The organism is Sulfuricurvum sp. (assembly GCF_031427015.1).
In the GTDB taxonomy this organism is placed as follows: domain Bacteria; phylum Campylobacterota; class Campylobacteria; order Campylobacterales; family Sulfurimonadaceae; genus Sulfuricurvum.
The window spans coordinates 57,672-114,473 of sequence record NZ_JASJOW010000003.1 but is presented as its reverse complement, the minus strand read 5'-3'; the positions used below and the strand labels follow the sequence as shown (position 1 = coordinate 114,473).

60 protein-coding genes (2 of these 60 running past the window's edge) are annotated in these 56,802 nt (G+C 44.7%); 27 read left to right on the top strand and 33 right to left on the bottom strand.

Annotated features, from left to right (window positions below; translation table 11 throughout):
* From RMO68_RS05870 to rpsO, 6 genes are all read right to left on the bottom strand, one after another.
* Nucleotides 1-574 carry the 5' portion of an alpha-E domain-containing protein gene (locus RMO68_RS05870; protein ID WP_310439788.1) on the bottom strand. 125 nt of this gene lie to the left of the window's left edge, so the window shows 574 of its 699 coding nt (coding positions 1-574); its start codon is at nt 572-574; its stop codon lies beyond the left edge, outside the window.
* The gene (locus RMO68_RS05865) at nt 571-1,935 is read right to left on the bottom strand and encodes a circularly permuted type 2 ATP-grasp protein (protein ID WP_310439787.1); all 1,365 of its coding nucleotides are present in this window, start codon (nt 1,933-1,935) and stop codon (nt 571-573) included. Before RMO68_RS05865 ends, RMO68_RS05870 begins: the two co-directional genes overlap by 4 nt.
* 119 nt (nt 1,936-2,054) lie before the next feature.
* Nucleotides 2,055-2,945 carry a transglutaminase family protein gene (locus RMO68_RS05860; RefSeq protein ID WP_310439786.1) on the bottom strand — a complete coding sequence of 297 codons (891 nt, stop codon included), beginning with the start codon at nt 2,943-2,945 and terminating at the stop codon, nt 2,055-2,057.
* 3 nt (nt 2,946-2,948) lie between these two features.
* Nucleotides 2,949-5,420 (bottom strand): circularly permuted type 2 ATP-grasp protein, encoded by a 2,472-nt coding sequence (locus RMO68_RS05855; protein WP_310440307.1) that lies wholly within the window; start codon nt 5,418-5,420, stop codon nt 2,949-2,951.
* Between the two features lie 45 nt (nt 5,421-5,465).
* Nucleotides 5,466-8,834, bottom strand: coding sequence for a transglutaminase family protein (locus RMO68_RS05850; protein WP_310439785.1), 3,369 nt, complete (start codon nt 8,832-8,834; stop codon nt 5,466-5,468).
* A gap of 189 nt (nt 8,835-9,023) precedes the next feature.
* On the bottom strand, nt 9,024-9,299 hold the full coding sequence (rpsO, locus tag RMO68_RS05845; protein ID WP_013460616.1) for a 30S ribosomal protein S15: 276 nt from the start codon (nt 9,297-9,299) through the stop codon (nt 9,024-9,026).
* Nucleotides 9,300-9,462: 163 nt separating this feature from the next.
* Here rpsO and RMO68_RS05840 point away from each other — a divergent pair, with 163 nt between their 5' ends.
* The 5 genes from RMO68_RS05840 to RMO68_RS05820 are packed head-to-tail and all read left to right on the top strand — an operon-like array spanning nt 9,463 to nt 15,688.
* Entirely contained in the window at nt 9,463-9,867 is a 405-nt protein-coding gene (locus RMO68_RS05840; RefSeq protein ID WP_310439784.1) for an Rrf2 family transcriptional regulator, read from the top strand.
* Between the two features lie 3 nt (nt 9,868-9,870).
* A complete protein-coding gene (gene flhA, locus RMO68_RS05835; protein ID WP_409574822.1) occupies nt 9,871-12,066 on the top strand; it encodes a flagellar biosynthesis protein FlhA in 2,196 nt (731 codons plus the stop codon).
* Nucleotides 12,067-12,073: 7 nt separating this feature from the next.
* Nucleotides 12,074-13,150 (top strand): phosphoesterase, encoded by a 1,077-nt coding sequence (locus tag RMO68_RS05830; RefSeq protein WP_310439783.1) that lies wholly within the window; start codon nt 12,074-12,076, stop codon nt 13,148-13,150.
* 11 nt (nt 13,151-13,161) lie between these two features.
* On the top strand, nt 13,162-14,994 hold the full coding sequence (locus RMO68_RS05825) for an ABC-F family ATP-binding cassette domain-containing protein (protein ID WP_310439782.1): 1,833 nt from the start codon (nt 13,162-13,164) through the stop codon (nt 14,992-14,994).
* Nucleotides 14,972-15,688, top strand: a complete 717-nt coding sequence (locus RMO68_RS05820) for a 16S rRNA pseudouridine(516) synthase (RefSeq protein WP_310439781.1) — start codon at nt 14,972-14,974, stop codon at nt 15,686-15,688. Before RMO68_RS05825 ends, RMO68_RS05820 begins: the two co-directional genes overlap by 23 nt.
* On the opposite strand, the gene RMO68_RS05815 is transcribed toward RMO68_RS05820, so the two are convergent.
* Nucleotides 15,685-16,290, bottom strand: coding sequence for a pentapeptide repeat-containing protein (locus tag RMO68_RS05815; protein ID WP_310439780.1), 606 nt, complete (start codon nt 16,288-16,290; stop codon nt 15,685-15,687). The two genes, RMO68_RS05820 and RMO68_RS05815, sit on opposite strands and share 4 nt — an antisense overlap.
* Before the next feature lie 288 nt (nt 16,291-16,578).
* On the opposite strand from RMO68_RS05815, the gene RMO68_RS05810 reads away from it, so the two are divergent.
* Both RMO68_RS05810 and RMO68_RS05805 read left to right on the top strand, forming a co-directional pair.
* Nucleotides 16,579-17,487 (top strand): hypothetical protein, encoded by a 909-nt coding sequence (locus RMO68_RS05810; protein WP_310439779.1) that lies wholly within the window; start codon nt 16,579-16,581, stop codon nt 17,485-17,487.
* Nucleotides 17,488-17,638: 151 nt separating this feature from the next.
* The gene (locus tag RMO68_RS05805) at nt 17,639-18,304 is read left to right on the top strand and encodes a TIGR01621 family pseudouridine synthase (RefSeq protein WP_310439778.1); all 666 of its coding nucleotides are present in this window, start codon (nt 17,639-17,641) and stop codon (nt 18,302-18,304) included.
* On the opposite strand, the gene RMO68_RS05800 is transcribed toward RMO68_RS05805, so the two are convergent.
* Nucleotides 18,301-18,909, bottom strand: coding sequence for a TetR/AcrR family transcriptional regulator (locus tag RMO68_RS05800; RefSeq protein WP_310439777.1), 609 nt, complete (start codon nt 18,907-18,909; stop codon nt 18,301-18,303). The genes RMO68_RS05805 and RMO68_RS05800 overlap by 4 nt on opposite strands.
* A gap of 112 nt (nt 18,910-19,021) precedes the next feature.
* Here RMO68_RS05800 and RMO68_RS05795 point away from each other — a divergent pair, with 112 nt between their 5' ends.
* Genes RMO68_RS05795 through RMO68_RS05780 form a run of 4 tightly spaced genes read left to right on the top strand, consistent with a single transcriptional unit; the run spans nt 19,022 to nt 24,523 of the window.
* Entirely contained in the window at nt 19,022-20,257 is a 1,236-nt protein-coding gene (locus RMO68_RS05795; protein ID WP_310439776.1) for a TolC family protein, read from the top strand.
* Entirely contained in the window at nt 20,254-20,991 is a 738-nt protein-coding gene (locus RMO68_RS05790; RefSeq protein WP_310439775.1) for an efflux RND transporter periplasmic adaptor subunit, read from the top strand. Before RMO68_RS05795 ends, RMO68_RS05790 begins: the two co-directional genes overlap by 4 nt.
* A gap of 8 nt (nt 20,992-20,999) precedes the next feature.
* Nucleotides 21,000-24,029: an efflux RND transporter permease subunit gene (locus tag RMO68_RS05785; protein WP_310439774.1), complete on the top strand. Its 3,030-nt coding sequence runs from the start codon at nt 21,000-21,002 to the stop codon at nt 24,027-24,029.
* Between the two features lie 56 nt (nt 24,030-24,085).
* Nucleotides 24,086-24,523 carry a hypothetical protein gene (locus RMO68_RS05780; protein ID WP_310439773.1) on the top strand — a complete coding sequence of 146 codons (438 nt, stop codon included), beginning with the start codon at nt 24,086-24,088 and terminating at the stop codon, nt 24,521-24,523.
* On the opposite strand, the gene RMO68_RS05775 is transcribed toward RMO68_RS05780, so the two are convergent.
* Nucleotides 24,503-25,783, bottom strand: coding sequence for a coproporphyrinogen III oxidase family protein (locus tag RMO68_RS05775; RefSeq protein WP_310439772.1), 1,281 nt, complete (start codon nt 25,781-25,783; stop codon nt 24,503-24,505). The two genes, RMO68_RS05780 and RMO68_RS05775, sit on opposite strands and share 21 nt — an antisense overlap.
* 86 nt (nt 25,784-25,869) lie before the next feature.
* Between RMO68_RS05775 and RMO68_RS05770 the strand changes: the two genes are divergently transcribed.
* Nucleotides 25,870-26,805, top strand: a complete 936-nt coding sequence (locus RMO68_RS05770) for a class I SAM-dependent methyltransferase (protein ID WP_310439771.1) — start codon at nt 25,870-25,872, stop codon at nt 26,803-26,805.
* Between the two features lie 92 nt (nt 26,806-26,897).
* Nucleotides 26,898-27,497, top strand: coding sequence for an NAD(P)H-dependent oxidoreductase (locus RMO68_RS05765; RefSeq protein WP_310439770.1), 600 nt, complete (start codon nt 26,898-26,900; stop codon nt 27,495-27,497).
* Here RMO68_RS05765 and RMO68_RS05760 read toward each other — a convergent pair.
* Both RMO68_RS05760 and RMO68_RS05755 read right to left on the bottom strand, forming a co-directional pair.
* Nucleotides 27,487-27,786, bottom strand: a complete 300-nt coding sequence (locus tag RMO68_RS05760; protein ID WP_310439769.1) for a helix-hairpin-helix domain-containing protein — start codon at nt 27,784-27,786, stop codon at nt 27,487-27,489. The two genes, RMO68_RS05765 and RMO68_RS05760, sit on opposite strands and share 11 nt — an antisense overlap.
* Nucleotides 27,783-28,346: a DNA-3-methyladenine glycosylase I gene (locus RMO68_RS05755; RefSeq protein WP_310439768.1), complete on the bottom strand. Its 564-nt coding sequence runs from the start codon at nt 28,344-28,346 to the stop codon at nt 27,783-27,785. The genes RMO68_RS05760 and RMO68_RS05755 overlap by 4 nt, the downstream gene beginning before the upstream one ends.
* A 115-nt stretch (nt 28,347-28,461) precedes the next feature.
* Between RMO68_RS05755 and RMO68_RS05750 the strand changes: the two genes are divergently transcribed.
* On the top strand, nt 28,462-28,962 hold the full coding sequence (locus RMO68_RS05750) for a methylated-DNA--[protein]-cysteine S-methyltransferase (RefSeq protein ID WP_310439767.1): 501 nt from the start codon (nt 28,462-28,464) through the stop codon (nt 28,960-28,962).
* On the opposite strand, the gene RMO68_RS05745 is transcribed toward RMO68_RS05750, so the two are convergent.
* Nucleotides 28,931-29,548 (bottom strand): hypothetical protein, encoded by a 618-nt coding sequence (locus RMO68_RS05745; protein ID WP_310439766.1) that lies wholly within the window; start codon nt 29,546-29,548, stop codon nt 28,931-28,933. The two genes, RMO68_RS05750 and RMO68_RS05745, sit on opposite strands and share 32 nt — an antisense overlap.
* Before the next feature lie 13 nt (nt 29,549-29,561).
* A complete protein-coding gene (locus RMO68_RS05740; protein ID WP_310439765.1) occupies nt 29,562-30,323 on the bottom strand; it encodes an arylamine N-acetyltransferase family protein in 762 nt (253 codons plus the stop codon).
* A 190-nt stretch (nt 30,324-30,513) separates the two neighbouring features.
* Here RMO68_RS05740 and RMO68_RS05735 point away from each other — a divergent pair, with 190 nt between their 5' ends.
* A complete protein-coding gene (locus tag RMO68_RS05735) occupies nt 30,514-31,167 on the top strand; it encodes a hypothetical protein (protein WP_310439764.1) in 654 nt (217 codons plus the stop codon).
* 50 nt (nt 31,168-31,217) lie between these two features.
* Here the strand turns inward: RMO68_RS05735 and RMO68_RS05730 are convergent, their stop codons facing one another.
* From RMO68_RS05730 to RMO68_RS05705, 6 genes are all read right to left on the bottom strand, one after another.
* Nucleotides 31,218-32,270, bottom strand: coding sequence for a HAMP domain-containing sensor histidine kinase (locus tag RMO68_RS05730; protein ID WP_310439763.1), 1,053 nt, complete (start codon nt 32,268-32,270; stop codon nt 31,218-31,220).
* Nucleotides 32,260-32,943, bottom strand: coding sequence for a response regulator transcription factor (locus RMO68_RS05725; protein ID WP_310439762.1), 684 nt, complete (start codon nt 32,941-32,943; stop codon nt 32,260-32,262). Before RMO68_RS05725 ends, RMO68_RS05730 begins: the two co-directional genes overlap by 11 nt.
* 3 nt (nt 32,944-32,946) lie before the next feature.
* On the bottom strand, nt 32,947-33,456 hold the full coding sequence (locus RMO68_RS05720; RefSeq protein ID WP_310439761.1) for a cytochrome P460 family protein: 510 nt from the start codon (nt 33,454-33,456) through the stop codon (nt 32,947-32,949).
* 164 nt (nt 33,457-33,620) lie between these two features.
* Nucleotides 33,621-34,241: a hypothetical protein gene (locus tag RMO68_RS05715; RefSeq protein WP_310439760.1), complete on the bottom strand. Its 621-nt coding sequence runs from the start codon at nt 34,239-34,241 to the stop codon at nt 33,621-33,623.
* 13 nt (nt 34,242-34,254) lie between these two features.
* Complete coding sequence (locus RMO68_RS05710) at nt 34,255-34,668, bottom strand: GNAT family N-acetyltransferase (RefSeq protein WP_310439759.1); 414 nt, start codon at nt 34,666-34,668, stop codon at nt 34,255-34,257.
* A 65-nt stretch (nt 34,669-34,733) separates the two neighbouring features.
* Nucleotides 34,734-35,213, bottom strand: a complete 480-nt coding sequence (locus tag RMO68_RS05705) for a GNAT family N-acetyltransferase (protein WP_310439758.1) — start codon at nt 35,211-35,213, stop codon at nt 34,734-34,736.
* A gap of 401 nt (nt 35,214-35,614) precedes the next feature.
* Here RMO68_RS05705 and RMO68_RS05700 point away from each other — a divergent pair, with 401 nt between their 5' ends.
* The gene (locus tag RMO68_RS05700) at nt 35,615-36,580 is read left to right on the top strand and encodes a hypothetical protein (protein ID WP_310439757.1); all 966 of its coding nucleotides are present in this window, start codon (nt 35,615-35,617) and stop codon (nt 36,578-36,580) included.
* A 64-nt stretch (nt 36,581-36,644) separates the two neighbouring features.
* Here RMO68_RS05700 and RMO68_RS05695 read toward each other — a convergent pair whose 3' ends face one another.
* Genes RMO68_RS05695 through RMO68_RS05675 form a run of 5 tightly spaced genes read right to left on the bottom strand, consistent with a single transcriptional unit; the run spans nt 36,645 to nt 39,654 of the window.
* Complete coding sequence (locus tag RMO68_RS05695) at nt 36,645-37,001, bottom strand: nuclear transport factor 2 family protein (protein WP_310439756.1); 357 nt, start codon at nt 36,999-37,001, stop codon at nt 36,645-36,647.
* Nucleotides 36,998-37,738, bottom strand: a complete 741-nt coding sequence (locus tag RMO68_RS05690) for a penicillin-binding transpeptidase domain-containing protein (protein WP_310439755.1) — start codon at nt 37,736-37,738, stop codon at nt 36,998-37,000. Before RMO68_RS05690 ends, RMO68_RS05695 begins: the two co-directional genes overlap by 4 nt.
* Nucleotides 37,726-38,196 carry a Cys-tRNA(Pro) deacylase gene (gene ybaK, locus RMO68_RS05685; protein WP_310439754.1) on the bottom strand — a complete coding sequence of 157 codons (471 nt, stop codon included), beginning with the start codon at nt 38,194-38,196 and terminating at the stop codon, nt 37,726-37,728. Before ybaK ends, RMO68_RS05690 begins: the two co-directional genes overlap by 13 nt.
* Nucleotides 38,193-39,086: a DMT family transporter gene (locus RMO68_RS05680; RefSeq protein WP_310439753.1), complete on the bottom strand. Its 894-nt coding sequence runs from the start codon at nt 39,084-39,086 to the stop codon at nt 38,193-38,195. The genes ybaK and RMO68_RS05680 overlap by 4 nt, the downstream gene beginning before the upstream one ends.
* The gene (locus RMO68_RS05675; protein WP_310439752.1) at nt 39,079-39,654 is read right to left on the bottom strand and encodes a TetR/AcrR family transcriptional regulator; all 576 of its coding nucleotides are present in this window, start codon (nt 39,652-39,654) and stop codon (nt 39,079-39,081) included. The genes RMO68_RS05680 and RMO68_RS05675 overlap by 8 nt, the downstream gene beginning before the upstream one ends.
* 92 nt (nt 39,655-39,746) lie before the next feature.
* Here RMO68_RS05675 and RMO68_RS05670 point away from each other — a divergent pair, with 92 nt between their 5' ends.
* Nucleotides 39,747-40,277 (top strand): hypothetical protein, encoded by a 531-nt coding sequence (locus tag RMO68_RS05670; RefSeq protein ID WP_310439751.1) that lies wholly within the window; start codon nt 39,747-39,749, stop codon nt 40,275-40,277.
* A 22-nt stretch (nt 40,278-40,299) separates the two neighbouring features.
* On the top strand, nt 40,300-40,830 hold the full coding sequence (locus RMO68_RS05665) for a GNAT family N-acetyltransferase (protein ID WP_310439750.1): 531 nt from the start codon (nt 40,300-40,302) through the stop codon (nt 40,828-40,830).
* Here RMO68_RS05665 and RMO68_RS05660 read toward each other — a convergent pair.
* Entirely contained in the window at nt 40,820-42,433 is a 1,614-nt protein-coding gene (locus RMO68_RS05660) for a methyl-accepting chemotaxis protein (RefSeq protein ID WP_310439749.1), read from the bottom strand. The genes RMO68_RS05665 and RMO68_RS05660 overlap by 11 nt on opposite strands.
* Nucleotides 42,434-42,517: 84 nt before the next feature.
* Nucleotides 42,518-43,066 (bottom strand): hypothetical protein, encoded by a 549-nt coding sequence (locus tag RMO68_RS05655; protein WP_310439748.1) that lies wholly within the window; start codon nt 43,064-43,066, stop codon nt 42,518-42,520.
* Between the two features lie 70 nt (nt 43,067-43,136).
* Between RMO68_RS05655 and RMO68_RS05650 the strand changes: the two genes are divergently transcribed.
* From RMO68_RS05650 to RMO68_RS05640, 3 genes are read left to right on the top strand one after another with little or no spacing between them, the layout of a single operon-like run.
* A complete protein-coding gene (locus RMO68_RS05650; RefSeq protein WP_310439747.1) occupies nt 43,137-44,066 on the top strand; it encodes a class I SAM-dependent methyltransferase in 930 nt (309 codons plus the stop codon).
* Complete coding sequence (locus RMO68_RS05645; protein WP_310439746.1) at nt 44,063-44,698, top strand: HAD family phosphatase; 636 nt, start codon at nt 44,063-44,065, stop codon at nt 44,696-44,698. The genes RMO68_RS05650 and RMO68_RS05645 overlap by 4 nt, the downstream gene beginning before the upstream one ends.
* A gap of 42 nt (nt 44,699-44,740) precedes the next feature.
* On the top strand, nt 44,741-45,388 hold the full coding sequence (locus RMO68_RS05640) for a lytic transglycosylase domain-containing protein (RefSeq protein WP_310439745.1): 648 nt from the start codon (nt 44,741-44,743) through the stop codon (nt 45,386-45,388).
* Here RMO68_RS05640 and RMO68_RS05635 read toward each other — a convergent pair whose 3' ends face one another.
* A complete protein-coding gene (locus RMO68_RS05635; RefSeq protein ID WP_310439744.1) occupies nt 45,389-46,096 on the bottom strand; it encodes a YebC/PmpR family DNA-binding transcriptional regulator in 708 nt (235 codons plus the stop codon).
* A 155-nt stretch (nt 46,097-46,251) separates the two neighbouring features.
* On the opposite strand from RMO68_RS05635, the gene RMO68_RS05630 reads away from it, so the two are divergent.
* Nucleotides 46,252-48,978, top strand: a complete 2,727-nt coding sequence (locus RMO68_RS05630) for an EAL domain-containing protein (RefSeq protein WP_310439743.1) — start codon at nt 46,252-46,254, stop codon at nt 48,976-48,978.
* 17 nt (nt 48,979-48,995) lie between these two features.
* Here RMO68_RS05630 and RMO68_RS05625 read toward each other — a convergent pair whose 3' ends face one another.
* Both RMO68_RS05625 and RMO68_RS05620 read right to left on the bottom strand, forming a co-directional pair.
* Nucleotides 48,996-49,718 (bottom strand): ATP-binding protein, encoded by a 723-nt coding sequence (locus RMO68_RS05625; protein WP_310439742.1) that lies wholly within the window; start codon nt 49,716-49,718, stop codon nt 48,996-48,998.
* Nucleotides 49,719-49,808: 90 nt separating this feature from the next.
* The gene (locus RMO68_RS05620) at nt 49,809-50,336 is read right to left on the bottom strand and encodes a YaeQ family protein (RefSeq protein ID WP_310439741.1); all 528 of its coding nucleotides are present in this window, start codon (nt 50,334-50,336) and stop codon (nt 49,809-49,811) included.
* Nucleotides 50,337-50,417: 81 nt separating this feature from the next.
* On the opposite strand from RMO68_RS05620, the gene mnmH reads away from it, so the two are divergent.
* From mnmH to RMO68_RS05595, 5 genes are read left to right on the top strand one after another with little or no spacing between them, the layout of a single operon-like run.
* Nucleotides 50,418-51,428 (top strand): tRNA 2-selenouridine(34) synthase MnmH, encoded by a 1,011-nt coding sequence (gene mnmH / locus RMO68_RS05615; RefSeq protein WP_310439740.1) that lies wholly within the window; start codon nt 50,418-50,420, stop codon nt 51,426-51,428.
* Nucleotides 51,412-52,446 carry a selenide, water dikinase SelD gene (selD, locus tag RMO68_RS05610; RefSeq protein ID WP_310439739.1) on the top strand — a complete coding sequence of 345 codons (1,035 nt, stop codon included), beginning with the start codon at nt 51,412-51,414 and terminating at the stop codon, nt 52,444-52,446. The genes mnmH and selD overlap by 17 nt, the downstream gene beginning before the upstream one ends.
* Nucleotides 52,447-52,450: 4 nt before the next feature.
* Nucleotides 52,451-53,539 carry a transglutaminase-like domain-containing protein gene (locus RMO68_RS05605; protein ID WP_310439738.1) on the top strand — a complete coding sequence of 363 codons (1,089 nt, stop codon included), beginning with the start codon at nt 52,451-52,453 and terminating at the stop codon, nt 53,537-53,539.
* Complete coding sequence (locus RMO68_RS05600) at nt 53,539-54,147, top strand: sulfurtransferase TusA family protein (RefSeq protein WP_310439737.1); 609 nt, start codon at nt 53,539-53,541, stop codon at nt 54,145-54,147. Before RMO68_RS05605 ends, RMO68_RS05600 begins: the two co-directional genes overlap by 1 nt.
* The gene (locus tag RMO68_RS05595; RefSeq protein ID WP_310439736.1) at nt 54,135-54,401 is read left to right on the top strand and encodes a heavy metal-associated domain-containing protein; all 267 of its coding nucleotides are present in this window, start codon (nt 54,135-54,137) and stop codon (nt 54,399-54,401) included. The genes RMO68_RS05600 and RMO68_RS05595 overlap by 13 nt, the downstream gene beginning before the upstream one ends.
* A gap of 59 nt (nt 54,402-54,460) precedes the next feature.
* On the opposite strand, the gene RMO68_RS05590 is transcribed toward RMO68_RS05595, so the two are convergent.
* From RMO68_RS05590 to acs, 4 genes are all read right to left on the bottom strand, one after another.
* A complete protein-coding gene (locus tag RMO68_RS05590) occupies nt 54,461-55,084 on the bottom strand; it encodes a hypothetical protein (protein ID WP_310439735.1) in 624 nt (207 codons plus the stop codon).
* A 49-nt stretch (nt 55,085-55,133) separates the two neighbouring features.
* Entirely contained in the window at nt 55,134-55,379 is a 246-nt protein-coding gene (locus tag RMO68_RS05585; protein WP_013460683.1) for a type II toxin-antitoxin system RelE family toxin, read from the bottom strand.
* Entirely contained in the window at nt 55,369-55,557 is a 189-nt protein-coding gene (locus tag RMO68_RS05580) for a hypothetical protein (protein ID WP_310439734.1), read from the bottom strand. Before RMO68_RS05580 ends, RMO68_RS05585 begins: the two co-directional genes overlap by 11 nt.
* A gap of 118 nt (nt 55,558-55,675) precedes the next feature.
* Nucleotides 55,676-56,802: the 3' portion of an acetate--CoA ligase gene (gene acs / locus RMO68_RS05575; RefSeq protein ID WP_310439733.1), read on the bottom strand. The gene runs 832 nt beyond the window's last position; 1,127 of the gene's 1,959 nt are visible here — the last part of the coding sequence; its start codon lies off the right edge, out of view; its stop codon occupies nt 55,676-55,678.

Sequence of the window (56,802 nt, the reverse complement as noted above, 5' to 3'; positions counted from 1 at the left end):
TACGGTTCAACTGTCTCGCAATCGTATTGATTACATCGATATCGGCCGTAACCATCTCAATCTCTCCGTAAAGTCGCAAAATGAGATCAAAACGTTCAATCTGTTGCCCGAATCGGATCAGCTGATAGGCTCTTGTGCGATCAAGCTCAGAGGAGAATATCCCCAAAATCAAACTGCAGTTGTCGATAATCTCTTCAAGATTGCTCGGACTCACCGCACGTTCTCTCCCTAAAGCCAATTGATTATGAATTTTATTGAGGGTAGCAAATCCTCTCTCGTCGAGTAAGTGACGTGTCTCTATCGCATTTTCGCGTGCCCAGCTAATAATCTGCTCGATACTTCCGCCGTAGGTTCCGTATACCCCTTGTTTGAGAAAATCGAGGGCATTGTCGTATTCGATTTCGACCCCAAGCTTACGATAGAGTTTTTGCCCCTCCTCAAAATCACGATCGATCACATAATCATAACTGTTCACCAACTCTTTGAGCATCGTCTCTGCCCGCTGAACGTAACGCCCGAACCAATAAAGCCGCTGTGCGGTATTCACCGAAATTGCTATACCGTTGATTATCATAGTTCTACCACCCATGTATCTTTAAAGCCGCCCCCTTGAGACGAGTTGACGAGATAGTTCCCCTCTTCCATCGCGTAGCGGGTTAATCCCCCCATGCTGACGGTCACTTTTTCGCCATGAATAACATAAGCGCGTAAATCGGCTTTGCGAGGGAGAATTCCCCCCTCCATCATACACGGAAGATCGTAAAATTCGATCACCTCCTGCGCGATCCAACGGCGAGGTTCCGCTAAAATCATCTCAATAATCTCAGCGCGTTTTTCGCTCGTTAGACGATTTCCGAACAATACCCCATATCCCCCCGCTTCCGCGACGTCTTTAATGACAAGCTTATCAATGTTATCCAAAACGTATTTGCGATCTTTCTCATAATAGGGGAGATAGGTCGGTGCATTGGAGAGAATCGGCTCTTCATTCAGGTAATATTTAACCATCTGCGGGACAAAATAGTAAATCCCTTTGTCATCGGCAACACCGTTTCCAATGCTGTTCATGATAGCGACGTTTCCTGCACGGTAGGCCTTAGTGATCCCTTTTACCCCAATCAGGCTGTCAGGTTCAAACTCCTCGGGATCGAGAAAATCATCATCAAGACGCCGATAAATCGCTCCGACACGGAGACGTTCTCCATCATACGAGCATAAAAAGACTTCATCGTTTTCGACCACCAGATCTTCACCTGAAGCAAGCGTCGCACCGGTGATTTTGGCTAAATAACTGTGTTCGTAATAGGCCGAGTTATAGCGCCCCGGAGTGAGGACGACATTAAGTCCCCCCGTATTGACGTAATCCATCGCCGCGCGGAGTTCATCTCCGTAATGTTTTATTTTTGCTATTTTCATCGACTCAAAAAACTCAGGATACGTATGGCGAAAGGCACGACGAATCGTGAGTGGATAACTTACACCGCTGGGGACTCGGAGATTATCTTCGAGAATAACCCATTTTCCGCTCATCGCATCTTTAACGAGATCAATCCCGCTGATATGGGTACGCACCCCTTTAGGAGGATTTACCCCCATAAATTCAGGCAAAAAAGCTTTAGCGGAATCGACATACTCGCGCGGTACGACCCCGTCTTGGACGATTTTTTGATCGTTATAAATATCGTTTAAAAAAGCATTGAGTGCTTTAACACGCTGAATAATCCCCGCTTCCAATTCATCAAATTCGGCTTTTGGGATAATACGCGGAATCATATCAAAGGGGAAAGAACGTTCAATAAAATTTCCCTCTTTGAAGAGGTTAAAATTCACCGCATTGGCTTCTAAGAACTCTTTAAACTCCGACACTTTGGTCTGATCTACGCTATCGAAGATATCATAAAATTTTTGTAATTCGGGACAAACCGGCTCAAGCATCAACACCCCTTACATCATTAGGTCTATGTCTATCATATCCTAAAGTAATCTCAACGGTTGCTTAAAAAAAATACAATGATTCGAAAAAAAGGGAATTTATCCCTCTAAAAGAAGAAATGCTATTCTCGGGAGACATCGACCATAACCCCTAAATGGCTTGAACCGCTTCCACTCACGACCCCTTGCATCGGTGAGATGTCACTATAATCCCTTCCGTATCCCAAAAGTATATGTTGATCACGCGGTACCATGTTATTGGTCGGGTCGAAATCAAACCATCCGAATCCCGGAAAAAAGACTCCGATCCACGCATGAGACGCATCGGAACCGAAAAGCTTTTCACCCCCGTCATGGGAAGTCGTTTCAATATAGCCGCTCATATAGCGGGCACTTAATCCGCTAGCGCGCAATGCCGTTAGAGCAAAATGGGCAAAATCTTGACACACCCCTTTTTTTTCACTAAAAACCGTTTCAACGGGGGTATTGAGATCGCTAAACCCACTCACAAAAGAAAAGTCATTAAATATCCGTTCGATAAACTCTCGAATTCCCTCATACAACGAGCGCTCCGGTTTAATCGATTGCAGCGCGTAATTCAAAATCTCCGCAGATGCAATCGGCAATAACGGACTTTTTAGAGAAAACTGCTTCGCGGCAATAATCTCAGGAGTTAGAAACATCATTCGCTCCAACGCTTGGGAATAGGTAAGAGTCAAAACTTTTACCCGATTCTCTTCAAGCTGCTCAAGGGCATTAAAATCGATCCTCACCCGTGATTGTGCTACAACATTCAAAACCGTATGGGGTTCACGTACCAGTAGATGGTGCAAATGGTTTCCGAAAAAATCATCATAGGACTCAATCTCCGCAGCTACCGGCTCAATGATTAGATCAAAATTAAGAACCTCTTGGAGGATTGTATCCCGTGGTTGGAGACGGATCAGATTATGGCTAAACCCTACCTCGTGCTGATAAAAAAAACGGGTGCTGTGGTAAATCGTATAGGTCATAGGCTACTCATCATAATGGGCAAAATAGGTTTTAGATATCTCACCGGAAGCCAGCAATAAACGCTCCGAGAGCGCTAAGAGGAGAGAATCCAGTTCACTACGGATATATTCATCTCCCGAAAGAGCACACAAGGTATCGAGCTTACTAAGGCGCATCATGGAAAACGCCTCAAAAATAGGCTCTTCGTATCGGCTAAGATAGGTTGCGTTTTTAAATTTCGGCAATTGGGGAAGAATGTTCATTAACCCCTCTATTTCACTGATCAGTGATTTTGGGAAATTGATATCAAGGAGTAAAAATTCAATAACGTTCCCCATCTCAAAAGAGGAACGATATCGGGCTCTGTACGCGTTTAGACTTTCACACGTGCTTAAGAGAGTCTCCAAAATTTCGTATTCACTCACCGTATCTTGTACGGGAGTCAACAATGCTCTGGCTTTTGAAATCAGAAGCTGTGAACGTTCAAAACGTGCCCCTATCTCATACAGCACCGATCCTTGATCGGCGAACAGAGACTCTTGAATCAACTCTTTGTACGCCATTAACTGCATCAAAAGCTTATCGAGATTATGAATCATGGATCGAGGAGAAGATTTTGCCTCATAACAAAACTGGCTCCACTCCCGATTCATCCGCTCAAAAATACGAGATGCTTCCAGCGGCAAAAGATTTTTCGCATAGGTATTGGTATTGGAAAGCATCGCAATGATTTGTGCCAAACTTCCTACACGCGCCATATTAAAACTTACCGATGCGATCTCATCGAACAAAGCCAAACGGGTCTCATCATCCAAAAAGCCCGGATACGTCATCGTTACATGCGTCAATGCATTCATCAGCATCTCTCCGGCTTGTCGATTGGATGACTGATCATAGCGTGAGGCGTTGGTCATATATTTCAATGTTGTTCGAATCATCCGCGCGGTAATAATAGAGCGCATCAGATAGCGCCCCAGCCAAAAAAGATTTTCCGCACGTAAACTCGGAATGTTTTCAAGAGAATTTTCAAAGTTTGCTTTCGGCTTGAAAAAAGGGATCGGCGGGATACTCTGCGACTCTCCCAATACCCATAAATCTTTACTGCTCCCCCCAAATTGGTTAGAGACCATTAACGAATCATTGTTCATTCCGACACGTACCAAAGCTCCCGGCATTAGGGTGTAGGTATCATTCTGAGCGATTGTATAAGCACGGATGACGGCACGACGCGCTTCGATAGAGTTTTGTACCATCGTCGGAGAGGTCGCGAACTCCACTTCCTCCTGTCCGACATAGCGGTGCGGCTGATCGAGAATATCATCTCTGAGTGCTTTGAGCTCTTTTTTGGATAAGTGTTTCCCCACATAAGTATGCTTTTCTCCGATACGATCAATCGTCTTAATAATCAAACGCTCAAGATTTTCCAACACGAATTCCTGCTCTTTTGCCTGACCGCACCACCACGTGGCAATTTGCGGCAAAATAAGTTCTTCATCCAAAAAGTAGCGAGCCAAATGGGGCATAAACGGATTTAACCCCAGATTTTCCAAAACACCGCTTCCCAGCGGATTGATCATCGCTACTCCGCCGGCTCTGATCGACTGTACCAGCCCAGCGACACCCAGCTGAGAATCGGGTCTTAGTTCTAATGGATCGCAATAGCTCTCATCCACACGACGTAAAACCGTATCGACACGGCGAAGTCCTTTAAGACTTTTGAGCCAGAGTGCTCCGTTTTTGGCAAGCAAATCCTGCCCCTGAACGAGGGTAAGCCCTAAAAAAGAGCTTAGATACGCATGTTCAAAATAGGTTTCATTGTGCGGTCCGGGAGAGAGAAGTACGTTAAGAGGCTCACCGTTTCTACCCCAATTTTCCCCTTGAAAAAGAGATTTAAACGTTTCGAAAAAGTCATAAAGGCGTTTAACCGAAATCCCTTCAAATAGACCCTGCATGGCACCGTTCATAGTCAAACGGTTCTCAATCGCATACCCTAATCCTGAGGGAGCTTGCGTACGATCATTAATAATCCAGATTTTCCCGTCCGGTCCTCGCGCCATATCGGCGGCATAAATGACCAGCGGGGTTTGCATACCGTGCATCTCACGCATAAATCCGCCGTGCGAATAAATGATCTCCATCGGGATAATCCCCTCTTGGATCGTTTTTTGTTCCCCGTAGATATCCTGCAGTAAAAGATTAAAAAGACGGCAACGCTGTTTTAGCCCCTCTTCGACAATATTCCATTGTTCCTCTTCAATAATCAAGGGGATAGGGTCGAGTTTCCACGGACGGTTCAGCCCTTCGGGGTCATTATAGACATTGTAGGTTACTCCGTTATCTTCAAGGCGCCAATCAATCTCTTTTTGCTTAGCATGCAACTGCTCTAGCCCCATCTTTTCAAGGTTATTTTTTAACGCTTCCCAATGAGGACGGACGTTTTTATCCGAATCGAACATCTCGTCATACGATGCGTTTTGAGAATAGCGTTCAAACATAGCGTCCAATCTATTTACCTTTGAAAGAGTATGGGGAATTTTACCCTATTGTGCATTAGGGCTCCATTTTCGACGTAAATCGAGGGTATGCGGATATTCCAATGACCCCGGAAGCTCTTGATAGGTGAATATTTTTTTCTGAGGGTGGTTCACAACGCTACGCGATGTCACCTCTTCTCCTGGGTCTTGAGAACGGATAAGCGGTTCATGCACCTCTTCCATCTCCCCTTGGGTATGTCCAAATCCCCAATAACGGCTGATGCGACGCGATTGCGCTTCGAGAGTATTGATGGGAATGGTATCGTATGCACGACCTCCCGGATGAGCGATAAAATAGGTAAACCCTCCCATTGAGCGTCGATTCCACGTATCGACAATGTCAAATACAAGCGGCGTATCGACCCCGATGGTCGGATGAAGTGCCGACCACGGCTGCCACGCACGATAACGCACCCCTGAGACGTATTCCCCCTCTACCCCCGTAGAGACGAGAGGAACCCGAACCCCGTTACAGGTGAGGACATAGCGCTCACTCACAAAATCACGCACCCGAACCTGCACCCGCTCCAGCGAAGAGTCGACGTAACGGGCGGTTCCTTGTGAACTCGATTCTTCACCCAATACGTTCCACGGCTCGATCCCGCCGCGCAATTCGCAGTGAATCCCCTCGATCGTACTCATCCCATAGAGTGGAAAACGGAACTCGAAAAACGGATCGAACCAATCGTTCTCAAATCCGTACCCCTCGGAGCGTAAAAACTCGACAATGTCCCGTATGTCCTCGCGAACATAATGTTCGATCAAAAATTTATCGTGAAGCTGTGTCCCCCACCGTACGAGTTTGTGTTTGTACGGTTTTTTCCAAAAGAGCGAGACGAGAGTACGGATAAGGAGCATCTGCATCAGCGACATCTGCGCGTGCGGCGGCATCTCGAATCCGCGTAGTTCTAAAATCCCCAGACGTCCCGTCGAGGAATCGGGAGAGTAGAGTTTGTCGATACAAAACTCACTGCGGTGAGTGTTTCCCGTCAAATCGGTGAGCATATGGCGGAAAAGACGGTCGGTAAGCCAAAACGGAACCTCTTCATTCTCAGGGATTTGATTAAACGCAATCTCAAGCTCATAGAGATTCTCCAACCGCCCCTCATCCACACGCGGTGCTTGAGAAGTAGGTCCGATAAACTGCCCTGAAAAGAGATACGATAAACTCGGATGGTGCTGCCAAAACGTAATAAGCGAGCGTAACAAATCAGGATTACGTAGAAGTGGGCTGTCACTCGGGGTGAGCCCTCCGATGGTGACGTGATTTCCCCCACCTGTCCCCATTTGCTTACCGTCTTGCATAAATTTGAGTGTCCCCAAGCGGGATTGATGCGCCTCTTCATAAAGAGTATCAATCACGCTAGTGAGTTCCTGCCAGCTCGATGTCGGATGAATGTTAACCTCGATCACTCCCGGATCGGGAGTAACCCGCATTCGCTCAAGGCGTAGATCATGCGGAGGCTCGTACCCCTCGATCATCACCGCCATCTTCATCGCTTCCGCCGTCTCCTCTATCGACGCGATCAGATCCAAAAAGGCTTCGGTATCGGTGATCGGGGGGAGGAAAATAAAGAGTTTTTGCTCACGTATCTCGATACTGATCGCCGTACGGACAAAGGTTTCATAATCGGCCGTTTTTTTCGTCTTTTTGATCACTTTTGAAGCCCGCTCTTTTACGGCGCTGTGATATTCACCCAACGAGGGGAATGCCCCAAACAAATCAGGTTCGAAACTCTGCTCCAACTCGACATGCGGTTTATGGGTCAACGAATCCAAAGGGAGACGTAGCCCTACCGGAGAGGTTCCCGGTGCGAGGAAAAGCTGTGCGCGTCTAAACTCCCATCGGCAGGTAATCCAGCGCGTGCTCCCCCAGTTCAGTGGCAGTACAAACCCCGCCGGTTTATCGATACCGCTGGAGAGACTATCCGCCAATGCTCGACGCTCCAGTGAGTCTTTCAACGTCACTTTCATCGGATCGACATCGACCGGAAGCAATGACTCTTGAAGCAGTGCTACAAGCGGGTCATTGTAGGCATCGTGGATATTTTTATCACTGATCCCCAGATTCAAGCAGAGTTTGGCTAAAAACTTCCGCGCATCCTCAGGGGTATAATCGAATGTTTGATCCAAACTCGCCAGTAGATCAGGGTTATTCCAGATCGGCTGTCCGTCTTTGCGCCAAATAATCGTAGACATCCAGCGTGGCAACGGTTCACTCGGATACCATTTTCCCTGTGCATGGTGGAGCAATCCCCCTTTTCCAAACGTTTTCAATAAACGTCGTGAAAGAACATTAGCCAACTCCCGTTTGTGTGGGCCGTCCGCTTCGGTATTCCATTCGGGTGATTCCATATCATCGATAGAGACGAACGTCGGTTCTCCCCCCATCGTAAGACGGACATCATTTTCCATCAACTCTTTGTCAACCTGATATCCCAGTTTATCGATTGCCTCCCACTGCTCAGTGCGATAGGGTTTCGTCACACGCGGTGATTCAAAAACACGCGTTACCGTATTGGAATACTCAAACTCCACCTCACATTTATCCATCCCCCCCTCAACCGGAGCGGCACTCTCAGGGTTAGGGGTACAGGCAAGAGGAATATGCCCTTCAGCGGCAAAAAGACCGCTCGTCGCATCCAAACCGATCCACCCCGCACCGGGGATATAGACCTCCGTCCATGCGTGCAGATCGGTAAAATCCTCACTCGGACCGCTCGGACCGTCGAGAGAAGCGACATCGGCGGAGAGCTGAACGAGGTAGCCTGAGACAAACCGTGCCGCGAGCCCAAGATGCCGAAGCACCTGAACAAAGAGCCACGCGAAATCGCGACACGATCCCAGTTTATTCCCCAATGTCACTTCACACGTCTGTACCCCCGGTTCGAGGCGGATCGTGTAGTTGAGATAGTTATGAATTGCCATGTTGAGTTCAACGAGAAAATCGTTGATATTACGCTCTTTGAGATCGAGGGTTTTCAGAAACTTTTTGAGTTTTTTCCCCTCTTCGGTAATCTCTAAATAAGGAGATAACTCTTTTTTGAGTTCCTTTTTATATTTAAACGGAAAGTTGGACGCATACTCTTCAACAAAAAAATCAAACGGGTTAATGCTCACTAACTCCGCTAGAACCTCGACGTCGATAGAGAGTTCCGTCGTCTTCTGTGGAAATACGATCCGTGCGAGATAATTCCCGAACGGATCTTGCTGCCAGTTGATAAAATGATCATCAGGTTTGATGTTGAGCGAATACGCTTCAATAGGGGTACGGCTGTGCGGCGCGGGACGGAGGCGAATAACATGAGGAGAAAGATTGATAGGTTTATCAAAAGCATAATGAGTTTTATGAGAGAGAACGACTTTAAGCGACATCGGATTCCTTTAGGGAGACATACCTGAGTGATGGGTAAAGGATAACACACTTTAGACGAAATGGTGTAGAACCGCTGCACATTAAATGGACAAACTCTGTAGATTGAAATTTTAAGGGGAAGTAATGGATGGATCTAAAAAAGTTTAGGTAAGAAGGGATAAAAATCCCCGAAAATCGGGGAAGAAGATTTAGATATTGTCGCGGATACCGAGATCAGCAACGAGTTTGTTGTAGCTTTCGCGGTTTGTACGTTTCAAATAACGCATCAAACGACGACGTTGACCAACCAATTTCAAAAGACCGAGACGTGATGAATGGTCTTTTTTAAATGTTTTCAAATGCTCAGTAAGAGCGGCAATACGAGTTGAAAGAAGTGCGATTTGCACTTCGCTTGAACCGGTATCACCTTCAGTTCTTTGGTATTGTTTGATAATTTGCGTTTTATTCGCCGTATCTAAAGCCATAATAGCCTCCTGATGGGTAGTTAATTTTACTTGAAAGACAATTTCGTTCAAGCAGGGTCGGAATTATAGCGGAAATTTTCCCATTTTGCGCTAAATTTATCCGCAAGTCACCTCTAATGATTTTTAGCTATAATAACTTTTCAATTACAGGAGGATATGCCACATGTTAATGACCCGTGCCAGCGAATATGCCCTATTATCGCTTATCGTTATGGCAAAAGCGGGTCGTGCACTCGATGTGGATACGCTCTCCCGTGAACTCGATATCTCCAAAAGTTTTTTAGCAAAAATTCTACAATCCCTCGCACGCCAAGGGATCCTTAACTCCTACAAAGGGGTTAACGGGGGGTTTGAGCTTGCCCGCCATAGCCGTGATATCACGGTACTGGAAGTAATGGAAGCGGCGGAGGGGAAAAGCCCTGCCGTATTCAGCTGTTCCCCCTCCCAAGAAGATTGCCCCTCCAACAAAGCGATGAGTTGCGGGTTGTGGCCGTTTCTAAACCGATTACAAGTGAAAGTGGACGGGTTTTTGGGGACACTGACCCTCGAAGCTATTTTAGAAGAGTAATTTTTGGCAAAAGCAAAGAATAGAACACCCGACATTAAAACGGTATTATCGGCCATTTTTGCCTCACGTGACCTTAGTGTCGTCTTTTTTGTTATGGCGATTTTGGCGATTATTATCGTCCCGCTCCCCAGCGGAATGCTCGACTTTCTCCTTGCCGTGGTTATCGCCCTCTCCGTTTTGATCTTGCTGATCTCACTCTATATTCCAAAACCGACCGATTTAACCACCTTTCCGACCCTTTTGCTCGTTATTACCCTCTTTCGACTGGCTCTCAATATCGCAACGACCCGTATGATTTTGAGTCACGGTCACGAAGGCCCTGAAGCGGTCAGTGATATCGTTACCAGTTTCGGAAACTTCGTCGTCGGCGGTAATATGGTCATCGGGGTCATTGTCTTTACCATCTTGGTTTTGATTAACTTTATGGTTATCACCAAAGGTTCAGGACGCGTCGCCGAAGTTGCAGCGCGCTTCACCCTCGATGCAATGCCCGGTAAACAGATGGCAATCGATGCCGATCTCAACAGCGGCCTCATCGACGAGAGCGAAGCCAAACGCCGCCGTGCCGAGATTTTACAAGATGCCAATTTCTACGGAGCCATGGACGGGTCGAGTAAGTTTATCAAAGGGGACGCCGTTGCGGGGATCATCATCACCCTTATCAACATCATCGGCGGCTTTTTAATCGGTATTTTCCAATTTGATTTGGATGTAGCTGCAAGTGCGCAAACCTATACCATCCTCACCATCGGGGATGGATTAGTATCACAAGTACCTGCGCTCATCATCTCGACCGCTACCGGTATCATGATCACGCGCGGTTCAAGCGACACGGGCGGAAACTTCGCCGAGGGCAGTATCAACCAGCTGATGGGAAATGCCCGCGTTATGATTATCGTCGGATTTATTATGATCCTTTTTGCTATGGTTCCGGGGTTACCGACACTGTCACTCGGATTTGTAGGGCTTATTTTTGCCGGATTAGGATACGCACTTTATAAATACGAAAAAGGGGATCTCGTCCTCACTTCCGCTCCGCTCATCAATAAACCCGGAGCACCTGCAGGAGCTTCAGGCGGTTCCGAAGAGGGAGGCGCTACCTCCAGCGCACCGCGTAAAAAATCAAATGAAGAGATCGCGAAAGAAGAAGAAGCGGCACTCGAAGATATTCTCAAAATTGAAATGCTCGAACTCACTCTCGGATATCAACTTATCCGTCTTGCCGACAGTGCGCAGGGGGGAGATTTGTTGGAGCGTATCCGCTCGATGCGGCGTAAAATCGCCTCCGATTTCGGCTTTTTAATGCCGCAGGTACGTATCCGTGATAATCTTCACCTCAAACCGACGCAGTATGAGATCCTTCTCAAAGGGGTCAATATCGGTGACGGACTTATCCAACCGGATCGCTATCTCGCGATGGACAGCGGAATGGCTATGGGGGAAATCGAAGGGGAAGCGACGAAAGAGCCGGCATTTGGACTCGATGCCCTTTGGATTGATCCTTCCCTCAAAGAGGATGCTATTATTAACGGCTATACGGTTGTTGATCCGGCAACCGTTATCTCAACCCATATGAGTGAACTCATCAAACGCCACGCGGAAGAGCTCCTCACACGGCAAGAGACCCAATCGCTCATCGAGAAAATCAAAAACGACTATCCGGTTGTGGTGGATGATCTTCTTAAAGTGGCCAATATCGGTCTTATCCAGCGTGTGTTCAAAGCCCTCTTGCACGAGCGTATCCCCCTTAAAGACATGATCACGATTTTAGAGACGATGGCGGATGTCGCGGAATACACCAAAAGCGTCGACATCATCACCGAACACGTCCGTGCCAAGCTTTCTCGTATTATCACCCAAACCTATACCAGTCCGGACGGTATTATCAGACTCTTAACTTTTGACACGATGAGTGAGCAGATGATGTTGGAAAAATCGCAAGAGCGTGACGGTACTCGCCAATTATTGCTCAATGTAGGTGAAATCAACGGTCTCATCCAAGCCACCAGTGCTAAAGCAACCGAACTTCTCCAAAAAGGGATCTCTCCGATTATCGTTATCGTTGATCCGAAACTTCGCCGCCCGTTGGCGGAGATTTATGAGCGATTCAGCCTCGACATCGTCACCCTCTCTCATGCCGAAATCGATTCAAATGCGAAGTTTGAAGTGCTCGGCTCCATTACATTAGATACAAAATAGGATATTCATGAGTACAACGTTTTACCACCTCTCCCACATTGATCTCGACGGTTACAGCTGTCAACTTGTCATGGCCCAAACCTCCCATACACTGTTCAGCTACAACGCCAACTACGGTGCCGAAGTCATGGATCGCCTCGAAGAGATTATCGATACCATCAAGAAAACAAAACAGCGCGCCACCATCCTTATCAGTGATCTCAATCTCTACCCCGACGAAGCGCGATGGCTCAATGCCGAAGTCAACCGTCTCAATGAAGGGGGATGGGAGATTACGATCACCCTCCTCGATCACCACGGAAGCGGTAAAGATACGGCGGCGCAATATCCGTGGTATTTTCTCGATACCGAACGATGTGCAACAAAAATTGTCTATGAATACGCGCTTCAACATTACGGACTTGAAAAAGGGGGATGGCTCGAAGCGTTTGTCAACGTCGTCAATGCCGTCGATTTATGGCACCAAAACGAAGAAGATGACTTTGAATACGGTAAAGTGTGTATGCGTCTTATCTCCGATGCAAAAGAGCTTAGCCGTGTGATGTTCAGTGATGAAGATCGAGTCTACAAACTGGCCATGCTAGAACAAGCCGCCATGATGCGCAATATTCCCAATGCCAATATCATCTTGGATGAAGCACTCCACAAAATGAAAAAAGAGTTTTTCAAAGACGGAGTCGACAACACGCTCGATAACCTCTCGACCAAATACATCGTGGCACTGTTGGGAACCAAACGCTCAACTATGACCATTTACTACAAAGGGTGGAGAGGATTTTTGAGCTACGGGTTAGGCAATACTTCAATCATCGGAAACGGATTTTTAACTTCATTCCCTGATTTTGATTTTATCGTCGATATCAGCACACGCGGAACTATGAGCCTACGCGGACATGACAAAGTCGATGTTGCGATGATGGCGGGCGAATGGGCGAACGGCGGAGGTCATCCGAATGCTGCGGGTGGACGAATCCAAGGGTTTAAAGAGCAATTTCGCTACGATAAAGTGAAACGTCAAATTGAAGATATGCTCTCCAATAAAGAGGCGATGCCCGGTAAACTCCCCCATAAAATAGAGGGATAATAACCGCTCACATGATTCAAATCAATAACCTCACCAAAAGCTACGGCACGCGGGTTCTTTTTGAGAACCTCTCCCTCAAACTCAATGCCGGAAATAAAGTCGGTTTTGTCGGACGTAACGGAAGCGGCAAATCAACCCTCTTTAAGATCATTCTTGATGAAGAGCCTTACGATTCGGGAGAGATCATCATCCCGAAAAACTATCGGATAGGTACGCTCCGTCAGCACCTCCACTTCACCCATAAGAGTGTCCGCGAAGAGTGTGCTTCCGTTCTCACAGGGGACATGGAGCACGAAGTCTATCGGGTAGAAAAGATTCTCTTTGGTCTGGGATTTACACAGGAAGATTTAGAAAAAGATCCCCTCAGTTTCTCAGGGGGATATCAGATCCGTCTTAACCTCGTCAAACTCCTCGTCACCGAACCGAATCTCCTCTTACTCGATGAGCCGACCAACTACCTCGACATCGTCTCTCTCCGCTGGCTCGCCTCTTTCATCAGAGCGTTCGAGGGGGAAGTGATCCTCATCACCCACGATCGTGATTTTATGGATTCAGTCACTACCCATACGATGGGATTACGCCGTCGAGGTGTCTCAATCATCAAAGGCAATAGCCATAAATATTATGAGATGATGGAGAGCGAAGATGAACTTTACGTCAAAACTAAAATAAATCACGACAAAAAGCGTGAAGAACTTATCGATTTCGTTGCCCGAAACAAAGCCCGTGCTTCCACCGCAACCCTCGCCCAATCGAAACAAAAAGAGCTGGATAAAATGGGGGTTATGGAGTCGCTTGAGGGGGAAAGGGATTTAAGTTTTTCCTTCTCCTACCGCCCTACCCCCTCCAAAATCACGATGGAAGTCAAAAACCTATCGTTTGGCTACCGTCCCGATGAACCGCTCTTTGAAAAGCTCTCCTTTGTTTTGGAAAAAAACAAATGCCTTGCTATTATCGGAAAAAACGGTAAAGGAAAATCAACTCTCCTCAACACTCTCGCAGGGTTACTGACGCCCGAGGGTGAAATACTGACCCACCCCGCAACCGCTATTGCCCATTTCGGTCAAACGAACATCGATCGTCTCGATAAAAACCGCACCATTAGCGAAGAGATACAAAGTGCCGATAATACGCTTCAAAATGTTCGTATTCGAGGCATTTGCGGAACGATGATGTTCAGCGGAGACGATGCCGATAAAAAAATATCTATCCTCTCAGGAGGAGAGCGTAGCCGCGTTATGTTGGGGAAAATTATCGCTACCCCTGCCAATCTTCTCTTCCTCGATGAACCGACCAACCACCTCGATATGCAATCCATTGACTCACTGTGTGATGCGCTCAAACGGTTCGAGGGTTCCGTCGTCATCGTCACCCACTCCGAAATGCTATTGCGTGAGTTAGCCGATCAACTCATCATTTTCCGAGAGGGGGGAGCGGAATTTTTTGATGGAAACTACGATGACTTTTTGGAAAAAATCGGATGGGATGAAGAGATATCCGACGCCCCAAAACCTCCAAAAGTGACCCAAAACAGTAATAAAAAAGAGCAAAAACAGCAGCGTGCCGAACTGATCCAAGAGCGCTCCCGCCTCCTTAACCCGCTCAAAAAAGAGATCGATTACTGCGAGAATACGATTATGAGCCTTGAAGATAAAGTGAAAACGGCGCATGATCAGCTCATCGTCTATTCCAACCAAGGGGAAAGCGGCAAACTGATGGAACTTTCCAAGAGTGTTGCAAGCGATGAGAAAATGATCGAAGAGTTATTTGAGCGGCTTGAAATCGCTACGAATGAATTTGAGCGAATCACCCAAGAGACCGATGAAAAACTCGAAAACCTCTAAAGTCCGCCTCGACAAGCTCCTCGGCTCATTGGGTTATTGCGTGCGCAAAGAGGTTACCGCTCTTTTACGCGATGGTGTCATTACTCATACCGACAATCTCCCCTTAAAAAGCGATACCAAAGTCTCTCATGATGAAATTCTTTATGAGGGTGAACCGCTTGACCCGCCTGCGGGAATGATAATTCTTATGAGCAAACCCTCAGGGCTTGTCTGTTCGCATGATGATGGCGAGGGGAGACTCGTTTATGATCTCCTCCCGTCGCGATGGAGACTGCGCGATCCGAAAATCTCCACTATCGGACGACTTGATAAAGAGACGAGCGGATTGCTCCTCCTCACCGACGACGGCGCACTCCTTCATCGTCTCACCTCCCCCAAACACAAAGTACCCAAAGTGTATGAGGCGACACTCGATCGACCGCTTAGAGGAGATGAAACAGAGATTTTTGCTTCAGGAACGTTGATGTTAAACGGCGAGAAGAACCCTTGTCTCCCTGCAAAACTCACCATCATCGATGAAACGAATGTGACACTGGAAATCGTCGAAGGACGGTATCATCAGGTACGGCGTATGTTCGCGGCGGTAGGAAATCATGTCATCGCATTACACCGCTCTACTTTTGGAAACCTCACTCTGAGGGATTTAAAAGAGGGGGAATACCGCCTCATCGACGCAGAATCCCTCTCCCGTTAATCGACTAACACAATTCCCATCGATTCAAGTAAAAACAGTGCCTCATAGCGATTAAAAATCGCCCCCTTGAGGTGGTTCGAGCGTACATCGATCATCGTATTGCTCGTGTCAGTAAAATTGGCACCTTCGAGGTGGGTATTGCCGAACAACGCCCCCTTGAAATCACTCCCGCTAAAATCGGATTTTTGAAAGGTTCCGTTGCGAAAATCGACCTCTTTGGCTCGACACTCCCTCATCACCAATCCCTCCAAGTTTAGACCGAAAAAGTTGCTGTCGTTGAGGATGCACTCACGAAAGCGGATCGGATCGGCATTGAGCAAACTCTTCCAATCCGCCATCGTCCAATCGATCCCGATCATCTTGCACGAGCTAAACTCGACATCGCTCATTTTACTACTGGTCAGTTTCATGAGGCTCAGATTACAGTTTTCGAAACGGCATTCGGTAAATTTGCAGGAGGAGAAAAAGGTTTCGCTGAAATCACATGAGACAAATGTACAGTCATCGAATTCAGCTTTTGTGATTTTTTTGCCGTGCAGATCAATACCCTCGAATTTTTCGGCGAATACGTCCATGGTGTCGGTGATACTTTCTACAGACATATTTAACCTTCGACACAATTACTAAATAAATTTTTAATTGCGAAAGCTTACTCTATTCGTTCTTAAAGCCATTAAAATTTCTTGCAATTTTCCTGCCGCAATCGGAAACTATGGTACGGCGTTACATCGCTCGTCATTTGGGAATTTGACACTGGTGGATTTAAAGGTAGGAGAGTATAAAATAATTTCTTTCATTTAAAAACTTAATTCATATATGGAGATATAGTGATAGACAATATTAAGGATTCAATTAAAGCTAAACTATATGATTTTGCCTACACTCCCTTTATGAGTTCATTTATCATTTCATGGATTATCCTGAATCACAAATATCTTCTCATTTATTTTGGTGATGAAAAACTCGCAGATAAGCTCAAACTACTTGATGAACATATTTTTAAGACAATGCCTTTAGTGGGATATGATTGGTGGACATATCAATTTTGGTATCCTCTTGCTGTTGCACTTTTTTATGTATTCATATATCCATGGTTTGCACTCAAATTTTATAATGCTACTCTTGGGTATAACAAAAAATCAATGGCAATTAAACAACGTATAGAAGATGAAACTCCCATCACTCAGGAAAGAGCACGCGAGCTTAAACGCGAACATTACAAATTGGCTGATGAACGAGATCAAGCACTTGATAGGCTCAAAGAACGTGAAAAAGAACATAATGTAATTTTACAAGATGCACTCAAACCTATGCAAAACGAGATTGAGGCTCATATAACTGCTCATAATGTATCTAGCAAGCTAATCGAAGCATTAAAAGCAGAAAATGAGTCGTTAAGTAAATCGTTGGAAACTTTGCCAGCTATCACAGCTGAACGAGATGAACTCAAAGAACGAACTAAGAATATAAAATATCGACTAGTTACTTCGGATCATCCTACAGAAACAGCAATTGCACAACCTTCCGATATCGAAATTCCAAAAGAAGTGCTTCAAACAGAAGATGATCGCACAAAAATTTTAAGATTTTTTTATGAAAGCAATTACAAAAAAACATTTGAAGACAATGTACTGGATAGCATTGTTCAAACGACAAAAGTTCGTCGTCCAAAAGCACAAATTCTTTTGAATGATATGATTGCAAATAAACTACTATCACGTTCAAACGATATGCATCGTTATATTTCGATTACAGAGCTTGGTAATGCAACCCTAATCAACATGTTTGATCATGAATAAGTAAATACTTATCATTGATTATCTATTTACTCGTCCCCACTCTCCTGAGTGGGAATGGACATCATCCTATAATCTAAGTGCTCCAACTCAAGAGAATAGGAGCAAGAACACCACCCTCGGACTATCAATTCCCTTTCGCTATAATCACACTATGATAATCGTATATGACCATCTCTCTTTCGTCATTGCTTCAAAACCCGCAGGTGTCAATTTCCACTCCGAAGAGGAAGCGGGATTCGTCGTCCAAATGAGCGAGCAACTAGGACTCCCCCTCTTCCCCGTCCACCGCCTCGATAAAATGACATCAGGGCTAGTAATCCTTGCCAAAAATTCCGAAACCGCCGCCGTGTTCGGCAAGATGTTTGAAAATCGCGAGATTGAGAAATACTACCTCGCGATCTCGATGCGTAAACCGAAGAAAAAAATGGGGTGGATAAAAGGGGATATGACAAGCGCAAGACGCGGTGATTATAAACTCCTCACCACAATGGAGAATCCCGCCATTACCCAGTTTATCAGCTGCGCTCTGCGCACTCATGAGCGGTTTTTTCTCATCAAACCGCATACGGGGAAAACCCATCAAATCCGTGTTGCACTCAAAAGCCTCGGCTCTCCTATCGCAGGAGATATGCGCTACGCGGCATCCGATGAAGCGCGTAAAGAGGAGCGGGGATACTTGCACGCCTATGCTCTGCGGTTTCGTCTTGATGATGAAGTCTTTAGTTTTATTTCACCGCCCGATGAGGGGGAGCGGTTTATAAGTTCCGAGTGCAGAGAACAACTCCACCTATGGAATCATCCGTGGGAACTGTTTTAACGAAGCCCTTTCAACAATACTCCGATACTGTATTCATAAATTGCTTCGAGATTGTCACGCATCATCAAATGTCCGTCGATCAACAAGGATGCGAGACCATGGATGGAGGCCCATATAGTTGCGGCTTGGATGATAGGATTTTCTTGCGCGATAATCCCCTCTTCCTGCGCTTCAAGCAAAAGTCCGATCAACGCATACAACCCCGTAGCTTGGCTTTCATCTTTATAATCACACATCTCTTCGCGCTCATGACGAAAATTCTCGCCAAACAATAAACGATAGAGATTCGGATGTTCAATAGCGAAATTAAGATACGTTTTCCCCATCACCTCAAATCGTTCCGCAACACTTCGGCTACGGTCTTGAAATATCGGGGTAATGAGGAGATCAAGCTCTCCGTATCCTTTTTCAATGACTCCGAGTATTAAAGCCTCTTTACTCACAAAATGTCGATATACGGCACTTCTCGATGTACCCAAACGTTGCGTGAGATCACGTAAGGTAATCGTATCGAGTCCTTCGGTATCGATAATTTCTAACGCTGTTTGCAACAACGCTTCTTTGAGGTTTCCATGATGATAAGGAGCGTTTTTTTTCTCTTTCATAGGTGACATTGTAGCACGCTAAACATCATTATGCATAATATGTTGACATTGTCCACATTAAATGTTAACATTGTCAACATAAAACCTCCACTGATTTAAAAAGGAAAATATTATGAGGAATACGGCTCTTTTTCTCCTCACTGCCCAGTCACTCCTATGCGCCGATCTTTCACTCTTACTCCCGAGTGCCAAAACCAATTTGCGGGTCGAATCGGCACGTTTGGAGATTCAAAAATCCGCAGCTCAACTCAATGAGGCTAAAACGGCCTATTTTCCGACGGTTAGCGCAACTGCCCTTTATAAGAAAAAAGATAAAACACCCGCCTTTGAACCCAATAAAATCCAAGGTGCCGAGATAGGGGCGCAAATCAGTGTATTTGACGGTTTTCGACGTGAAGCGCTTCTCGATGCCCTCCATGCGTCGATGAGTTCTGCCACCCACTCTCTGGCACAAGAAGAGCAAAACGTCCTCATGGAAACCATCACAGCGTATTACGACTATCTTGATACCCAAGACCGTCTACATGTAAATAAAGAGAAGAAAAATGAGCTTCTCTCCGAAGTGGAGCGGTACGAGATACTTGTTAAAAATGATCTTGCCACCACTGATATTCTAAAATCGCTTATTGCATCGAAACTGGAAGCCGATTATGATGAACAAAACCTCAAAACATTACTCGAAAAACATCGTAAACATCTTGAACTCCTGAGTGCAACACCAGTTCATGAGCCGCTCGTCTATCAAGAACTTGCGATGCCGACATTGCGTACGGTAGAGCGCCATGACCTGCAAAGTGATCGCTCAAAAATAGATGTTTTACGCAATAGCGAAGATCGCTATACCTACCTTCCCTCCATCACCCTCGAAGCGAAACACAAATACATGGAGTACAGCGGTTACGATACCATGGGAGGAACGAATCTCCAACCGCTAAACCAAAACGAAATAACCGCCTCCATGACTATGACCCTCTTTGATATGGGGAGAATCTCAAAAGAGAGGGAACAAGCCCGTATTGATACCCTAAAAGCCAAAAATCTACTGGATTATAAAACACAAAGCTTGGGTAACGATGCCGAAATAGCCCTCATGTCGATCCAAACCTCCCAAAATGCTTATGAAGCGGCTAAAGCTGAAGAGGAAGCGCGAAGTGAGGCATTCATCTTTATCAAAAAACGTTTCGAGGCGGGACTGCTCAATTCGACAACGTACCTCAGCGAACTCACCAACCTCACCCAATCGCGTGCAAAAGCCCGTAGTGCCCGCAATACCCTCCAAGTGGCAAAAGCGAGTGCCGCCTATGCCTACGGAATTGATCTTTTAACACTCATCGAGGATAAAAAATGAAAAAAATAGCCCTACTCTCTAGCCTCTGTACCTTATCGTTGTGGGCAGATGTATATGCCACCTTTGAATCCCAAGCCTACCGTGAAGCCTCTCTGGGGATGAATGCCTCAGGGATTGTGAAAAACGTCTCCGTCCAAAACGGCGATCATGTCAAAAAAGGCTCCCTCCTCCTCCAACTTGAGAGTACCGAAGAGCAGCTATCGCTTCAAATGGCAAAAGCCGATTTGGAGGCTATCTCCAAAGAGGTCGCCTTTTTGAGCGATCAGTATGCCCGCTATGAAAAAAGTGCGCAGGTGTTCGATAAAAATACCCTCGGCAAACTCAAAGCCGAATTGGATGCCAAACGTGCCCAACTAGAGCGGACTCGATTATCGGTCGCCTATGCTGAACAAAAACTCTCTAAAATGCGCCTTACTGCCCCGTTTGCGGGAAGTATCTCCGAAAAAAATATCGAGATGGGAGATATGGTCTCTTCGATGGGGGGAACACCGCTGTTTAAACTTATCAGTACTCAAACCAAGCTTCTCATCCAGTACGATTCCAAATTCGGCTCACAGGTGAAGGTAGGGGATCGTTTTTGTATCGCAATAGATGGTAAATCGACGGGCAAATGTTCGAAAATCATAAAAATTTATCCCGCTATCAATACCAAAAATCGTCAAATGACCGCCGAAGCCGACGGTTCGAGATTGCGTCCCGGCACGTTCGGCGATGGCATGATCATGGCTAAATAGGAGTTATTATGCATAAAATAGCCATTACCCGCCCTATCACCACCATCATGTTCGCCCTCGCGTTGATCTTTTTCGGGCTGGTCGAACGAGGCGGTATGCCCTCTGCACTCTACCCCAACGTCGATTTCCCCATCGTTATCGTCACCACCACCTACAAAGGAGCCAATGCCGACATCGTCGAGAGCAAGGTGAGTGACAAGATCGAAGAGGCGGTGAGCGGGATTTCGGGACTCGATACCCTAAGCTCGGACAGTTCCAAAGGGATCAGTGTTGTCGTCGCCCAGTTCAAACTCTCCAAAAATCTCGACGAAGCGGTCAATGACGTCCGTGATAAAGTCTCCAGTATTCAGCTCCCCAACGAAGTAGATAAACCCTCGGTCGACAAATATTCCCTTAACTCTTCTCCCGTTATCACCCTCTTTTTAGCCGGTAGCGATACACAAAAAGTGATGAAACACGCCGACGAGATACTCAAACCGCGCCTTCAGCGCATCGAAGGGGTCGGCGGTGTAACCGTCACCGGTTTACGTAAAAAACAGATACTAATCACCCCTGATCCCTCCCTTCTCACCAAATATTCCCTCACGATGAACGATCTAACCAACCTCATCCGTGCCCAAAATATCCGTATGGATGGAGGAAAGACGGTTAATCCTGCTCACGAGTTCCAAATTCTCATTGATAATGACAGTAAAACGGTAGAGGCATTAAGCGCACTTCGGATACGTGAGGGACTCAGTTTAGGGGATGTGGCAACCGTGAGCGATACGTTAGCCGAAGAGCGCAGTTTCGCTTCACTCGATGGGAAATCAGGTGTATTGCTGATGGTCAAAAAAATGACGGGAGCCAATGATATCGCTATTGCCGATGCCGTGCGTGCCGGACTCCCTGCCCTCACCGCGTTAGAGCCGACGATGACCCTCACTCCGTTGCAAGATACGACAGGATACATCCGCGACACCCTTGATGGAGTTCAGTTTGACCTCATTTTAGGTTCTCTCCTCGCCTCACTCGTCATCTTTTTGTTCTTACGCAACTTCACCCTCACGCTCATCGCCGCGCTCTCACTCCCCGTATCGATTTTCGGGGTATTCGCCATTATGGGATGGAGCGGTCAAACCTTCAATCTCCTCACCCTCACCGCCCTCACCCTCGCTATCGGGATCATCATCGACGATGCCATCGTCGTGATAGAAAATATCTTTAAACGGCTCGAAGCGGGATCGGATCGGATCAATGCCGCCATCGAAGGGGTAAACGAGATCATCTTCTCCATCGTCGCTATCTCGGCAATGCTTTTGGCGGTTTTTGTCCCTATCGCTAAAATGAGCGGGATTGTGGGGCGTTTCTTTACCAGTTTTGGGGTCACAATCATCGCCGCTATCGGTGTCTCATTCGTCATTGCTATAACACTTATCCCGATGATAGCTTCCCAAATTGCTAAAGGGGAGCACAGCCGCTTTTATCACAAAACAGAGTATCTCTTTGTACGGATGGAGGAGATGTACCGCTTTCTCATCCTGAGCGTTTTGAAATACAAAAAGACTACTCTCTTAAGCGCACTCGCTGTTTTCATCGTCTCCATCATCCTCTCAGGGACACTGGGAATGGTATTTATGCCTAAAGAGGACAAAAGCCAGTTCGACATCACCCTAAAAGCTCCTGTCGGAACCAGTATCGGGGGTATGAAACAACTCTCTCTTGATGCGCAACGCCGTATCGGTGAAATATCCGAAGTAGAATACTGCACCCTCTACGTCGGACGGGGAAATGATCAAAAAGCGAACGAATCAGCACTCTATGTCCGGCTCAAACCACTTGAACTGCGTGAGCGGAGCCAAAGTGACGTGATGAAAGAGACCCGTGCAATCCTTGAGAGCCTCAAAGGGTTCAGTATGAGCAGTGTCACCGAAGTCAACGACATCGGAGGCTACGAGATCAACACCCCCTATCAAGTAATTCTAAAAGCCCAGAACATGGACGATGCGGAAGCCTCGGCAGTGAAGCTAATGAAACTTCTCAACAGCATAGAGGGGACGACCGACGTGCAAAGTAACATTCAGCCTAAAGCACCGCAACTGAGCATCACCGTTCTCACTCAAAACGCTACCCGTCTGGGAGTTAACGTCGATGAGATCGCCCGTACCGTTGCCAGTGCTTATTCAGGCGATGGAACCATCACCTTTATCCGTGAACGGGGGAAAGAGTACGATGTCGTTATGCGTCTGAGTGATCCCAAGCGCGAAAATATCGACGCCCTCAATAGCCTAAATGTCCGTACCTCTTCGGGGATAACTGTACCGATCTCGGCAGTAGTATCCATCAGTGAAAGTTACGCACCGACCACAATTAAGCGGTTCGACCGCCTCAAAAAAGTGATCGTCGGAGCCGACATCACTAAGGCCTTGCCTCTTGATAAACTTGTCACAATTGTCAATGAACGTCAAGGTGAATGGTTGGGTAAAGGGGTGACATTCGAACTCGACGGCGATGCCAAACACATGCAGGAGAGTAATGAAGCATTCGGGATCGCGATCGGTGCGGCACTGGTGATGATTTATCTCATCCTCGCCGCATTGTACGAATCGCCTCTGCAACCGCTCATCATCATGAGTGCCTTGCCACTGAGCTTTACGGGAGCGTTTATCGGTCTGTGGGCGGCAGGGATGAATATGTCGCTCTTTAGTATGATGGGGCTGATGCTCCTGCTGGGACTCGTCGGGAAAAACTCCACCCTCGTCGTCGATGCCGCCAACCGCCTCCAAGATGCGGGGAAACCGCTCGATGAAGCGATCGTCGAAGCGGGAATCTCCCGTCTTCGCCCGATTTTGATGACGACGACGGCGATGGTGTTCGGGATGCTCCCCCTCGCCCTCTCGGTCGGAGAGGGTTCGGGAGTCAAAGGACCGATGGGGGTTGCCGTCATCTGCGGATTACTTCTCTCGACGCTGACCAGTCTCCTTGTCGTTCCGGCACTCTATAAAGTCCTCGCACCGCTGGATACGAAGCTTCGTAAACTTTATACAATTAAAAAATAGTCTCTTTTGGACTGTTTTTTGCTAGTACTCCTATAATATAATTATAAGGAGTACAAATGCAAGTACAAACGAACAGCTCTTATCTGTTTTCAAACTCTTTTGGTACATCCTCCTATTCCCCTCCACCCTCTTATAAAGAGATATTGCAATCTGGGGAAGTCGATCAGATTAAAAACGATTACAGTCTGATTTCCCAAGAGCTGAATCCTTCGGAGCGGAAGCTCTATAACACTTTACTGTATGAGGAAAATTACCAAGCGGCTAAAGGAATTGTAACCGTCGGATTTATGCGTGCGGCAGGTGTTTATCACGACAGTGAGGGAGATCCTCTTTCGGGTGAATCTCTCTCTACGGATTTAACAAAATTGTATCCGCCCGAATCTAAGGAAGAACAAAATACCCTTAAAACTCTGCAAGAGTATCTTACCCGTCACCCTTCTTCCCTCGAAATGAGCAAAGAAATCCGAGGCAATTTACTCGATCTCAAAGTCTAGATTTTTATCCGGAATATATCCGTCTTCTTTTTTAAGATTTCGGCGCATCGTTTCACGAACATAATCCATCCCGTTATAAAATTCTCGCATCATCACCGAAAAAAGATACGATCCTTTAGCCGTTATCTTCCTCTTTTGAACGTCGCCGAAAAGTTTTAAAAAGAAATTTTCTATCCCTAAATGTTCAGAGGAGGGAGAAAGACCGAATAGCTCCACCATCATCCGATATTGAGCGATTGCACGTGAAGGGAATGTTATCGCATGCGTAATCGGCAAACGATTTTTTTCTAATATCTGCGCATACTCAGGTAATGAAAAGGTGTTAGCATAGAGGGTATCACCGATAAAACTAAACGCACCGCTCCCTATCCCGACGTATTCGCTCCGCTCAATCACGTACTCATCGATAATCCCCTCATGTTCCAGCGACCATGCCCAAGATGAGCGTTGAGTATAAACGGCACGCATTCTCTCTATTATGATACGGTAGAGTTTCGCCTCATGCTCATCGCTCAGCCTTCCCCACCGTTTGTTCAGAGATTCCCGTATCCCCGGTGCGTACATTAGCGGATAAAAGGTCACTTGCGGTGGGCGGAGGGTGAGGATCGTATCGATCTCACGGTGCAGTGCCTCTTCGCTCTGATGCGGATAATTGTAAATCATATCAATATTGACAATAGGGAAACGGGGAATGGCTCTTTCTACCTTCGCATATTGCTCATCCGCTGAACCGAACTTCTTATACCGTCCGATCTGTTTGAAAGTTGCATCATCAAAACTCTGTATTCCGATGGAGAGACGATCAATCTTACCTATTAAATTTGCATCTTCAAGATCAGATAAATGTTGAGGATCGCTCTCGCACGATACCTCACGGATACTAAAGAGCGATTTAGCCAGATCAATCGTTTCTCCGAGTTCTCGCGGTAAAATCGTCGTTGTTCCCCCTCCGAAATAGATCGAATCAAATCGATATCCCAGTGCATGAACCATCCGCATCTCGTGATGCAATAATTTAAAATAGTGCTTGGCACTCGGCTCGTCAAATCGAAACTTATGAAATGAACAATACGGGCACAATGTTAGACAAAAAGGGATATGAATATACAGCAGTCGTGACGTTTCATCGGTGGCGACAGGTAACGATTTTTCGGTGGGTATGAGATGAAGATACTTTTTGACTGCCCATTGCATCGTTTTAGACGCAATCTGCTCGGCAAATCCCCAGCGGATATTCGAGATATTACGGTAATCTATCATAAACACGCTACCCCTCTAATAGAAAGCATTATAGCATGAGCGTGTCTCTAAATCCTCAACAAAACTCCTGCTATAATTGCATCATTTTGACCAAAGACGATGCTACTATGACATTGAACGATCTATACTGCCGTTTAAACACTGCCTCCTTTACTCTCACCAATGAATATACCCGTTTGTTCCACGGGCGGGGCAATACCTACGGCGGCTACCGATTTCTCACCGTAGACAGTGCAGACAAAGTTCTGTTTGCCGTACTGTTCGAGGCAGACGATGAGGAAGAGGCAATCATCTCCTTGTTACATGATTTTTATTCCGCCGAGGGGAAATGGGAAGCTCTCGTAGTTCAGCAGCGCTATCTCCCCTCCTCACCCTCTAGCGTCATCGCGGGAGCATTACCATACGAGACGTTTGCCATCGAAAACACTCTTAAATACCGTATCAATTTTCAAAATGCCCAAAACATCGGTTTTTTCCCCGATATGAAACGCGGTCGGGAATTTGTTCGCGACCATGCCAAAGGGAAAAAGGTTCTCAACCTCTTCTCATACACCTGCTCGTTTTCCGTTGTCGCGATGGATGCAGGAGCCCATAGCGTAGTCAATGTCGATATGAACAAAAATGTCCTTACGATAGGGAGAGAAAATCACCGTCTCAACGCCCTTGATACGAAAAACGTGGAGTTTATGCCCTACAATATACTCAAATCGTGGAGCCGTATCCGCAAAAGCGGCCCTTATGATCTAATCATCATCGATCCCCCCAGCTTTCAAAAAGGCTCATTCGCCGCAACAAGCGATTATGAGAAGATTATAAGGCGGCTCCATGAGTTTGCGGCACAGGAGTGCATTATCCTCTCGGCACTCAACGCCCCCGAACTGAAAAGCGACTTTATCAAAACCCTATTTCGTGAAAATGCAGCTGAATTTGAGTATATTGAGAGGTTAGAAAATTTGGAGAGCTTCCCCGAAATCGAGGAAGAGCGAAGTTTGAAAAATTTAGTTTTTAAAAAAATAATTTAATCAATATCATTACCTTTTAGGTGATATGATACTTAGGCATAAAACACCGCATACTATAAAATCTCACCTGATACAACCTTGAAGGAGCATTTGTGAAACACGTATTACTATTAAACCTGCATCAAAAATATGAAGGAATTGCTAACGGAAATCTGACCAGAGATCTGCTAAATGAAGCAAAAACTTTTTTTACTCTCAATGGATACGAAGTTAAAGAAACCACTATCGACGAGGGATATGACGTAGCTGAAGAATTAGAAAAATTCCAATGGGCTGATCTGTTTTTCGTTCAATCACCGGTCTACTGGATGGGATTACCGTGGCTTGGGAAAAAGTACATTGATGAGATTTTCTCTGCCGGGGTAAATACCGTGACATATGCCAGTGACGGGCGAAGCCGTAACGATCCATCCAAAACCTACGGAAGCGGTGGATTGATGGGAGGAAAACGGTATATGCTCAGTTTTACCTATAACTGTCCTGAGAGTGAATTTGACAATACGAAAGGTTTTTTTGACGGATTGAGTTTGGATGAGGCCAATATCGCTCTTCATAAAACTTTTCAATTTTGCGGTGCGACGCAATACCCGAGTTTCTCTGTCCATGACATCTATAAATCGGAATTTTCCCTTGAGAATACACTTAATGATTTACACCATCGCTTAGAGGAAAATTTTACCTCTAAATCTTGATTTTCTCCCCATAGCGCACTTTGCGCTCTGGCGTATAGTCCCACCACACCTTTGCCTCACCGCCGTTCATAAAATCGGTAATCGACATTAGTACATCAAGCATGCACGGGTCTTGCCTCTCGCCGAATGCTTCACAAAAACGAATATAAAGATCATACGGATCTTCACCTTTGAGCTGATCGGGAGAGGTGATGCCGATCAAAGTCAGATCATGAGCAACGGTTTTTCCGATATTGGGGAGATCTGTCAATTTGACAACCTTTTCACGTACTACTTTTGTAGGATTCATGATCTTTTACACCAACACCCGTTCTCATGATCATCCACCATCCCGCACGCTTGCATAAATGCATAAAGAGTGGTCGAACCGATAAATTTAAAACCCCGTTTTTTCAGTTCTTTGGTCATGGCATCGGAAATCTCTGAGGTGCATGCTGCTGTTTTGTAATTAACGACATCATTTATAATTGCTTTCCGCCCCACTTTACCCCAAAAATAGCTATCGAGTGAGCCGAATTCACGCTGAATCTCTAAAAAATTTTGTGCATTTGTAATGATCGCTTCGATCTTTGGACGGCTTTTGATAACCAGTCCGCTCTCCATAATTCGATCAATATCTTTATCGGTATACGAAGCCACTTTCTCTAACTCAAATCCTTCAAACACCTCACGGTACCCTGCACGCTTTTTAAGTACGGTTAACCAGCTCAAACCTGCTGATTGTGTTTCCAAGCAAAAGAGTTCAAACAAAGCCCGATCCTCATGCAGAGGTTTTCCCCACTCTTCATCGTGATAGGCGACATAAACCGGATCGCTTAACTTTACCCATCCACAACGTAAAACCGACATGCATTTCTCCGCTTTTAAATTGCGAATATCATAGCATAAGTCATTCAATTGCACTTTTTTATGTCACTATGAAATAAAAGAATAGGCTCACACTAAAATCACTATAATAATTCTCATGGAAAAAAATATTCGTATCATCCGCACCCCTATAGGCTCAATGATTGCCGAATGCAATGTTGAAGCAATCACTTCCCTCGACTTTACCGATTCGGAAAGTAAGATTGAAAATTCTGATCATCCGCTGTTGCTCCAACTGGAAAAAGAACTGCATGAATATTTTGAAAGGAAACGACGTAGTTTCACCCTCCCTCTTGCACCGAAAGGGACACGCTTTCAAGAGGATGTTTGGAAAACACTCCGTTCAATCCCTTATGCTCAGAGCATCTCTTATGCAGAGGAAGCAAAAATTTTCGGAAATCCTAAAGCAATCCGTGCCGTTGCCAGTGCCAACGGGCGAAATCCTATCGCTATCTTGATCCCCTGCCACCGTGTTATTGCCAGCGGAGGTGGACTCGGAGGATACAGTGGAGGGTTATGGAGAAAAGAGTTTTTGTTGGCTTTAGAGAAGAAAGAAAATTATGGTTCTACTTCATCGCCATCATCAAAAAACCTGTAAATCCGGCATTATCTGCACCGATCAGGGGAGATATGTGTGATTTCATCTCTTTAATTATCTGTGTATAGCACATATAAAATTCATACGTCGGTTTGGGTTTGTATTCCAAACCGCTTATCTCAAAGAATTTGATAATATCTTTGGTCGTGGTCGGTTTGATAAAAAACTCTTTATCCCGTGCGTAATAATAGGGGATCAACGTCACAATCGACCATTTTGCGAGCTTGTAGATAGTGAGGACATCGACGAGGATTCTAAACCCTTTCTCATGATTTGCGTGCAAAAGTTCATACAATCCTATGGCAAACATATCTTGCTGTTCCATACTCATTGCTTTTACCATATCTCGTACTTTTGGTTTTTCGAAAAGTGAGATCAAAGAGGACTTAGAGACAATCTTGGCGAAACTCTCACCTATCTCTTCGGTACGTGAAAATTTCTCAGGAGCGAAGAGTTCTCTTACACTTTCACCTATTTTTGCCGTATTGTGCCGTTTGATGATCGGCAATAGCGCTTCGTCTTCGAACCCTTTGGGGTAAAAGGTGAAAAAACTTGCCTCGGCTTCTTTTAGTTTTTGTAGATTCATAGATTTTCCTTTGTTATTCTATTCCAACAAAAAGTTCCAACCCAAAATACTCTTTAAGCGCACGCTTATACTCCACTTCGAGTTTCTCTAATTCCCCATTTTCGATGAGTTTGAGTTCATTATCCACGAGGATCTTCCGTCCATTAGGTGTTTGTATGATCGCGAGTTTCTTTTGCGTAAAAATCGTGTCGGGGTGGGTAGCGTTAAAATAGTTCGCGAGGCTAAATTCGATCCACTCCTGAGGTTGCATTGCAAATCCGTATTGACGTTGCCACTCCCCCTGTACGAGTGAACTCAAGACGTATTCTCCATCGATCAGTTCCAGTCGGAAACGATCACCGTCTTGGGTGATTTCACCCTCTTCTATCATCATAGGAGCACGCAGAGCGTACCCGCCGAATCCAGTGTCACAGAGATAGTCGTGCCCATCGATACGGACAATCACCACCATGTGGGTTTTAGGACGGCGCACGGCGTAGGTCATCGGTCGCGCACCCGCAAAATGCCACTCGAATCCTATAGCGGTGAGTGCCATCGCAAAGATTCCGTTTATCTCATAGCAATACCCCCCACGACGATTGGTGAGTACTTTCGTATAAATCTCCTCCGGAGTGAGTGAGGGGATTCGCCCCGCTTGTACTTCGGTATTTTCAAACGGGATACTTCGTAGTTGCTTTTGCATCAGCTGGGTGAGTGTCGCAACATCGGGACGTACTTCCCCATCAAAGCCGATACGGGAGAGATAGTCGGTGAGATTAAAATTTTCGGCTTTCATCGGGATTCCTATATCTTATGATTGGGGAATTTTGCTCTTTTTTCGCTTTGTCTGCCGTTAAAGCGTATACGGAAATTATTTTAAGAAAAACAGCGTAAAATGTTTGAAAGTATGTCAAATAGATTTCTAGTAAAAAAGCATATTTGAAGTATGAATAAATAGTTACATGTCTAATTCAATAAGGAATCAGATGGAAAGTAATGTTCACATTGATTTAAAAAGCATGATTTTAAATAAGATAAAAGAAGATGACTTCGAGACTTACTCAAAGATAATTCGGATCAAAGAGATCACCAAAATTGATAAAACGATAAAAGACCAATATAGCATATCCTTTTTACTTGATTTATTCTTTGCTTTTGAAAACGGTTCACTCAATATTGAAGCTGTCATGTATGAAATAAGATTTTTAGAAGGTTTAGAAGAAACAAGCAGAACTAAAGATTCCTCACAATTTCGTCGTCCGCCGCTAAAAGGACTTTGGCACAAACATTACTTTGATGGAAGTATTTCAGCCTTAGCTCAAAATGTGAAAAATGCATTAGACAATTACGGTATGCCTTATTTTGAGAGTATGGTTGATGAAGCTAAGACAAGTGGTGAAGAGCGGTTTATAACAGCTGAAGATATACCTCATATTGTTAATGACGTTGTGACATCAAATTTTCAGCGCCGTCAAGCCGATCAAAAAACGACAGGAGAGTGGCTGATATATGCCATACATGAAAATGTTAACTACTTTCTATGTTTAGCTAAACATGGCGAAGGGGACGAGCAGATTCGTACTAGAATAGATTCAACATGCGTTCATGAGTTTCCATTTCTCAAGAGTATTTTAGTATGAGAATATAGGAATATAGGGGTCAGGTGATACCTATAACCTTTCAATTCACTTCATTCCTCTTTCATCATCCCCTCATAAATCCCAAGTACCTCGTCACTGCTGATTTCACCGCCTCGTTTGATAATCGCACGTGTACCCACTACCGTCTCATCAAACACGATATCATAGCCGTTATTGAGTACGAGATTTTTAGTGATACTCAACCCCAAACCCAACCCGCTTTTCTGTCGATTTCGACTCAAATCAGCGGTGCTATAAGGCTCAAATAAACGGGGGAAAAACAGTGGATCGATTCCACACCCTGTATCTTCGATAATGAGTTTCTCATCGTCTGTACGAATCGTTATCACACCGCAAGAGGTAAATTTAGCACTGTTATGGAGCAGATTCATTAATACTTTTTTCAAATCCATCCGATTAAACTCGATAATCACTTCACGAGGTAAATCGATATTCCAACGTGTATCAGCAGAAATGACGATCAGTGGTAAAATCTCATGAACAACGTCATAGATAACCACCTGTTCACGTTCGCGTTTTGGATTCATAGACGAGAGATACACCAACACATCACTCGTGAGATCGTCGATATATCCACACTCTGATCCCATTTTATCCACGATTTTCGGTAAATCTTCGGGAGAAATCAAGCCGTCTCGTATCTCTTCGAGATAGCCGTTGATAATCATGAGCGGTGTTTTAATATCATGAGCTAGTGAAAGTGTCATGTTTGAGATTGTCTCGTTTTGCTTCTGTAGGGATTCGATCAGTTCCGATAAGCGTTCAGAGAGGAGTGTAATAGAGCGATGGATTCGCTCAACATCGGCGATACGTTCCTGTGGCTCAATCGAGACAAAATTACCGTGTGCGATCTGATCCAATCGGTAGCGTATCCCCTCAAATTTACCGAAAAAATATTTTCCTACTCCATAGCTGATAAGAGCGATAACTGGTAATGCCGCCACTACGACCAAGGAAATTTTAGAAAACATCTTCATCCCTATCGGCTCACCGATGATGAGATAGGTCATAAAGGCGCTGAAGAGTGCGATTAAAAGTCCCGCGAGAGAATATACGAGGATCAGAAGAGTTTTAAAACTCATGGATGGTGTACCCTAGTGAACGTTCGGTATGGATAATCGGCTGTGAGGTGATGGAGGCTATTTTTTTGCGGAGATTGTAGATATGGGTATCGATTCCCCGTGCATCGATTTCACCCATATCATTATCATAGATCGCCTGCGCTAACTGATCACGGGAGACAATGTTTTTGGGTCTGAGCAAAAGTGTCGCAAAAATAAGATATTCGCTCGGAGTCAGTGCCAGAACTTCCCCTTCGATCTCTATTCTTTTACCTGCCCTATCATGAGTGATGGAACGCAATACGGTGATATGATGGTTGATCATCTCGTAGCGTCGTTTGATCAGTGTATCGATTTTCGCAATCAGTTCACGTGGAGAGAACGGTTTAGGGATAAAATCATCGGCTCCGAGTTCATACCATCTGAGTTTGTTCTCTTCAGACCCCAACGCACTGACGATAATAATCAGAGTCTCTTTAGACTTTCGGCGTAACTGAGAAGATACTTCATAACCGTCGATAAAGGGGATCATGATATCAATCACCGCAATATCAAATATCTCTCTCGCCACTTGTGCCAACGCCTCTTTGCCATCTTTGGCAATCATCACCTCATAACGTTCAGGATCGATACGGTTACAGATGAGACGGAGGATTTCCTCTTCATCCTCGACGATTAAAATCGTGTTTTTCATCGATTAAAAGGTCTCTTGAAACCCGCTAAAGAGGTAATCGTTCCCGCTAACTGCACTATGACAGGCAACACACTCCGCAGAGCCGTTCGCGTACGGTACATAAGCGTCTCCTTTTTTCACATATCGGGCATATCCCCAATGATCGCCGTTTTGATTATACCGCGCAGAATCTTTAACCATATACTCAACCCTCTGAATTTTATCGGCTTCAAGAGCATCAGAAAATGCCCCCATCGCTTTTACCGTCCATCCGATTTTGACAATTTTACTCCCCTCAGGAAGGGGAATTTTTTTAGACTTCAATGCTTTATAGGCGACTGGATTTGCCAATACATAACGCAGCTCCTTTTTATCGGTACGCCAGTGGGTTGCGACGATTTTATAATCCTGATACCCTTCGATCATTTTAAATGAGAGACCGTTATCGGGCATTTTTATGTCGGGAAGCGAAGCCGCTAGTAAAAGCGATGAAAAGCTCAAAGCCGTTGTGAAAGTGATAAGTCGTGAAAACATAGAAGCTCCTTGGTTCATTTTCACCATGATAGAGCCTCTTTCTCAAGATTGTATGAAGATACCATCTTTAATTTAGCCATTGACACATCGATAGTAAAAAAGACTTTTATCTCAATCTCAAAAAATCGCTGGTGTATCCGTCGTATTGGGTTTGAATTTTATGATTACTTTTTCATCGCCATCATCAAAAAACCTGTAAATCCGGCATTATCTGCACCGATCAGCGGAGAGACGTGTGATTTCATCTCTTGAAGTATTTGTGTATAGCGCATGTAAAATTCATAAGTTGGTTTAGGCTTGTATTCCAAACCGCTTATCTCGAAGAATTTGATAATATCTTTGGTCGTGGTGGGTTTGATAAAAAACTCTTTATCCCGTGCGTAATAATAGGGAATCAACGTCACAATCGACCATTTCGCGAGTTTGTAGATGCTCAACACGTCTACCAAAATATTAAACCCTTTCTCTTTATCGGCATGCAAAAGTTCATACAATCCTATGGCAAACATATCTTGCTGTTCCATACTCATCGCTTTCACCATATCTCGAACTTTTGGTTTTTCAAAAAGTGAGATAAGCGAGGACTTAGAGACAATCTTGGCGAAACTCTCACCTATCTCTTCGGTACATGAAAATTTCTCAGGAGCGAAGAGTTCTCTTACACTTTCACCTATTTTTGCCGTTTTGTGCCGTTTGATAATCGATAGCAGTGCTTCGTCTTCGAACCCTTTGGGGTAAAAGGTGAAAAAACTTGCCTCGGCTTCTGTCAGTTTTTTGAAATTCATTGTCGCTACTTTTTTATAAAATCTCTTTCGTGCTGTCCAGTACCCACGCCGAGGGGTGTTGCGTAAAACCGATTTTTGGATAATACTCTACCGCTGCAGGTGCAGAGAGCAAAATCAGTTTGCATTTAGCCCCTAACTGTTCGCGTACTTTTTGGATAAGCATTTTACCGATCCCCTGATGTTGAAAGCTCGCATCGACTGCTAAATCTGACAGATAGCAGCAGTAGCTGAAGTCGGTAACGGCACGTGCCACCCCCACGATTTTCTCATCCAAAACCGCCGTAATAATGATGTCGGCATTTTTGATCATACTCTCAATACATTCAAGATCATCAACAGGTCTGCGTTCGCCCAACGTTGAACGATTGAGGATGTCGATGAAATCTTCGGTTGATAGGTTGGGGGTTATTTGGTAGGTAATATTCATATCATTCCTTCAATTTTTTTCTCAAACGAACACGCATCTGCCAGAGCGTAATTATCGAGTAAACCTTAAATCACTACCTTTAATTTTCGCCCGCCGCTTATCTCAAACCCTTCTCGTTCGTAAAACGATAAAGTCGCATCAAACTGTGGCAGTGGCGGTGTCGTGACTTCGAGACGTTTCCAGCCTCTCTCATCAGCGAAATCTTTGACCGACTGTATCAGCATTTTACCGATACCTTGTGAACGATACGGTGGACGGACATACAACTCTGCCATCGTTCCAAAAGCCCCCTCGGCATAAAGGGCAAATCCCTCATACACAGTAACAAACCCGATCAATTCGCCATTTTCATTGTCTTCTGCGACAAATACGAAGTTTTTTTCCTGTTCGATAAACTCTGCCAAACGCGCTTTCGTCTCTTCAAGATCAAAATGGAATGCATCAATTCCTATTCGATCCATAATCTCTTGTAAAAGTTCGCCGACTAAGATGCTAATAGCATTCGATTGATCTTTAATAGCTCTAAAAATAATAGTTTTTTGCATCATACATCCGCTTCTTTCTGAAATTGTTGCATCAACTGAACTGTTGCGCTATCGACAGAGCCGTTTCGCACTTCTATGTTTTTGATAAGAGTATCGTACCGCTCTTTCGGTAAATTTTACCCCTCTACAAGCGGGGATCAAGCTCTATTTTGTAAAAGAGTATTCAGGTGGTGAATGGGATGCTTTACGGATGGGATTCGGCGGTTTCAAGATGGAGGAAATTGAACCTGCTGTTAGAGCGTTTGCAGAGATGTTTAAAAATCATTTAATTTAATTCATGCATATGTATTTAATCATGCCATACCAAGCCATTACAAAATTAAAAAGTAATCCTAACTCTAAAAAGGCTATAATTGTTAATCAATAAACACTTCATGTTATATTTTAAACAAGGCAAATTTATGATGCAGACAATAAAAGATTACATTGATAGTTCTCCAACATTAAAAATGGCAATTGAATCCATCACAAAAAATAGCTTTGTTCAAGTGTTATTGATTATTATTGCAGGCTTAACGCTTGTTGCTATCTTTCCAGATAAAACCCAATACACAACTATTGGAGTAACTCTTATTTCTGCAGCAGTATTTAAGTTTTTATTAACTTCAAATGCATTTACTATCCAAATGACAAAAACAATTAAACCAATCGTTTTTGATAATTTCGTTTCTATGAGTTTTTTGAAGTCTTATGACAAAACCAAACTTCTTGAAATCATTGAAACATCTATCAAAGTATTTCATGAACTCAAATATGGAAATAGACATGAAAAAATTAGTAACCAAATTATAGAACTTATCAAACACAATCAAGGTTACATTATCTCGGCAGATATTAAAATAGAAGATACTAATCAAGGTAATTATATCAAATCAAGAGTGACCAAAACATATACCGTATATGTTTCTGAAGATGGTGTGTTTAGCGGAGAAAGAAGATTTGCAACACCAAAAGTACCCGGTCTTACACCTGAAGAACATTTCCATTATGAAAAGCTAATTATTGATGGGCATGAGCAAATACCTTCATTAATTTACAGTACCTCAACAGAAAATGGAACTGATATTGTCAGAGCAACTCATGAATGGCCATTCATGTCTGCAGGAGAGCATAAGGTAGAAGAGATTGCGGAAAGTATAGATATTGAACACATTCATGTGTACTCTTTTTCAAAACCTTGCTTTGATTTTAAAGTGAGTTTTAGTCATGATGAAAGTATTATCATGCCAATGATTTATACCAAATATGGTAGAGAAAATCCAAATAAAATAAACGGAGCGCTTGAATATAAACTCGAAAATGCTATAATGTTTCCGAAAGAACAAATTTTTATAACATTCAATGTTGTAACAAAGGAAGGAATTTAAAATGCGTAGTACAGACACTATCTAATTCATTTTATTGTATCAGATTTTATAGATTTATTAGGCATTAAAAATAATGCGCCGCCGCTTTCACCACTTTCTCATTCTCATCGAAAAAGAAAATCTCGACCGCCTTTTTATCCAACACTGACGTATACGTGAGGGCAATCGAATCCGCTCCGACAAATACACTATCCAGTACGAAATGTAAATCGCTAAATTTCTCCAATGCCGCCGCCCAATATTGAGCGACCGCCTCTTTGCCTCTCAACGTCCCGCCTGATTCTGGGCTATACGCAATAATAAACGGAGAACTCATTTCGAAATCATCACTGTAATGCGATAGTACCGATTCCAAGTCGTGACTGTTCCACGCCTCGACCCACTCATGGGCGAAATACTCGGCAAATGCTGTATCGATCATAATTTTCCTTTTATGAGATATTGAAGTGCAATCTTTTTTGCTTCCGCACCGTTGGAACCCTCACCTCGAATCTGAAATGCAAAGACTTTTACATGCTCATGATGTTTGACGAATCCGACGAACCATCCGATACCACCACAACTTCCTGTTTTTCCTGCCAATACATAGTCATCCTTCTTTTCAAGCGTCAGAATATCCTTAACCGCACTCTGCGAACGTAGTGAAAAAGGGAGCTGATTACGTACCAGTTTGGAAAGGAAACCGGTTTGCTCATCGGGAGATATCTTGAGACTACCGCCACCTAGCCAAAAGTCGGTGAGGGTTTTAGAGGTATCCATATTCCCATACTCTGCTGCGCGTACCATCTCAGCCATTTTCTTCTCTCCAATACGGCGAGCGAGTTCTTGATAAAACCATACGGTTGAGACTCCGATAGCCGAACGCATCGTGTGATCATGATTCCAAAACGGATACTCCCGCACCACTCCATCCCATACAATCGTCTCGTTTTCATCCCGCACCGCACCGCTATCGAGCGCAATCATAGCGTTGAGGATTTTAAACGTTGAGCAGGGGTTGACACGTTCATCGGCGTGCTTTCCATAAATCGTTTTCGTCGAAGTGTTCAGATCAACGATGACCGCCGTACCGTCAAATTTTCCGAAATCAGGTTCGGATGCGAAAGCCGAACTTATCGAAATCCATAAAATAAAAAATACTCCTATTATTCTGCACATAACGCTACCATCTCCCCATCTGTTATTTTTACCAAATCATTCGGCGATAACTCTATTTCCAACCCTCTTCGCCCTGCGCTCACATAGATCGTCGCAAAATTTGCCGCCGAGCTATCGATAAACGTCCTAAGTCTCTTTTTCTGCCCTAAGGGACTTACGCCGCCAAGAATATAACCGCTGGAGCGTTCAACGTCTACACCCTTTGCCATTTCCGCTTTTTTGCCCCCTGATGCTTTGGCGATCTGCTTCATCGAAAGCATAGAGGAGACGGGGATGACCGCAACAACGAGTTCACGTGAGTCGATCTGTGCAACCAGTGTTTTAAATACTCTATCTGAAGAAATCCCTAATTTCTCCGATGCTTCCTCACCATACGAAGCCGATGCGGGATCATGGGTATAGGAGTGCAGGATGTAATCGATTTTTGCTTTTTTAGCGATATTAACCGCAGGAGTCATTGTATCTCGTTCGACTTTTTGATATTAAATAAAATCACCGCTGCAAACGCCATCAAACACCCGATAAGGGTAGAGATTGCCAACGTCTCACCGTACACGATCCAACTCGACACGATAGCCCCCACAGGGACGATAAACATAAATACCCCCGTCCGATGCGCCCCCACTTTCCCTGCCGAGATGAAATAAAGGGCGGTGCTAAACGTCCCCGGTATCACCCCGATAAAGATAATCGTCCACCAAAATATCGCGTCATACGCCTCGAAATCAAACGGACGGTGCGGCAGAGCAAAGAGCATATTGATAAACGTCGTGATCCCGAAAACGACCAATGTATAAAACATCAGATGCGCACGCGCTGCGGCTTTTTGAGAGACCACCGTCACTAACGCCCACACGAGTGCACATCCGAGGAAATAGGCACTATCAACATTCAAGAACGCAAACCCGTCAAACGGTACGCGAAGCAATATCAACGCGCCGAAAATACCGATGGAAAGCGCGCCGATTTGTCGCATGGATACTTTGGTTCCCAAAAACGAGATCGAGAGGATATAGGTGATGATCGGAGCGAGTGACGTAACCATCGTCCCGCCATAACCCGCATCGCCGTGTGAAAGCCCCGCAAAAAAGAGATAGTTAAAGAGAGATGTCAAAATCCCCGCTATCACCATATACATCAAACCTGCCCTATCGGTTTTAAGGGGTGTTCTCAGATACCAAATAATAGGAATGATGCTGATAAACGAGATCGCATAACGCCAAAAAGCGGCAACTTCGGCATTAGAGTGTTCCGCCGCAACTTTCCCCGCTGTCCACGCAAACCCCCAAAAGAGCATCGCGACGATCATCCATAGTACGTATTTAGTGGTATTTTTAGACTCATTCATGTGTATAACTTTCAATATAACTAATCAAACATTCCACACAATCAAGATAGTCTTGAGCATCCCCCGATGCTTTTGCCGAGAGGATTGCACCCTCTAATGTGGATGTCGTAAAAAGGGCGAGTTTAGCCGTATCACAAGAGCGTAATTCGCCGACACTAACCGCTTTATCGAAAATGATTTTGACACTTTGACGAAATTTTGCGTATATCTCTTTCATCGCTACATTAAAATCTTCATCGATATTGGACATCTCCTGAACGATGTTTGCGACAGGACATCCGCGACGAAAATCTCGTTGTTTGAGATCCCGCAAACCCTCAAAAAAATGCGCTAAATAATCACCCTCCCCTTTAGCTATTGCTAAATAACGGGTTCCGAATCGCTCTGCAATCTTCTCTTTTATCGCGGAAAGTGCCATCTCTTTTTTGTTGGGGAAAAAGTGGTACATTGACCCCTTATGCACCCCCGCATTGGCGAGTATATCGGCGAGTGCCGCACCTTGATAGCCATGCGAATAGACCTCTTCATAGGTAGCGTCGATCAGTTTTTGTCTTGTATTTTGTTCCATTTTAAAATTATAACACATTACTTGACTATTCGGTCAAATCGTTTTATAATGCCACTTGACCAAACAGTCAACATTCATTCAAAAGGATTCTCATGCCACTCATTCACACCATAGCACCATCCGAAGCGACAGGTGAGTTAGCGAAACTCTACACCATCATCGAAACGATGCGCGGGAGTGTCGGTAATAATGCACAGCTTTTCAGTGTTAGCCCCGAGTTATTGCGTCAGCAAATGGATTTCATCAAATTTTATATGAACCACCCGACTCTATCGATGCCGCTTCTCGCCGCTATCCGCATTATGGTTTCGAGTGGCGAAGAGTGTCAGTTTTGTATCGATTACAATACGGGGATGTTGATAAATCTCGCGGGATGGACGTTCGATCAGGTCGCAAAAATGCGCAAAGATCCGAATGCTGCAAATCTCCCTGAACGTGAAATAGCGATGCTCAACCTCGCGATTAAAGCGATACGTAACGCCCACGGTGTCACTGCAAATGATCTCGATACGTTGCGGGAGATGGGATGGAGTGATAGTGATATTCTCGATGCTGTAAGTCATGCGACGCGGATGTTGGCAACCGATATTATTTTTAATACATTCAAGATTGAAAATAGCTAATCTACTATGCTAAAATCCCATCATGTTATTTGCACACGCCACACTAACCGACATCCCTACCCTAATCTCTCTCCTAAACCGCTCCTATCGCGGTGATAGCTCCCGCGCGGGATGGACGACAGAAGCTGATTTGCTAAGTGGTAAACGGATCGATGAAACGGGGCTATACCAACTGCTGAATGATCCTGATTCTCTGATCCTAATCGCTCACTCTGAGGATAAGCTCTTCGCTACCATCCATGCTCATCATGAAAATGAGAGCGTCCATTTCGGACTCTTCGCCGTTGAGCCTTCGCTACAAGGTAGAGGAATCGGTAAAGAGCTGTTAGCCTACGCCGAATCCGAAGCGATCCGAGAATGGGAAGTTACTAGCGCGATTATGGAGGTGATTACCCACCGTAGTGAGCTGATCGAGTATTATGAGCGCAGAGGATATCAGCAAATGGGGAAAATCATACCGTTTCCTCAATCTGATTTGTGGGAAAGCGTAGTCAAGGGGTTAGCGCTTAGCGTAATGCAAAAGGATCTCCCCCCAATAGAGATTACGATTTAAACTGATTGAGTTTACCGCTTAAATTTTCTGTTAGTTGATACAAATGTTCCGCAGCTGAAGCAATCTCTTCAACACTGCGGGCATTTTGATTTGTCAAATCATTGATATTTGAAACCATATCCATAATTTTTCCGGTATCATCCGCAATCTTAAACGAATTTTCAGCGCTATTCGAAACGGATGTAACACTCGTAGTCATGATCGTACTGGTATCGACAATCATCTCTTCAACATCTCCGGAGACTTCCACCAAACGCAAAATATTTTCTGCATTTTTCCCCATCTGTTCAGCTGAATCCATAATGGATTGTACGATAACGTTGATCGTGGCATTAATCTCAAAAAGGGATTTTTGAGTCCGTTCCGCGAGTTTTCGTACCTCATCGGCAACCACGGCAAATCCACGTCCGTGTTCACCTGCACGTGCCGCTTCGATAGCGGCATTGAGTGCTAGAAGATTGGTTTGATCGGCAATATCAGAGATCACGATGAGAACCTGTTTTACCTGTTCCGCATCCCGACTCATCTCTTCAAGTTTAACAGCTAATGCCGATTCTGCTTCACTCGCAAGGTTTACCTCTTCACGAAGAGAAATAATCTCATTTTTAGAACGTTCAAGTTTCTCTCCGGCGACAATAATCTCTTTTTTCGTCACTTCAGACAAATCTGCCGTTTGTTGTACAAACGTTTTAATGGAACGCATATCATCAATCGTTTTATTAACGATTTTCGCGCTCTCTTCCGCATTTTTTCCGATTTGCAAACTTGTACTGCTCAACTCATGCGAAACGGACGAATTTTCATTAGAGGAGCTTTTTGCATCATCGATTGTCGATTCTAATGTTTCAACCAACATATTAAAACTATTGACAATCTCTTTTATCTCATTATCTTGATTGTACTGAATCCGAAATTTTAACTCTTTTTCCTGAACGAAATGGCTAATTCCGTCACGGATCATATGCACACCGTTCATAATACTTTTCACAATCGATATACTCATAAAAAGGGTTATTGCAATGGCGATCAATCCGATAATAATCATTAATAGATCGGCGCTATTTTTATGTTTTTCAGCCTCTTTTGCTTGGTGATTCGCCAATGTCGCATTAAAAGTGAGATGCGCTTCAATAGCATCATTTAAACTGCTCACCGTCTCTTTATGTTTGGCAAGCAAGAGAGCTTTTGCTTTTGCCTCTTCGCCTTGGTTACTCAAATCCATAATCTCTTTCAACAAAGAGATATACGCTTTAGCTGTATCCCGATCCGTTTTCAGCATCGCTTTGTCTTTATCATCCGATACAAGCTTGTCATATGTCTTAAATGCGTTTTCTAGATCCGCTTCAGCTTTTAAAAGACGCTCTTCATTTTTCCGTTTTTGCTCAGGATTCTCTTCAACATGATATTTATAGGCAACAACCCGCATGGTAGCGATATGATCGACCGCTTCGTCTAATGCTAAGATAGAAGGGATAGAATTTACATTTCCGTAATTTGTCTCTTCATATACTGTTTCCAGCTTAACGACCGCCAAGCTTAAAATACCGATCAATCCGATAATGGCTACACTTACCAACACAAGCAGCTGCTTATAAATTGTCATGGAATACCCCTCTAATTGTTATAACTCAAATTTAATTAAGCTCTATTCCAATAGTAGTACTCCATATCTTAATAAATTGTTAACTTAACCTTTCACTTCATCCTGTTTTTCTTCTGAATTTTTATTCGAAAGACTCAACATCTGTTCCAAAAATCCGGTATCCGCCAATCCAGACGTTTGCTCATCGTTACGTGTAGCTTGAATATTTTTGAGTATATCACTGCTCATCAATGTGGTATTCTCAGCAGATTTATTCTCCTCTTCCGTTTTTTGTGCTTCCATCAGTTCCTCAAGAAGCTGTTTTCTGAAATCACTCACCATTTGGTTAATATCCATAGGCTTATCAGGATTTTCCGCTTGTTCTTTGAGTAGTTTTTGGCGGTACTCTTCGACCATCGCTTCAATCTTCTCTTCATTCAACTCTTTTAGAAATACTGCGGCACCTTTACTGATCAAATCATCTTTGAATTTCGACAATGAGGTATCTTCCTCATTTATTTCATCACGGCTTTTATACTCTTCGGCTTGATAAAACTGCGCAATAAGCGCCAAATAGTCTTGATCAACACTTTCATCTTTCGTAGAAGTTGGCGTTGTATTCACAGATAAGCTGGAAACAGAAGATACATTCATACGAGACTCCTTGTAAGGTTTGTAAAACATGACAAGCAAAAATCGTTCTCTAATGTGATAAAATTGCATCATGAAATCATTCACCTCCGAGCCTCTCACGGATATCCTTGCATGGATGCAGCATGAACTTACAAACAGCGATACTCTCTCTTTTGAAGTGCTCAATCCTGACATCGGACGCGGAGTATATGCGGGTACAACCATAATACTCAATGAGACCGAGTATCTTTACCGCAGTATTAAAGCGTGGAGTGATCTAAGCAAGCTTCTCTTTTGCCGTCTCCTCGTCCCGAAAACCGCCACTGAACATACCGTAATACTCACCTATGAAAAACTCGATCTCAGCAACTCGTTTCACCATAGTGACATTCAAGAAGAGAAATACGGGACGGCATCCCTATTCGCAGCTATCCGTAAAAACGAAGAACCTGTTTTTTTAAGTGCCTATTTACGAGCGCTCAAAAGTGTCAAAGTGGAGGGGAAAAAACGGATACTTAATCTGGGGATCAATACGGGAGATGAGTTTGGCCTCATCCGTACACTTGTACCGAAGGATAAGTATCTCAATCTCTCCCTCGTTGGCGTTGATCATTCTCAGAGTGCTATTTCGGTTGCACAAGAGCGCTTTAGTGAAGGAAACGCCATTTTTTACGTCCATGACATTAACGATCTTGCTTCGTTATCTCTGGGACGGTTTGATCTCATAATCACCATCGGAACTTTACAAAGCGGCACATTGGAGTTTAAAAGCCTCTTTGCTTCTTTGGTGCAGGAATATCTCACCCCTGATGGAGCGATGATCTTGGGATTCCCGAATTGTCGCTGGATGAGCGGAGAGATGATCTACGGTGCAAAAGCTCCGAACTATCCTTACTCGGAGATGTCAATTCTTATCAAAGACATCTACTACTGCAAAAAATATTTGCAGCAAAAGAAATTTCGAGTGACGCTCACGGGAAGCGATTATCTCTTCCTTACCGCGACAAAAATCGGGTTATGAAAAACTTTATCCTTTTTGACAACGACGGCGTACTCGTCGAAACCGAACTTTGGTATTTTCGAGCGAATGAGAAAGCGATGAAAGAGCTGGGGGTCACACTAGAGCTTGAATACTATTTGGAGTTAATGAAATACGGCGGGAACTGGTGGGAGCTCGCTATGAAGCGTGGAGTGAGCTTAGAGGAAGTGAACCGTGCGCGTGAACGTCGAAGCCGTTACTATCAACACTATCTCCGCACCGAAAACGTTTTTATCGACGGAGTCGAAGAGGTACTTTCCGAACTTTCACACGATTATCGCATGGGAATCGTCACCACCTCGCGACGGGTCGATTTTGAGCTGATTCATCATGAACAAAAACTTACCCGATTTATGGAGTTTGTTCTATGTGAAGAGGACTACCCCCGAGCCAAACCGCATCCTGATCCGTATCTCAAAGGGTTGGAACTCTTTAATGCCCATCCTGATAGCGCTATCGTCGTGGAAGACTCTCAAAGGGGTCTCACTGCAGCTGTCTCTGCCGGAATAGAGTGTGCCGTAGTTCATAATGATTTTACCGCGAGTCATGATTTTAGTCATGCTACCTATCGTATCGACTCTTTACACGATTTAAGAGGATTGTTGACCTATTAAGTCGATTACGCTACGATAAAGGTTTAATATTGAAGGATAATAATGCAAAAACTCTTATTTTTACTCTTCCTATTTTTCTCTCATTTAACCCTTTTTGCCAACAGTGACGTTGAAGCAATCAATCAATCTCTCCAATCTCTTCAAAGTGAAGAGTCTCTTCTCGATACTGCCGTTTTAGACAATACACTGGATCGGTATCGCGGAACCATTTCCCCTCTTTACAGACGCTATCAAGCAACCACACAAGAGCTAGAACACATCCGATCCAAATTTACGGATGCGGGGATTCCTCCGTTTTTTGCTCTCATTCCTTACGCAGAGTCGAAATTTAATCCTACCATTCACGGATACGGTACGGCAGGACTATGGCAGTTTACAAAGCAAAGCGCTCGAAATTTTGGACTAACCGTTAAAAAAGGGAACGATGAACGACTCGATATCGACCGCTCCACCGATGCGGCGATACGGTATATTCTGTATTTAAAAAGAGAGTTTGGAAGTTGGTATCTCGCTGATTTTGCCTACGCGATGGGAGAGGGAACACTGCGTCGCATGATTCAGCGAAACGGGAGTAAAAAAATGTCGGTTCTCCTAAGCGATCCCCATTTTCCATCGGGGACAAAAGCCCATTTCGCTAAAACACTTTTATTGGATGCGAAGATTCATTATTCAAAAGTGAATAACGAGTAGTTAACCGATATTGGTATAAACCGCTTGGACGTCATCGTCCTCTTCAAGTTTATCGATCAATTTTTCGATATCCGCCATCTGCTCATCACTAAATTCTACCGGAGAGTTTGCGATACGCTCTAATGCCGCACTATCGGGTGCAATGCCCATTTTTTCCAACTCAGCGGACAAGGCGCCGAATGCGGTATATTCACCGTAAACACTCACTTCCCCCTCTTCTTCTTCGATACTCTCAATGCCTGCATCAATTAGGGCAAATTCAAGTTCTTCCAAATCCATAGCCGGCTTTGGAAAACGGAACACGGCTTTACGGCTGAACATGAATTCAAGAGAACCGTTGTTGAGGGTTTCCCCTTTTGCGCGACCGAAAATTGTTCGTACGTTTGAAATGGTACGCGCATTATTATCCGTTGCACACTCTACGAAAAAGAGGGCGCCATGCGGCCCTTTGCCTTCGATATTCATCTCCGCCAAGGAAATAGCATCTTTCCCCGAAGCCCGTTTGATCGCGGCATCAATGTTATCTTTAGGCATATTTTGCGCTTTAGCCGTCAAAATCGCACTGCGGAGTTTCGGGTTCATATCGGGATCTTCCCCACCCTCTTTGGCTGCCATTGTGATGATTTTACCTAGCTTTGGAAATACTCTGGACATATTTCCCCAGCGTTTCATTTTTGCGGCTTTACGATATTCAAACGCTCTTCCCATACGGTATGCTCCCTCGAATTTACATGAAAAATTGTGGAATTATAGCCTCTTTAGGAGATTAAGACAACTCTTACGCCTCTCTATATAATGTTCAACTCTATTATGCTATTCTGTTAAACCATTCTAAAATTTTTATCCGCCCAAAAGGAATATTAGTGTTGTTTTCAAACTATTTTTCATCTCCTTTTATCCGAACTCTTTGGCATACGCTTGCTATCTTACTACTTTTTATCGCTACCTTTATCGTCTATGTTTATGCTGAAAAACGGATCGACCATGCCAACAATGTACGACTGAACTCTTTTCTCCTAGCCGATGAACTCCGCCAATCCTCAGATGACCTCACCCGAATGATACGCACCTATGCTGCCACCGGAAACACCCTTTACAAAGAACACTATCAAGAAATTTTGGATATCCGAAACGGTAAAAAACCCCGTCCGATCCATTATGAAAATATTTACTGGGATTTGGTTACTCTGGATAACGCACGTCCTCATCCACTAAGTGATCGAACCCTCCCGCTTATCGAGATGATGCATCAGGCAGGATTTAGCGCGGCTGAGTTTGCCAAACTTTCCGAAGCAAAAAACAACTCTGATGCTCTGACGAAAACCGAATTCGCCGCTATGACGATTATCGACGGTGCCCCTAGCGAATCAGATAAGAAAAAAGCGCTTACTATGCTGCATGATGAAGCCTATCATCAAGCCAAAATATCAATCATGCGCCCCATCAAAGAGTTTTATACGTTGATGAATACTCGAACAACAGCCGCGGTCCATTCGGCTGAGAAAACGGCGCTCATGCTACGAATTATTTTAATTCTTACCGGAGTATTTTTACTTCTCATGTTTTGGCGTCTCCATAAAACCCTACACACGATTTTAGGAAGTTCAGTCGACAATGTTCATTCCCTTATAACGCGTATCGGAAGCGGGGATTTTTCCATTCCGATCCAACTCAAAAAGGGAGATGAAAACAGTATCTTAGGGTGGCTGAGTGAAACACAGCTCAAACTCAAAGAGCTCATCGCCCACAATCAACGACTTAAAAATCTCTACTCGGCCCTCAGCCAATGCAATCAAGCGATTATCCGTTCCAAAAATGAAGAAGAACTTTTTCCTATCATTTGCCGTGATGCGGTCTATTTCGGAGGGATGAAAATGGCATGGATCGGTAAAGTCGATGACTCCTGCGAATATCTAAAAGCCGTCAGTTTATACGGATACGGTACCGATTATCTTCAAAACCTCGCGATATCGCTCAACCCCTCAGATCCATCCGCCAAAGGCCCAACAGGATTGGCGTTTCATGAAGATCGTCCTATCTGGTGTCAAGATTTTCAAAATGATCCGATGACCGCACCGTGGCATCATCATGGACAAGAGTACAAATGGGGCTCTTCCGCCGCACTTCCACTACGCTCCAACGGTAAAGTAATCGCTGTTTTTAACCTCTATGCCGAAGATGTCAATGCGTTTGATGACGCAGCAAAAAAACTGCTGGAAGAGATGGCAATGGATATCAGTTATGCCCTGAATTCGTTTGCAAAAGAGCAGGCTCGTGAAAAAGCGGAACAGCGTGTTCAATACCTTGCAAATTATGACGAACTCACCGGACTGCCGAATCGTGCAAGACTCGATGGCCGTATCAACGATTTATTAAGCTTGGCAAAACATAACGATATCGCAATGACGGTTATGTTTCTTGATCTTGACCATTTTAAAGACATCAATGATACATTAGGGCACAGCATCGGAGACGGCTTGCTGATAGAAGCCTCCAAACGGCTCAAACAAATAATGCGAGAAGAAGACACCATAGCACGATTTGGAGGAGATGAGTTTATTATTTTGCTTCCCAATATTGAACTAGGCGGCGCTTCCCAAATCGCACAAAACTTTTTAAACGCATTCAAAAAACCTTTTCAAATCAATGAACATGAGCTCACCATCAGCAGTTCAATCGGAATTGCCCTTTATCCTAATGACGGGAGTGATTTTGAAACCCTTTATAAAAGCGCTGATACCGCAATGTACCGAGCGAAACAAGAGGGGAGAAATAGCTTTTGTTTCTTTACCGTCGAGATGCAGCAGCACTCTCTGCGCAATCTCGCACTGGGTAATGCCCTGCATCATGCACTCGATCGTAATCAGTTACAGTTGCACTATCAGCCTCAGTTTTCTACCCAAAGCGGAACCATAATCGGTGCCGAAGCGCTGATACGCTGGAATCATCCTGATTATGGGAATATCTCTCCGACAGAGTTTATCCCGATTGCGGAAGAAAACGGAACCATTTTATCGATAGGAGAGTGGGTACTGCGTACTGCCGCAGAGGCGGCTAAAGCATGGATGGAGCAAGGACGCTCACCTATTATTATCGCGGTTAATCTATCGGCCATTCAGTTTCGCTCCCCTAACTTACCGGCTTTGGTCGGGACTATTCTCGCCGAGGTGGGATTACCTCCTGAGTATTTAGAGCTTGAGTTGACCGAGAGTATTGCGATGCATGACCCGCAAAAAGCGATCAATGTAATGAATGAACTTCATTCAAAAGGGATCCGTATGTCAATCGATGATTTCGGTACCGGCTACTCTTCTTTGAGTTATCTCAAAAAGTTTAAAATATATAAACTTAAAATTGATCAATCGTTTGTTCGAGATATCAGTATCGATGCCGAAGACAAAGCTATCGTTTCGGCTATCATCAGTATGGCAAAGAGTTTAGGATTGCAAACGATTGCGGAGGGGGTAGAGACGATAGCGCAACTCAATTATCTTCGTGAACAGCAATGCGGCGAGATACAAGGATACTACTTTTCCAAACCTCTTCCAAAAGAAGAGTTTGAAGAGTTCAGAGACAAATACGCATTCTAAGAATGTCGTATTTCAGTTTACTCGTCAATAAATACGATATCGCTTTGAATGTTGTTAAAAAGAAGGGATCGATTATCAACGCGATGTTGATACAAAAAGGTATTCGGTTCCATCGATCGCAGAACCGTGGTGTTGTAATAATACGCGTTTGTACAACGACCGACAAAAAGAAATGAAAACAGCAGTTTGATACGCGGGTTTTCAAACATTTCATGCGGCTGTGCTAAAAAGGTGAGTCCGAATTTTTTGAGATTGACGAGATCGAAAATATAAAACATAAAATCTTCAAATCGGGTATAAAACCCTTCCAAACTTGCGATCTCCTGCATAATGTAGTAGTAGTTATCCAACAACTCACGTTTTTGCATCATCTGGGAAAGTTTACTTTTGATATCCCGTTTGCTCGCAAAAAAGGTAGGGCTAACCGCCATGTAAATATTTTGACGTGTCGCAATCGCAGCATCCAAAGCGGTATTAAATTCATCACTCTCATCAAAACACATATAGTGAAATTCACTGCTGATTTTGAATTTTTCTTCGACTTGATCGGGGGTTGGGTTAGAAAAATCGAGATAAAGAGTCGGTATTCCGCTATCGATTACGAATGCACGGATTTTATTGGCAAGATGTGTTTTCCCTGAACCCGGCTCTGCCAAAATGAGGGTGTTTTCACGCAATACGCGATCTTGAAGTTCGAGAGTAGCGATAGAACTTTTAAATTTTCCGATTTTTCGTTTCATGCGTTTATCCGTAATAGTGAGATAATAGTAGGGATAAGTATAGCTAAATTTAGAGATAAAGGGCGAAGGGGTGTAGCGAATAGTGACGTATTATTGCCACTGCTCTTGCATAATTGTAACATCTCCCCGTTCACTGTGAAAACTGAGCTCTCCATCGCTGATATTGCACTGAAGCCGCATAGAACGCTCACAGAGTTTCTCTATCTCTTCAGCGTGCAAATGGATCACTCGGAGATTTTTAAACCGCTCAAACGTCGCCCCGTATTGTCTCCACCACGCGGTTGCGCTTTTGAAGTTGTACGTATAGACGATGACATTCTCTGCCCGTCCGCACGCTTTACGCAACCGCTTCTCGTCCATCTGTCCCAAATCGATCCACAACACGATATCGCCACTGTAATCTTTCTCCCATAATTCGGGTTCATCATCACCGCCGATCCCTTTAGTGATGATCAGTCGATCAGAGGCGTTAAGAGCAAAGGCTACGAGACGGATCATAAGACGCTGATCGGTCTCCGATGGGTGCTGGGCTAACGTGATCTCATGGGTTTCGTAGTAGTTGCGATCCATATCGGCGATACTGAGTTGTGCTTTGTAGATCGTTGAACCTGCGGCCATAATAACTCCCTTGTAAGTGCCGAATTATGGCATAAAGGGGCTTATAATGGAGCTATTAGCGGATAAATGATAAAATTCGAAATGATACAAACTATACCGATTGAAACCTTTTTAGAATCCATAAATGGCTATGACCTCATCATAGATGCCAGAAGCCCTCATGAATACGATGACTCTCATATTCCCTTAGCGCAAAATTTTTATGCGCTAAGCGACGAAGAACACCACGAAATCGGGACAATATACAAACAAATATCCCCTTTTGAAGCACGGGTGAAGGGGGCGTCATACGTCTGCCTCAACGCCGCCCGCCATATACATACTATCTATCCCACATTTACCCCAAACTCACGCATCGCGATCTATTGCGCGCGCGGAGGTATGCGTTCCTCATCCCTCGGAACGATTTTATCCGACATAGGGTACCGGATCGACCGCGTTATAGGAGGGTATAAATCGTACCGAACCTTTGTAACCGGATATTTGGAAGACCTCCCGGCATTCAATTTTATAACCCTTAGCGGAAATACGGGATGTGGAAAAAGCGACCTCTTAAATGAACTGGATAATGTGATTGATCTTGAAAAAATGGCCAACCATTACGGTTCAGTATTCGGTGATGTCAACGGAGCGCAACCCACCCAAAAAGAGTTTCAAAATCGGCTAATGCACGCCTTTCTTTCTCTCAATCGAACTCAAAGTGCTTTTGTCGAAGCGGAGAGCAAACGGATCGGAAAGATTATGTTCCCCGCGCCCCTTTACAAACAAATGGAAACAGGATTTCGCATAGAAATCACGGCTCCGCTGGAACAGCGAGTTGAGAGGATCATGCGGATGTACGACTCGATGGATGAGCCTTTTTTCATGGAGCGGATGGAACGCATCTCCCCCTACATCAGCCGTGACGATAAAGCCTCCGCTATCGGCGCATTTGAAAACGGTGATCTCCCCCGTGTTTCTGAGATATTGCTCACACAGTATTACGATAAAGTCTACAAAGTGACGATCAAACCCGATATGACTCTCCACAACGATGACCCGCTCAAAACACTCGACATTCTCAGAGGAATTCAAGATGAACAACAGTGCTAAGCTGACAAAATTCGTCCGCGCTTCGGGATGCGCCGCCAAACTCTCCCCCGGCTCGCTCGAAAACGTCACCTGCCATCTGAAATCGTTTCACAGAGATCTCCTCGTCGGATTTGAGGGGAATGAGGATGCTGGGGTTTATCGGATCAACAATGAGCTTGCGATGGTGCAGACGGTTGATTTTATCACCCCCGTGGTGGATGATCCCTTCATCTACGGTCAAATCGCGGCCGCCAATTCTCTAAGCGACGTCTTCGCGATGGGAGGCGATGCGAAAACAGCCCTCAACCTCGTCGGATTTGACGGCAAAAACCACCCTACCGAAGTACTCACCGAGATTCTCCGAGGCGGTCAGAGCAAAGTACTGGAGTGCGGAGCGGTAATCGTCGGGGGGCATACGATCGAAACCCCTGAGATGCTCTATGGCCTCTCATGCACCGGATTCGTCCATCCCGATAAAATCCTCCGTAACAACACAGCCCATGTGGGGGATGTGATCGTCCTTACTAAACCGCTCGGACTGGGGATTCTGATCACCGCCATCAAAGCCGATTTGTTGGATGAGCCAACCGTGCTAAAAGTCGCGGAGACGATGCGCACCCTCAACTATAAGGCCTCCCTTATCGCGCGGGAGTTTGACGCCCACGCATGTACCGACGTAACGGGATTCGGTTTTTTAGGTCATTTGGCGGAGATGAGCGGAGGGACAAAATCGATCGAGGTGGAGAGTTCCGCCGTCCCGTTTTTTGCCGAAGCGTTGCCGATGGCTTCAATGGGAATTATCCCGGCAGGAAGCTATGCCAACAAAGAATATCTGGAATCCAAGGTATACTTTAAACGTGATATTGGAGCCGATCTAGAGATGATCCTTTTTGATGCACAGACATCAGGAGGACTTTTGATCGCCGCGACTCCTGAAAATGCCAAAAAAATTGTAGAACGATGTCTGAACGAGGGGATACCCGCAGCCATTGTCGCACAGGTTATCGCCAAAACCGATACCGATATTATTGTAGGATAACACGATGCACCGACGCGAATTCATTAAAAAAACAGCTATGACAGGGGCGATATGTCTTACCCCCTCTTTTCTCACCGCCTCTTCGACACCGACGCTCAAAGAGGGACTTGCGGTATATGAACTCCGCTGGAAATTTGATCTCTCCCACCATAGCGCCAAAGCGTGTGCACTCTGGATTCCCCTCCCCTCTGATATCAACGGATTTCAGCGCCTAATCGAGCTTGGAAATTCAACCGAGGCAGAGACCCATTTCGAAAGCGACCACAACCGTTACACCGCCCGTACCTTTTATGCCCGTTGGGACAAAAGTGCTGTGAGTAAAACACTCAAACTCTCAATGACATTGGCATTAAGAGATCGCCAATGTGACTTCCGCCCCAAACGGATCTGCCCCGAAATGCTTGAACACGCCCGTGAGTTTCTAGCCCCGAGTCCCCATATCCCCACCGACGGAGCCGTTGCCAAAGTGGCTAAAAAAATTATCGGAGGAGAAAAAAATCCCCTCAAAAAAGCCCGAAAAATCTACGACTGGATTATTGCCAACGGCTACCGCGACGAAAGTGTCCAAGGGTGCGGAGTCGGAAGTCCCAACGCTATGCTCTCTCAACTCGAACAAGATGGTCGTATGGGGGGTAAATGCCTCGATATGTCGGCGCTCTGCGTCGCACTTATGAGGGCATCACATATCCCCGCACGCGAAGTGATGGGGATTCGTGTCGGAGCCTCACGTCTCTCTCCTGCGTTCGGAGCGGGCGAAGAGATCACCAAAGCGCAGCACTGCAAAGTGGAATTTTTTATCCCGAATATGGGGTGGATACCGTGTGATCCCGCCGATATCACTAAACTGGTACTGAAAGAGGGAATCGATAAAAACTCCCCGCGCGCGATGGAACTCGCCAACAAGTTCTTCGGCTTTTGGGAAAACAACTGGATGGCACTCAACCACGCCCGCGATTTTGATCTCTACCCCGCCAATACCCAAGGCTCGCTCGACTCATTCGGCTACCCGTATGCCGAAGTGGACGGAGAATACCTCGACCCCTTTGATCCGAAAAGCTTTTCTTATACGATCCGCTCCGCAAAAGAGGCTTAATGATTCTCGACTGCCGTGATATGGATTGCCCGCGTCCCGTACTGGAGACGAAAAAAGCACTCGATACTCTCCCTGATGATGCGACCCTCACCGTAGAGGTCAACACCCTCAGCGGTCGGGAAAACTGCAAGCGGTTCGCCCTCTCACAGCACTGCACCTATAGTGAAGAGACTCTAAGCGATGGAGCGACACGCCTCGTCATCATAAAAGGGAAAGGATACGTTGAGAACGACGAAGAGAACCCCGTCGATGTGATGATGCAGCAAGAGAGACGCAGTGCGGTACTCGTGCTCTTCGGTGCACTCATCACGGCACTTCTATCCGCCTCATGTTGCATCGTTCCGACCCTTTTTATGGTGTTCGGCATCTCCTTCGCTGGGGTTATCAATGTCCCTGAACTCAACAGTTATCGGTGGCTATTTACCGCCTTTGCCGTTTTGATGCTGAGCATCGGATTTTACCAAATGGTGATCAAAAAACAGATCGAATGCAACTGCGTCCCGAGCCTCACCTCCAAAATCCTCCTGATCCTTTTTTGGGGATTGTTTCTCTTTAGCCTTGCCGCCCTCTTCTATCCCTATTATGAGGTATTAATATGGGGAGAATAGCCCTCAGCTTGCTTCTCTTAGCCTCTCTCGCGTACGCCAAAGAGTGGAAGCTCCATATCAACGGAATGCACTGCATCGCGTGTACACTGGCGGTCAAAAAAGCGTTGATGAATGTCTCAGGAGTTCAAGAGGCGAAAGTGAATTTCAAAAATGAGAGTGCGATAGTCATAGCGGATGAGAAAGTTACACTTCGGATGATGCAGGATGCTGTGGGGCAGACAGGGTATACAGCGATGCCAATAGTGCAGAAATAACATTTGCGTAATTCAATGCAAATTAATGATCTAAAGAAGATAGTATATAAATTGAATACTTATGCTTTGTCTGTTTCAATTTTTTTCATTAATGCAGCATGTTCCTCAGCTCTACGTTGTCTTAATTTTTCAGTTTTATCTTTTTCATCATTCATTATTTTAATTGGATCAAATCCACGACTCTCATATTTTGGGAGTTTGGCTAAATTACGTAATTTTTGGGCTAATTCAAATGCTTTAAGTCCTAACAATGCATATTGATATTGACGTTCTTCAAATCCTTCATCATAATCCGGTGGAAATGCCGAAAATTCAAATTCATTACTAATCAGGCGATTTGCTATTTCGATTTCATTTGGAAAATTTAAAATATCATACATCAAATTTGATGGAAGTGCTTTCCATTCAACTTTGAGTGACTGCGGTTCAAATATTGGCAATGATACTTGAGGATGTAGACATCCATCACTTTCACGTTGACCTTGATAGTAACCATCATCAGAGATAACATCAATACATCCATCTATAAATTTTTCAAGTAAACACACCATGTGTATTGAGAGAAATTCTACTTCTTTTTGATTTTTTTCACGTTGGAACCACCATTCTTTTAAAACAGTAAGTCCAACTGTTAAACCTGCTCCTAAAACTACCCCAAATAACCCAATAGAAGCCTTATCCATTCATTTCTCCATATGCTGCGTAAAAGTACTTATCGGCAACTTCAAGGTTTTATTCATAACTCTCTTGTCTGTGCAATACACGACCGATAAAAATCGTATCCTCAACCACATCAAACAAAACTCGATAATCTCCTACTCTCATACGATATGCAGGTTCGAAATTAGTCAATTTTTTAATATTGGAAACATCGGGGAAATTTTTGAGAGAGATGATTTTTTCGTGGAGTTTACTTTTAAAAGGTTCGTTGATTTTTTGGAGGTCTTTGATCGCACTTTTACGAATCTCAATGCGCATCTTTTAAATAGTCCTCAAAAGGGATACTCTCTTCCTCGCGTGTTTTCGACAATGCTTTTAAATCTTCAATATCTTCTTTGGAAACGACTTCCACACCATCTTTTTTAAAATGATCTAACAGCCATAAAAACTTGTCAAATATTTGCGGATTTTGAAAATTAATTGTTAATGATTGCATTCTATCACTCCTGCTATCGATGAAGTATTATAACACGTTGGAGGAAAATAGTTAAATGTGATTTTAAGGGATGGATCCCCGATCAGGTCGGGGATGACGGAAGAGGAGAGGGTAAAACTTACCCTTTGACTTTTGCTTCGATAGTCGCAACGATACTTGGATCTTCGAGAGTCGAAATATCCTGAGTGATCGCTTCACCTTTCGCGATAGAGCGCAAAATACGGCGCATGATTTTACCGGAGCGAGTTTTCGGAAGGCCGGGAACGAAAACGATATCATCACAAATCGCGATGTTACCGATCTCTTTCATAATCACTTTGTTGATCTCTTTAACCATCTCCATCTCTTCACCGACGGTATCATCGCCTTTGAGTACGATGTAGGCGAAGATCCCCTCACCTTTGATGTCGTGCGGTTTACCGACAACGGCTACTTCGGCGACGTTCGGATGTTTTTTACATGCCGCTTCCACTTCTGCAGTTCCCATACGGTGACCCGAAACGTTGATAACGTCATCGGTACGACCCGTGATCGTGATATAGCCGTCTTCGTCGTAGATTGCGCCGTCACCCGTGAAGTATACCGGCTGTCCGTCTTTTTTGACATCACCGAAATACGATTTCACGAAACGTTCAGGATCACCCCAGATACCGCGAATCATTGACGGCCAAGGACGGGTTACACACATATAACCCGCTTCACCTGCTTCGACTTTGATACCGCTCTGAGGATCAAGGATTTCGGCGATGATACCCGGAAGCGGGAAGGTTGCGCATGCAGGTTTGATCGGCGTTGCACCCGGCAATGGAGAGACGATATGTCCTCCCGTCTCGGTTTGCCAGTAAGTATCAACGATCGCACACTTGCTTCCGCCGACCGCTTCATAGTACCATTTCCATGCCGGAGGGTCGATCGGTTCACCGACGGTTCCGAGGACTTTGAGAGAGCTAAGATCGTATTTAGCCGGTTCATCTTCACCCATTTTGTGCAATACTCGGATTGCGGTCGGAGCGGTGTAGAATTGGTTGATTTTGTACTCTTCGACCATTTTCCACGGACGTCCTGCATCCGGATACGTAGGTACACCCTCAAACATAACCGTAGTCGCACCCATTGCCAATGGGCCATAAACGATATAGGTGTGTCCGGTAATCCAGCCCACATCTGCCGTACACCAATAAGTGTCGTTTTCTTTGACGTCGAATACCCATTCCATCGTCATTTGCGCCCAAAGGATATATCCCG

What these genes read in the sequence shown, in the direction of transcription:
- RMO68_RS05635 (WP_310439744.1), bottom strand. Translation starts at nt 46,096, where the DNA reads ATGGGAAGAGCGTTTGAATATCGTAAAGCCGCAAAAATGAAACGCTGG.
- RMO68_RS05675 (WP_310439752.1), bottom strand. Translation starts at nt 39,654, where the DNA reads ATGGAACAAAATACAAGACAAAAACTGATCGACGCTACCTATGAAGAG.
- RMO68_RS05790 (WP_310439775.1), top strand. Translation starts at nt 20,254, where the DNA reads ATGAAAAAAATAGCCCTACTCTCTAGCCTCTGTACCTTATCGTTGTGG.
- RMO68_RS05775 (WP_310439772.1), bottom strand. Translation starts at nt 25,783, where the DNA reads ATGATAGATTACCGTAATATCTCGAATATCCGCTGGGGATTTGCCGAG.
- RMO68_RS05690 (WP_310439755.1), bottom strand. Translation starts at nt 37,738, where the DNA reads ATGTGCAGAATAATAGGAGTATTTTTTATTTTATGGATTTCGATAAGT.
- RMO68_RS05745 (WP_310439766.1), bottom strand. Translation starts at nt 29,548, where the DNA reads ATGAATCTACAAAAACTAAAAGAAGCCGAGGCAAGTTTTTTCACCTTT.
- RMO68_RS05595 (WP_310439736.1), top strand. Translation starts at nt 54,135, where the DNA reads ATGGGGAGAATAGCCCTCAGCTTGCTTCTCTTAGCCTCTCTCGCGTAC.
- RMO68_RS05705 (WP_310439758.1), bottom strand. Translation starts at nt 35,213, where the DNA reads ATGCAAAAAACTATTATTTTTAGAGCTATTAAAGATCAATCGAATGCT.
- RMO68_RS05855 (WP_310440307.1), bottom strand. Translation starts at nt 5,420, where the DNA reads ATGTTTGAACGCTATTCTCAAAACGCATCGTATGACGAGATGTTCGAT.
- RMO68_RS05800 (WP_310439777.1), bottom strand. Translation starts at nt 18,909, where the DNA reads ATGAAAGAGAAAAAAAACGCTCCTTATCATCATGGAAACCTCAAAGAA.
- RMO68_RS05735 (WP_310439764.1), top strand. Translation starts at nt 30,514, where the DNA reads ATGGAAAGTAATGTTCACATTGATTTAAAAAGCATGATTTTAAATAAG.
- RMO68_RS05665 (WP_310439750.1), top strand. Translation starts at nt 40,300, where the DNA reads ATGTTATTTGCACACGCCACACTAACCGACATCCCTACCCTAATCTCT.
- mnmH (WP_310439740.1), top strand. Translation starts at nt 50,418, where the DNA reads ATGATACAAACTATACCGATTGAAACCTTTTTAGAATCCATAAATGGC.
- RMO68_RS05620 (WP_310439741.1), bottom strand. Translation starts at nt 50,336, where the DNA reads ATGGCCGCAGGTTCAACGATCTACAAAGCACAACTCAGTATCGCCGAT.
- RMO68_RS05730 (WP_310439763.1), bottom strand. Translation starts at nt 32,270, where the DNA reads ATGAGTTTTAAAACTCTTCTGATCCTCGTATATTCTCTCGCGGGACTT.
- RMO68_RS05600 (WP_310439737.1), top strand. Translation starts at nt 53,539, where the DNA reads ATGATTCTCGACTGCCGTGATATGGATTGCCCGCGTCCCGTACTGGAG.
- RMO68_RS05805 (WP_310439778.1), top strand. Translation starts at nt 17,639, where the DNA reads ATGATAATCGTATATGACCATCTCTCTTTCGTCATTGCTTCAAAACCC.
- RMO68_RS05720 (WP_310439761.1), bottom strand. Translation starts at nt 33,456, where the DNA reads ATGTTTTCACGACTTATCACTTTCACAACGGCTTTGAGCTTTTCATCG.
- RMO68_RS05750 (WP_310439767.1), top strand. Translation starts at nt 28,462, where the DNA reads ATGGAAAAAAATATTCGTATCATCCGCACCCCTATAGGCTCAATGATT.
- RMO68_RS05825 (WP_310439782.1), top strand. Translation starts at nt 13,162, where the DNA reads ATGATTCAAATCAATAACCTCACCAAAAGCTACGGCACGCGGGTTCTT.
- RMO68_RS05605 (WP_310439738.1), top strand. Translation starts at nt 52,451, where the DNA reads ATGCACCGACGCGAATTCATTAAAAAAACAGCTATGACAGGGGCGATA.
- RMO68_RS05700 (WP_310439757.1), top strand. Translation starts at nt 35,615, where the DNA reads ATGATGCAGACAATAAAAGATTACATTGATAGTTCTCCAACATTAAAA.
- RMO68_RS05850 (WP_310439785.1), bottom strand. Translation starts at nt 8,834, where the DNA reads ATGTCGCTTAAAGTCGTTCTCTCTCATAAAACTCATTATGCTTTTGAT.
- RMO68_RS05865 (WP_310439787.1), bottom strand. Translation starts at nt 1,935, where the DNA reads ATGCTTGAGCCGGTTTGTCCCGAATTACAAAAATTTTATGATATCTTC.
- RMO68_RS05590 (WP_310439735.1), bottom strand. Translation starts at nt 55,084, where the DNA reads ATGGATAAGGCTTCTATTGGGTTATTTGGGGTAGTTTTAGGAGCAGGT.
- RMO68_RS05650 (WP_310439747.1), top strand. Translation starts at nt 43,137, where the DNA reads ATGAAATCATTCACCTCCGAGCCTCTCACGGATATCCTTGCATGGATG.
- RMO68_RS05840 (WP_310439784.1), top strand. Translation starts at nt 9,463, where the DNA reads ATGTTAATGACCCGTGCCAGCGAATATGCCCTATTATCGCTTATCGTT.
- RMO68_RS05725 (WP_310439762.1), bottom strand. Translation starts at nt 32,943, where the DNA reads ATGAAAAACACGATTTTAATCGTCGAGGATGAAGAGGAAATCCTCCGT.
- rpsO (WP_013460616.1), bottom strand. Translation starts at nt 9,299, where the DNA reads ATGGCTTTAGATACGGCGAATAAAACGCAAATTATCAAACAATACCAA.
- RMO68_RS05795 (WP_310439776.1), top strand. Translation starts at nt 19,022, where the DNA reads ATGAGGAATACGGCTCTTTTTCTCCTCACTGCCCAGTCACTCCTATGC.
- RMO68_RS05580 (WP_310439734.1), bottom strand. Translation starts at nt 55,557, where the DNA reads ATGCAATCATTAACAATTAATTTTCAAAATCCGCAAATATTTGACAAG.
- RMO68_RS05585 (WP_013460683.1), bottom strand. Translation starts at nt 55,379, where the DNA reads ATGCGCATTGAGATTCGTAAAAGTGCGATCAAAGACCTCCAAAAAATC.
- RMO68_RS05640 (WP_310439745.1), top strand. Translation starts at nt 44,741, where the DNA reads ATGCAAAAACTCTTATTTTTACTCTTCCTATTTTTCTCTCATTTAACC.
- RMO68_RS05645 (WP_310439746.1), top strand. Translation starts at nt 44,063, where the DNA reads ATGAAAAACTTTATCCTTTTTGACAACGACGGCGTACTCGTCGAAACC.
- RMO68_RS05810 (WP_310439779.1), top strand. Translation starts at nt 16,579, where the DNA reads ATGAGTTCATTTATCATTTCATGGATTATCCTGAATCACAAATATCTT.
- ybaK (WP_310439754.1), bottom strand. Translation starts at nt 38,196, where the DNA reads ATGACTCCTGCGGTTAATATCGCTAAAAAAGCAAAAATCGATTACATC.
- RMO68_RS05670 (WP_310439751.1), top strand. Translation starts at nt 39,747, where the DNA reads ATGCCACTCATTCACACCATAGCACCATCCGAAGCGACAGGTGAGTTA.
- RMO68_RS05710 (WP_310439759.1), bottom strand. Translation starts at nt 34,668, where the DNA reads ATGAATATTACCTACCAAATAACCCCCAACCTATCAACCGAAGATTTC.
- RMO68_RS05760 (WP_310439769.1), bottom strand. Translation starts at nt 27,786, where the DNA reads ATGAATCCTACAAAAGTAGTACGTGAAAAGGTTGTCAAATTGACAGAT.
- selD (WP_310439739.1), top strand. Translation starts at nt 51,412, where the DNA reads ATGAACAACAGTGCTAAGCTGACAAAATTCGTCCGCGCTTCGGGATGC.
- RMO68_RS05625 (WP_310439742.1), bottom strand. Translation starts at nt 49,718, where the DNA reads ATGAAACGAAAAATCGGAAAATTTAAAAGTTCTATCGCTACTCTCGAA.
- RMO68_RS05655 (WP_310439748.1), bottom strand. Translation starts at nt 43,066, where the DNA reads ATGAATGTATCTTCTGTTTCCAGCTTATCTGTGAATACAACGCCAACT.
- RMO68_RS05660 (WP_310439749.1), bottom strand. Translation starts at nt 42,433, where the DNA reads ATGACAATTTATAAGCAGCTGCTTGTGTTGGTAAGTGTAGCCATTATC.
- RMO68_RS05715 (WP_310439760.1), bottom strand. Translation starts at nt 34,241, where the DNA reads ATGAATTTCAAAAAACTGACAGAAGCCGAGGCAAGTTTTTTCACCTTT.
- RMO68_RS05820 (WP_310439781.1), top strand. Translation starts at nt 14,972, where the DNA reads ATGAAAAACTCGAAAACCTCTAAAGTCCGCCTCGACAAGCTCCTCGGC.
- RMO68_RS05785 (WP_310439774.1), top strand. Translation starts at nt 21,000, where the DNA reads ATGCATAAAATAGCCATTACCCGCCCTATCACCACCATCATGTTCGCC.
- RMO68_RS05680 (WP_310439753.1), bottom strand. Translation starts at nt 39,086, where the DNA reads ATGAATGAGTCTAAAAATACCACTAAATACGTACTATGGATGATCGTC.
- RMO68_RS05860 (WP_310439786.1), bottom strand. Translation starts at nt 2,945, where the DNA reads ATGACCTATACGATTTACCACAGCACCCGTTTTTTTTATCAGCACGAG.
- RMO68_RS05740 (WP_310439765.1), bottom strand. Translation starts at nt 30,323, where the DNA reads ATGAAAGCCGAAAATTTTAATCTCACCGACTATCTCTCCCGTATCGGC.
- RMO68_RS05695 (WP_310439756.1), bottom strand. Translation starts at nt 37,001, where the DNA reads ATGATCGATACAGCATTTGCCGAGTATTTCGCCCATGAGTGGGTCGAG.
- RMO68_RS05815 (WP_310439780.1), bottom strand. Translation starts at nt 16,290, where the DNA reads ATGTCTGTAGAAAGTATCACCGACACCATGGACGTATTCGCCGAAAAA.
- RMO68_RS05830 (WP_310439783.1), top strand. Translation starts at nt 12,074, where the DNA reads ATGAGTACAACGTTTTACCACCTCTCCCACATTGATCTCGACGGTTAC.
- RMO68_RS05755 (WP_310439768.1), bottom strand. Translation starts at nt 28,346, where the DNA reads ATGTCGGTTTTACGTTGTGGATGGGTAAAGTTAAGCGATCCGGTTTAT.
- RMO68_RS05780 (WP_310439773.1), top strand. Translation starts at nt 24,086, where the DNA reads ATGCAAGTACAAACGAACAGCTCTTATCTGTTTTCAAACTCTTTTGGT.